General features: G+C 71.3%; 39 protein-coding genes and 1 pseudogene (1 of these 40 running past the window's edge). 23 read left to right on the top strand and 17 right to left on the bottom strand.

From position 1 onward, the window contains the following. Window positions 1-3: 3 nt before the first annotated feature. The 5 genes from AC3A46_RS08900 to AC3A46_RS08920 form a co-directional block, all read right to left on the bottom strand. On the bottom strand, window positions 4-630 hold the full coding sequence (locus AC3A46_RS08900; RefSeq protein ID WP_487664843.1) for an ECF transporter S component: 627 nt from the start codon (window positions 628-630) through the stop codon (window positions 4-6). After that, window positions 627-1,499, bottom strand: a complete 873-nt coding sequence (locus AC3A46_RS08905; RefSeq protein ID WP_487664844.1) for a siderophore-interacting protein — start codon at window positions 1,497-1,499, stop codon at window positions 627-629. The genes AC3A46_RS08900 and AC3A46_RS08905 overlap by 4 nt, the downstream gene beginning before the upstream one ends. A 31-nt stretch (window positions 1,500-1,530) precedes the next feature. Next, window positions 1,531-2,379, bottom strand: coding sequence for an energy-coupling factor transporter transmembrane component T (locus AC3A46_RS08910; RefSeq protein ID WP_487664845.1), 849 nt, complete (start codon window positions 2,377-2,379; stop codon window positions 1,531-1,533). Next, window positions 2,376-4,343: an ABC transporter ATP-binding protein gene (locus AC3A46_RS08915; protein WP_487664846.1), complete on the bottom strand. Its 1,968-nt coding sequence runs from the start codon at window positions 4,341-4,343 to the stop codon at window positions 2,376-2,378. The genes AC3A46_RS08910 and AC3A46_RS08915 overlap by 4 nt, the downstream gene beginning before the upstream one ends. Before the next feature lie 82 nt (window positions 4,344-4,425). Then, on the bottom strand, window positions 4,426-4,977 hold the full coding sequence (locus AC3A46_RS08920; protein WP_487664847.1) for an ECF transporter S component: 552 nt from the start codon (window positions 4,975-4,977) through the stop codon (window positions 4,426-4,428). Between the two features lie 140 nt (window positions 4,978-5,117). Between AC3A46_RS08920 and AC3A46_RS08925 the strand changes: the two genes are divergently transcribed. Next, window positions 5,118-8,138 (top strand): S8 family serine peptidase, encoded by a 3,021-nt coding sequence (locus tag AC3A46_RS08925; protein WP_487664848.1) that lies wholly within the window; start codon window positions 5,118-5,120, stop codon window positions 8,136-8,138. Window positions 8,139-8,254: 116 nt separating this feature from the next. On the opposite strand, the gene AC3A46_RS08930 is transcribed toward AC3A46_RS08925, so the two are convergent. Continuing rightward, the gene (locus AC3A46_RS08930; RefSeq protein ID WP_487664849.1) at window positions 8,255-9,301 is read right to left on the bottom strand and encodes a pirin family protein; all 1,047 of its coding nucleotides are present in this window, start codon (window positions 9,299-9,301) and stop codon (window positions 8,255-8,257) included. A 14-nt stretch (window positions 9,302-9,315) separates the two neighbouring features. Beyond that, window positions 9,316-9,636, bottom strand: coding sequence for a GNAT family N-acetyltransferase (locus AC3A46_RS08935; protein WP_487664850.1), 321 nt, complete (start codon window positions 9,634-9,636; stop codon window positions 9,316-9,318). A 175-nt stretch (window positions 9,637-9,811) separates the two neighbouring features. Here AC3A46_RS08935 and AC3A46_RS08940 point away from each other — a divergent pair, with 175 nt between their 5' ends. Together AC3A46_RS08940 and AC3A46_RS08945 are read left to right on the top strand one after the other, a co-directional pair. Next, a complete protein-coding gene (locus tag AC3A46_RS08940) occupies window positions 9,812-10,651 on the top strand; it encodes a GDSL-type esterase/lipase family protein (protein WP_487664851.1) in 840 nt (279 codons plus the stop codon). 240 nt (window positions 10,652-10,891) lie between these two features. Further along, window positions 10,892-13,444: a DEAD/DEAH box helicase gene (locus AC3A46_RS08945; RefSeq protein ID WP_487664852.1), complete on the top strand. Its 2,553-nt coding sequence runs from the start codon at window positions 10,892-10,894 to the stop codon at window positions 13,442-13,444. Between the two features lie 90 nt (window positions 13,445-13,534). Here AC3A46_RS08945 and AC3A46_RS08950 read toward each other — a convergent pair whose 3' ends face one another. Next, window positions 13,535-14,473: an SDR family oxidoreductase gene (locus tag AC3A46_RS08950; RefSeq protein WP_487664853.1), complete on the bottom strand. Its 939-nt coding sequence runs from the start codon at window positions 14,471-14,473 to the stop codon at window positions 13,535-13,537. 153 nt (window positions 14,474-14,626) lie between these two features. On the opposite strand from AC3A46_RS08950, the gene AC3A46_RS08955 reads away from it, so the two are divergent. Then, a complete protein-coding gene (locus AC3A46_RS08955) occupies window positions 14,627-15,163 on the top strand; it encodes a DUF1697 domain-containing protein (protein ID WP_487664854.1) in 537 nt (178 codons plus the stop codon). 218 nt (window positions 15,164-15,381) lie between these two features. Beyond that, complete coding sequence (gene recQ, locus AC3A46_RS08960; RefSeq protein WP_487664855.1) at window positions 15,382-17,397, top strand: DNA helicase RecQ; 2,016 nt, start codon at window positions 15,382-15,384, stop codon at window positions 17,395-17,397. A gap of 4 nt (window positions 17,398-17,401) precedes the next feature. Here the strand turns inward: recQ and AC3A46_RS08965 are convergent, their stop codons facing one another. Beyond that, window positions 17,402-18,685, bottom strand: coding sequence for a TetR/AcrR family transcriptional regulator (locus tag AC3A46_RS08965; RefSeq protein WP_487664856.1), 1,284 nt, complete (start codon window positions 18,683-18,685; stop codon window positions 17,402-17,404). A gap of 154 nt (window positions 18,686-18,839) precedes the next feature. Between AC3A46_RS08965 and AC3A46_RS08970 the strand changes: the two genes are divergently transcribed. Then, window positions 18,840-20,141, top strand: coding sequence for an MFS transporter (locus AC3A46_RS08970; RefSeq protein ID WP_487664857.1), 1,302 nt, complete (start codon window positions 18,840-18,842; stop codon window positions 20,139-20,141). Then, window positions 20,141-21,937 carry a glycoside hydrolase family 3 protein gene (locus tag AC3A46_RS08975; RefSeq protein ID WP_487664858.1) on the top strand — a complete coding sequence of 599 codons (1,797 nt, stop codon included), beginning with the start codon at window positions 20,141-20,143 and terminating at the stop codon, window positions 21,935-21,937. The genes AC3A46_RS08970 and AC3A46_RS08975 overlap by 1 nt, the downstream gene beginning before the upstream one ends. Window positions 21,938-22,085: 148 nt before the next feature. Here AC3A46_RS08975 and AC3A46_RS08980 read toward each other — a convergent pair whose 3' ends face one another. Together AC3A46_RS08980 and AC3A46_RS08985 are read right to left on the bottom strand one after the other, a co-directional pair. Further along, window positions 22,086-22,979 (bottom strand): universal stress protein, encoded by an 894-nt coding sequence (locus tag AC3A46_RS08980; RefSeq protein ID WP_487664859.1) that lies wholly within the window; start codon window positions 22,977-22,979, stop codon window positions 22,086-22,088. Further along, complete coding sequence (locus AC3A46_RS08985; protein WP_487664860.1) at window positions 22,976-24,454, bottom strand: APC family permease; 1,479 nt, start codon at window positions 24,452-24,454, stop codon at window positions 22,976-22,978. Before AC3A46_RS08985 ends, AC3A46_RS08980 begins: the two co-directional genes overlap by 4 nt. Window positions 24,455-24,671: 217 nt before the next feature. Between AC3A46_RS08985 and AC3A46_RS08990 the strand changes: the two genes are divergently transcribed. After that, entirely contained in the window at window positions 24,672-26,366 is a 1,695-nt protein-coding gene (locus tag AC3A46_RS08990; protein ID WP_487664861.1) for a formate--tetrahydrofolate ligase, read from the top strand. A gap of 40 nt (window positions 26,367-26,406) precedes the next feature. Here AC3A46_RS08990 and AC3A46_RS08995 read toward each other — a convergent pair whose 3' ends face one another. Together AC3A46_RS08995 and AC3A46_RS09000 are read right to left on the bottom strand one after the other, a co-directional pair. Further along, the gene (locus tag AC3A46_RS08995; protein WP_487664862.1) at window positions 26,407-27,231 is read right to left on the bottom strand and encodes a glycoside hydrolase family 16 protein; all 825 of its coding nucleotides are present in this window, start codon (window positions 27,229-27,231) and stop codon (window positions 26,407-26,409) included. 25 nt (window positions 27,232-27,256) lie between these two features. Then, a complete protein-coding gene (locus AC3A46_RS09000) occupies window positions 27,257-27,613 on the bottom strand; it encodes a VOC family protein (RefSeq protein ID WP_487664863.1) in 357 nt (118 codons plus the stop codon). A 221-nt stretch (window positions 27,614-27,834) separates the two neighbouring features. Here AC3A46_RS09000 and AC3A46_RS09005 point away from each other — a divergent pair, with 221 nt between their 5' ends. Further along, a complete protein-coding gene (locus tag AC3A46_RS09005; protein WP_487664864.1) occupies window positions 27,835-29,940 on the top strand; it encodes an acyl-CoA dehydrogenase family protein in 2,106 nt (701 codons plus the stop codon). Between the two features lie 125 nt (window positions 29,941-30,065). Here the strand turns inward: AC3A46_RS09005 and AC3A46_RS09010 are convergent, their stop codons facing one another. Continuing rightward, window positions 30,066-30,473 carry a glucose-6-phosphate dehydrogenase gene (locus AC3A46_RS09010; protein WP_487664865.1) on the bottom strand — a complete coding sequence of 136 codons (408 nt, stop codon included), beginning with the start codon at window positions 30,471-30,473 and terminating at the stop codon, window positions 30,066-30,068. A 168-nt stretch (window positions 30,474-30,641) separates the two neighbouring features. Between AC3A46_RS09010 and AC3A46_RS09015 the strand changes: the two genes are divergently transcribed. The 12 genes from AC3A46_RS09015 (at window position 30,642) to AC3A46_RS09070 (ending at window position 53,022) form a co-directional block, all read left to right on the top strand. Then, entirely contained in the window at window positions 30,642-31,214 is a 573-nt protein-coding gene (locus AC3A46_RS09015) for a DNA-3-methyladenine glycosylase I (RefSeq protein WP_487664866.1), read from the top strand. A gap of 40 nt (window positions 31,215-31,254) precedes the next feature. After that, complete coding sequence (locus AC3A46_RS09020) at window positions 31,255-33,501, top strand: LLM class flavin-dependent oxidoreductase (protein ID WP_487664924.1); 2,247 nt, start codon at window positions 31,255-31,257, stop codon at window positions 33,499-33,501. Window positions 33,502-33,666: 165 nt separating this feature from the next. After that, a complete protein-coding gene (locus tag AC3A46_RS09025; RefSeq protein WP_487664867.1) occupies window positions 33,667-36,015 on the top strand; it encodes an ATP-binding cassette domain-containing protein in 2,349 nt (782 codons plus the stop codon). Between the two features lie 216 nt (window positions 36,016-36,231). Then, window positions 36,232-42,285: an Ig-like domain-containing protein gene (locus AC3A46_RS09030; RefSeq protein WP_487664868.1), complete on the top strand. Its 6,054-nt coding sequence runs from the start codon at window positions 36,232-36,234 to the stop codon at window positions 42,283-42,285. 49 nt (window positions 42,286-42,334) lie between these two features. Continuing rightward, the gene (locus AC3A46_RS09035) at window positions 42,335-43,306 is read left to right on the top strand and encodes an AAA family ATPase (protein WP_487664869.1); all 972 of its coding nucleotides are present in this window, start codon (window positions 42,335-42,337) and stop codon (window positions 43,304-43,306) included. After that, complete coding sequence (locus AC3A46_RS09040; protein WP_487664870.1) at window positions 43,306-44,568, top strand: DUF58 domain-containing protein; 1,263 nt, start codon at window positions 43,306-43,308, stop codon at window positions 44,566-44,568. The genes AC3A46_RS09035 and AC3A46_RS09040 overlap by 1 nt, the downstream gene beginning before the upstream one ends. Continuing rightward, window positions 44,565-47,099, top strand: coding sequence for a transglutaminase TgpA family protein (locus AC3A46_RS09045; RefSeq protein ID WP_487664871.1), 2,535 nt, complete (start codon window positions 44,565-44,567; stop codon window positions 47,097-47,099). The genes AC3A46_RS09040 and AC3A46_RS09045 overlap by 4 nt, the downstream gene beginning before the upstream one ends. Beyond that, entirely contained in the window at window positions 47,096-48,352 is a 1,257-nt protein-coding gene (locus AC3A46_RS09050) for an RDD family protein (RefSeq protein WP_487664872.1), read from the top strand. Before AC3A46_RS09045 ends, AC3A46_RS09050 begins: the two co-directional genes overlap by 4 nt. Further along, window positions 48,352-49,209, top strand: coding sequence for a PP2C family protein-serine/threonine phosphatase (locus AC3A46_RS09055; protein WP_487664873.1), 858 nt, complete (start codon window positions 48,352-48,354; stop codon window positions 49,207-49,209). The genes AC3A46_RS09050 and AC3A46_RS09055 overlap by 1 nt, the downstream gene beginning before the upstream one ends. Then, window positions 49,209-50,654 (top strand): FHA domain-containing protein, encoded by a 1,446-nt coding sequence (locus AC3A46_RS09060; protein ID WP_487664874.1) that lies wholly within the window; start codon window positions 49,209-49,211, stop codon window positions 50,652-50,654. The genes AC3A46_RS09055 and AC3A46_RS09060 overlap by 1 nt, the downstream gene beginning before the upstream one ends. Further along, window positions 50,651-52,282 (top strand): serine/threonine-protein kinase, encoded by a 1,632-nt coding sequence (locus AC3A46_RS09065; protein WP_487664875.1) that lies wholly within the window; start codon window positions 50,651-50,653, stop codon window positions 52,280-52,282. Before AC3A46_RS09060 ends, AC3A46_RS09065 begins: the two co-directional genes overlap by 4 nt. After that, the gene (locus AC3A46_RS09070; RefSeq protein WP_487664876.1) at window positions 52,270-53,022 is read left to right on the top strand and encodes a hypothetical protein; all 753 of its coding nucleotides are present in this window, start codon (window positions 52,270-52,272) and stop codon (window positions 53,020-53,022) included. Before AC3A46_RS09065 ends, AC3A46_RS09070 begins: the two co-directional genes overlap by 13 nt. Window positions 53,023-53,056: 34 nt before the next feature. Here AC3A46_RS09070 and AC3A46_RS09075 read toward each other — a convergent pair whose 3' ends face one another. The 3 genes from AC3A46_RS09075 to AC3A46_RS09085 all read right to left on the bottom strand — a co-directional run bounded on the left by AC3A46_RS09075 (window position 53,057) and on the right by AC3A46_RS09085 (window position 56,496). Then, the gene (locus tag AC3A46_RS09075; protein ID WP_487664877.1) at window positions 53,057-53,548 is read right to left on the bottom strand and encodes a dehydrogenase; all 492 of its coding nucleotides are present in this window, start codon (window positions 53,546-53,548) and stop codon (window positions 53,057-53,059) included. Between the two features lie 98 nt (window positions 53,549-53,646). After that, window positions 53,647-55,419 carry a cation:proton antiporter gene (locus tag AC3A46_RS09080; RefSeq protein WP_487664878.1) on the bottom strand — a complete coding sequence of 591 codons (1,773 nt, stop codon included), beginning with the start codon at window positions 55,417-55,419 and terminating at the stop codon, window positions 53,647-53,649. A 54-nt stretch (window positions 55,420-55,473) separates the two neighbouring features. Then, complete coding sequence (locus AC3A46_RS09085; RefSeq protein ID WP_487664879.1) at window positions 55,474-56,496, bottom strand: malate dehydrogenase; 1,023 nt, start codon at window positions 56,494-56,496, stop codon at window positions 55,474-55,476. A gap of 93 nt (window positions 56,497-56,589) precedes the next feature. Between AC3A46_RS09085 and ypfJ the strand changes: the two genes are divergently transcribed. Then, on the top strand, window positions 56,590-57,459 hold the full coding sequence (ypfJ, locus tag AC3A46_RS09090; RefSeq protein ID WP_487664880.1) for a KPN_02809 family neutral zinc metallopeptidase: 870 nt from the start codon (window positions 56,590-56,592) through the stop codon (window positions 57,457-57,459). Next, window positions 57,456-57,671: pseudogene (gene pip, locus AC3A46_RS09095) on the top strand (prolyl aminopeptidase) (its annotated part continues 759 nt past the right edge of the window); the annotation flags it as partial. The gene ypfJ and the pseudogene pip, both read left to right, overlap by 4 nt.

The following is a 57,671-nucleotide window of genomic DNA, read 5'->3' on the forward strand; positions in this document are numbered from 1 at the left end:
GGGTCAGTGCTGGCCTGCGGGACCCGCGCCGCGGCCGAGGCCGCGCGACGCCAGGCCGCGACGACGGGCGAGCTTGGCGACCCCGGCCTTGCGGAGGCGGTCGGCCACCAGGATGCCGAGCGCGACGCCGGCGACGCAGCTCGCGATCGTGAGGGCGAAGAAGGCGACGAGGACCCACGGCTCCATCGCCCACAGGTCGAACGACGCGGCGGCGAGCACGGGGTAGATCGCGCCGACGAAGACGGCTCCGGCGTAGTACTGCCACGTGCGCCACGACCGGTACAGGGTCACCAGGAACGCGAGTTCGGCGAAGAACGCCCACCAGATCGCCGCCCCGAGGAACGGGAACACGACGAGCCCCGAGATCACGCCGACGAGGATGCCGGCGAACGGGCGCTCGAGCAGGCGCAGCGCGACGATGGCCGGCAGGAGCCAGAGACCCGCGATCGCGACCGAGACGAACGGCACCGTCGCGAAGAGCACGGTGGAGATCCAGCCTGCGCCCCACAGCATCACGCCGCCGGCGACGCCGATGGCAGCGCACGTCAGCAGGAACGCGGTGGTCGCGCGCCCGCGGGTGTTGCGCGGCGGCACCGACGCGGCGGGCGTCTGGGCGGCGGGCCCGCTCACGAGCGGGCCTCGGCCGTCGTGCGCTGGGACTTCGGGGCGGGCGAGGCGGCGCCGACGCGCCAATAGCCGCAGAAGCTCACGAGGTCCTTCGGGACGCCGCGTTCGCCGACGAGGTGCCGACGGCCCTCGGTAGCGAGCGCCTGCTCGCCGACGATGTACGCGTGGATCGCAGCATCCGGAATCGAAGCGTCGCGGAGGGCCTGCAGCGCCGGGGTTCCTGGTTTCACGTCGTGGTCGCGGACGATCCAGCGCACCGTGATCCCGGCCGGATGCGGGAAGTCGAGCGCGTCCTCGCCGGAGGGCACCTCGACGATCGCGAGGCCGGTCGCATGCGATGGCAGTGCGGCGCAGATGCCCGCGATCGCCGGCAGACCGGTCTCGTCGGAGACCAGGACGACCCGGTCGGTGCCGCGGTCGGGGTTGAAAGCGAGGCCCTCGTCGATCACGACGACGCTCTCGCCCGGCCGGCAGGACTCCGCCCAGCGCGAAGCGGGACCCGCGGTGCCGTCGGCCGCGGAGCCGTGCAGCACGAAGTCGACGTCGATCTCGGCACCCGTGGTCGCCGTCGCGGGGCGGAACGCACGGACGGTGTAGTTGCGCATGACCGGGCGCACGCCGTCGGGGATGCGGAGGTACTTGAGGTACCCGAGCATCTTGTTCGCCTTCGCGGGCAGGCGCTCGAGGCCCTCGTCGCCCCCGAGGGGAAGGAACAGGCGGAACCACTGGTCGTAGCCCAGGGCGCGGAACCGCTCGATCTCGCCGCCGCCGAGCGTCACACGCATCCAGTGCGGGGAGAGGCGCTCGGTGCGCAGCACCGTGAGGTGCACGAGTCCCTGTGTCTCGGGCTTGACCAGTCGAGGATGAGCCATGTCGGTGCTCCTTGTCGGGAGGGCGAGGGGGTCAGAGGCCCCAGGGGAAGAAGACGGCGAACAGCGCGGCGGACGCGAGCCAGAACGCGAGCACGAACACGGTGTCGCGCACGCGCCACGGCACGAGGTACCGCTCGGTGCGGTCGGGGTGCGCGCCGAACGCGCGGGCGTCCATGGCGAGGGCGACCCGCTCGGCGTGACGGATGGCGCCGGCCATGAGCGGCACGACGTAGCCGAACCAGCGGGCGATGGCGGCGAAGGGCCCGCGCCCGCAGTGGGCGCCGCGCACGCGGTGCGCCTGGCGGATGACGTCGAGCTCGTGCCCGAACCGCGGCACGAAGCGGAACGCCGCCAGCGCCGTGTACCCGATGCGGTAGGGCACGCGCAGCTGCTGCACCGAGGCGCGCACCAGGTCGGGTCCGCTGGTCGAGAGCCCCGCGATGAGCGTGAGGGCGAGGATCGCGGCGAGGCGCAGACCCGTGGCGAAGCCCACTTCGAGCGCGCCGCCGTACATGGTCCAGCCGCCGAGCTGCCACACGACGACGGACTGGTCGACCCGCGACGCGTCGGTCCACAGTGCGAACCCGAAACCGATGACGAGCGCGCTGAGCGGCAGCGCGAGGAACAGGATCGCCGCGAGGCGCCGGGTGAACGACACCCCCACCAGCAGCACGACGTACGCGAGCGCAACGAACGCGGCGGGGGTGGCGAGATCCCGCACGAACACGAGCAGCGCCATCGCGGGCAGCGGCGCGGCGAGCTTCGCGAGCGGGTTCATCCCGTAGAGGAAGCGGACAGCGGATGCCTCGACCCGCCGCGCGTACGGATCGAACGTCGAGTGCGCGGCCGTCGCCGCGGTGAGCGGGCCGGTGTCGGTCACGCGGCACCTCCCGTGGCGTGCGGGGCCGGTGCGGCCGTCGGCGTCGATCCGGTTCGCAATTCAGGATCGTTGGGGCTCGGCAGGTCGATTCGGGCGGGTTCGCCTGCATCGGTCCTGAATTGCGAACGCGACGTGGGGAGGGGTGCGGGTGCGTCGGGGAGGTCGGCGAGGCGGGCGATGCGGGAGAGCTCGGGATGTCGCCGCACGCCCTGCAGGGCCCGGCGGAGGGGCGGGGGACGCAGGCCCGCGCGGGCGATGAGGGCGTCGTCGGCGAACAGGTCGGTCGTCGGGCCCTCGGCCAGCACGCGGCCGTCGGCGAGCACGACGGTGCGGTCGGCGTAGTCGGTCACGAGCTGCATGTCGTGCGTGACGACGACGATCGTGGTGCCCTCGGCGTTCAGCTCGGAGAGGAGGGTGAGGAGTTCGTCGGCGCGCGCCCGGTCCTGGCCGAACGTCGGCTCGTCGAGCACGAGCACCGGGGCGCCGGCCACGAGGGCGGTGCCGACGGACAGGCGCCGCTTCTGTCCGCCCGAGAGAAGGAAGGGGTGGCTCTCGGCCTTCGCCTCGAGTCCGAAGCGCTCGAGGAGCGCCTCGGTGCGATGTCGCACCTCGTCGTCCGACAGGTGCTGGCGCCTCAGTCCGTGCGCGATCTCGTCGAACACGGTGTGCGCGATGAACTGGTGCTCGGGGTTCTGGAACACGAAGCCGATGCGCGAGCTGAGCGTGCGCGCGTCGGCGCGGCCGACGTCGAGCCCGTCGACGTGCACCGTGCCCTTGGGCGGCGAGACAACCCCCGCGAGGGCCTGGATGAGGCTCGTCTTTCCCGCGCCGTTCGCTCCGACCACAGCGACGAAGGCGCCCCGCGGCACGTCGAGGTCGACGTCGTGCAGCACCTCGGTGCGGCCGCGGCGGAGCGTGAGGCCCCTGACGCGGATCAGCGGCGCATCCCCACCCCTATTCGCCGATCCGGAATTCGGAGATTCGTCGCGTTTCCGGAGCGCGGCGGCCGCAGCATCCGGAATCGTCGCGATTGTCCGAATTCCGGATGCTGCGGGCAGAGGCGCGCGCGAAACCCCGGCGGGAGCGGGGGCCGACGGGGCGGGCTCGGAGTCGAGCGCCGCCCGAAGCTCGTCGGGGGTCAGCGGCAGCGGGTCGAGGCGGAAGCCCGCGCGGCGGAGCCGCAGGGCGGCGATCGTCGACACCGGCAGCCACACGCCCATCGCGTGGAGATCGTCCGCGCGGCCGCGCAGCACGTCGTCCACCGAACCGTCGGCGGCGAGGAAACCGTCGTGGTCGAGCACGACGACCCGGTCGACGAAGCCGACGGCGGCGTCGAGGTTGTGCTCGACGAGGAGGATCGCGCGGTCGCCGGCTGCGACGAGTTCGGCGAGGGCGGCGTAGACCTCCTCGATCCCGGCGGGGTCGAGATTCGCGGTCGGCTCGTCGAGCACGAGCAGCGGCGACCCCATGGCGAGGGCGCACGCGATCGCGAGCCGCTGGCGTCCGCCGCCCGACAGGCGGTCGGGGTTCTCGCGTCGGCGCTCCCACAGGCCCACTCGGCGAAGGGCCTCCTCGGCGCGGGCGAGCACCTCGGCCACCGGCATCCGCAGGTTCTCCGGCCCGAAGGCCACTTCGTCGAGGAGTGTGCCGGTCACGAGCTGCGCATCGGGGTCCTGGAAGACCATGCCGACACGGGTGCTGAGCTCGGCGACCGGCGTCGCCTGCGTGTCGAGGCCGTCGACCTCGACCGATCCGGTGACGGTCGCCGGCACCGCCTGCGGCAGCAGCCCGTTGAGGGCGAGGGTCAGCGTCGACTTGCCGGACCCACTCGGGCCGAGGAGCAGCACGACCTCACCGGGGGCGACATCGAACGAGACGGATGCCGGCGCCGGCGTGGTCTCGCCGTCGTGGGTGATGCCGAGCTCGCGCACGCGCAGCAGCGGCACGGCAGCAGACACGGGCATCCGATCGTCGAGGGAAACTTAGCCTTCCCTAACTTACCGGCCGACCGCGTGGCGGCGAAACGGCTCCGGGGCGACGGATGCGTCAGCGCTGACTGCGCCGGGCGACCCCCGCGCGCCGCAGCGCGGAGCCGATCGCGAGACCCACGGCGGTCCATGCCACGGGGCCGACGATGAACAGAGCCACGTAGACGATCTGACCCCACAGCGGGAAGCGGGTCACGTCGGCGGCGAACCAGATCGCGGCCGCGATGACGACGCCGACGATGACCGCCGAGAGGAAGAATCGCCACGGCTCCCAGCGCTTGTAGCGCGAGGTCGCGGCGATGATCTCCTGCAGTCCGCCGATGAGGAGAGCGGTGCCGATGTATCGGCCGATCCAGAGCGGCACGACCGCGCTCGCGACGAGGGCGGCGACCATGTGCGTGATCAGCGCGACCCAGGGGCGGCGCAGCAGTTCCTGCGCGACGACCCCGGGCAGCACGTGCACGCCGAGGACGAGTCCGTAGAGGACCGGCGCACCGGCCGAGACGAAGCCGCTGATCGCTCCCGCGCCCGCCTGCAGAACTCCGGTCGCGACGCCGATGGCGGCGCAGGTGAGCAGAACGCTCGTCGAAATCCGGGTGCGGGCAGCCACATGCCCAGCGTACTGGGAGGCGGCCTCGCGATTCTCACTAAGCTCTCATTAACTGAGATTCACCTGGCAGTTACGTTTGAATCCGTTGCGCCCCGACGATGTGGCGCAGCGACTCCCCCACATATCAATGGAGGCCACGTATGGGTCGATCCTCCGTCAGAGCAGCCGCGGTCGTCACACTCGCCGCACTGTTCACGGGCACCGCCACCGCCAGTTTCGGCAGCGTCCCGGAGGAGGTGAGCACCCCGACCCCCATCAACGCCGAGGACGGCCAGTACATCGTCCTCCTCAAGGACGCGCCCCTCGCCACCTACCAGGGCGGCACGAGCGGCATCCAGCGCAGCAAGCCCGACAAGGGCACGCAGCTGGACGCCCACTCGACGAACTCGAAGAAGTACCTCGCGCACCTCAAGAAGCAGCAGGCGGATGTCGCGGCCGAGGCCGGCGTCACGCCCCAGCAGTCGTACGGCGTCACCGTCAACGGCTTCAGCGCCGCGCTGACGGCGAAGCAGGTCGCCGAGCTGAGCGCGGACAAGGATGTGCTCGGCGTCTTCCCCGACGAGATCTACCACCCCACCGCCGCCGTTCCGTCGACGGAGTTCCTCGGCCTCGGCTCGAACACCACCGGCTCGGGTGGCATCTGGGATGCCGTCGGCGGTGTGAGCGAGGCAGGCAAGGGCGTCGTGGTCGGCGTGATCGACACGGGCATCGCGCCGGAGAACCCCTCGTTCGCGGGCGACCAGCTCAAGAAGACGGGTGCTCCGGGCGTCCCGTACACGGTTAATGGCGACACGATCGTCTTCGACAAGGCGGACGGCGGCCAGTTCCGCGGGCCGATCACGATCGCGCAGAGCTGGGACAAGCGCCACTACAACACCAAGCTCATCGGTGCGCAGTACTTCTCCGAGGGTGCGGCGGCGTCGGGCTTCGACTTCAGCTCCGACTTCCTGTCGCCCCGCGACGGCGACGGCCACGGCTCGCACACCGCGAGCACCGCGGCCGGCAACTTCGGGGTCGACGCGTCGGTCGAGGGCATCGGCTTCGGCAAGATCTCGGGCGTCGCTCCGGCGGCCAAGGTCGCGGCGTACAAGGCCTGCTACGTCGGACCGGACGACCTCGTCACGACCGACGACATCTGCGCCGGCAGCGACCTGATCGCGGCCATCGACAAGGCCGTCGAGGACGGCGTCGACGTGATCAACTACTCGATCGGCGGCGGCGCGGCATCCACCGTGCTGAGCGCCGACGACTACGCGTTCCTGGGCGCGGCCGCGGCGGGCGTCTTCGTCGCGGTGAGCGCCGGCAACGACGGCCCGGGCGCCTCGACCGCCGACCACGGTTCGCCCTGGTACACGACGGTCGCGGCATCCACGATCCCGACCTACGAGGGGACGGTCAAGCTGCCCAACGGCTTCCAGGCCGCGGGCGCATCGGTGACGGTGCCGTTCGGCAAGGAGCTGACCGGACCGGTCGTGTACGCGGGTGACATCGCCAAGGCGGGCGCCGCACCGAACGAGGCGGCGCTGTGCTTCATCGGGACGCTCGACCCCGCCAAGGCGGCCGGCAAGACGGTGGTCTGCGACCGCGGCACCAACGCCCGCGTCGAGAAGTCGCAGGAGGTCAAGGCGGCGGGCGGCACGGCGATGATCCTCGTCAACGTGACCGCCGGATCGCTCGACAACGACTTCCACTCGGTGCCGACCGTCCACATCGACGCGCAGTACCGTGCGGCGCTGCTGGACTACGTGCGCACCGCAGGTGCCGGCGCGACGGCGACGCTCGTGGGCGACAACGTGACCGGCAAGGTGACGCCGACTCCGCAGATCGCCGGCTTCTCGAGCCGCGGCCCGATCCTCGCGGACGGCCGTGACGTCATCAAGCCCGATGTCTCCGCGCCCGGCGTCGCGATCCTCGCGGCCACGCACAGCGGGCCGAGGGAGAAGCCCACGTTCGGCTTCAAGTCGGGCACGTCGATGTCGTCGCCGCAGGTGGCCGGCCTCGGTGCGCTGTACCTCGGCGAGGAGCCGCTGGCGTCGCCCGCGAAGATCAAGTCCGCGCTCATGACGACGGCGTACAACCTCGTCGACGCGAACGGGCAGCAGACGGCCGACACGTTCGCGCAGGGTGCAGGTCACGTCGATCCGAAGCGATACTTCACCCCGGGTCTCGTGTACGAGAACGGCATCGTCGATTGGGCCGGGTACCTCGAGGGCGCCCTCGGGCAGGACTACTTCGACGGCGTCGACCCGATCGACCCGAGCGACCTGAACCTCGCTTCGATCGGCATCGGCGCGCTCGCGGGCACGCAGACGGTCACGCGCACCGTGACGGCCACCACCGCCGGCACGTACACGGCGTCGGTGAACGTCCCGGGCGTGGACGCCGTCGTCGAACCGGCGACGCTCAACCTCAAGGCCGGCGAGTCGAAGTCCTTCACGGTGACCTTCACGACGGCCGGTGCGTCGCTCGAGAAGTGGGCGACCGGATTCCTCACGTGGACGGGCGCCGGCAACACGGTGCGCTCGCCCATCGCGGTCTACCCGGTCAGCGCCGACGCGCCGCCGACGGCAGCGGGCACCGGTGCCGAAGGCGACCTCGACATCACGGTCACCCCGGGCTTCACCGGGCAGCTGCCTCTGACGGTGCTCGGCCTCGCCAAGGCCGACGTGCTCATCGACGGCACGGAGAAGACCGGCGAGGCGAACGACGGCACCACGAACGTGCTGGTCCAGGTGCCGGAGGGCATCGACGTGGCGAAGTTCGCGCTGAACTCGTCGGTCGACACGTCGGGCACCGACCTCGACCTCACGGTCTACCGTGTGGTGAGCCCGACCGACCTGCGCTACTACGAGCGCTGGCAGTCGGCCACCGCGTCCGCGGACGAGGCGGTGCAGATCACGGAGCCGGAAGAAGGGTGGTACGTGATCTCGGCCAACGTGTACGCGTTCACCGCTCCGTTCACCTGGACGGCCACGAGCGCGCTCGTCGGCCCCGGCGGCGTCGGTGCGCTCACCGCGGACCCGAGCACGCTGGCCGCCCAGCAGGGACAGGCCGCGACATACAACCTGTCGTGGTCGGGTCTCGACAAGGGCAGCTACCTGGGCGTCGTCCGCTACGGCGACTCGCAGGTGCGCACCGTGGTCTCGGTCGACGTGCCGTAACACGTACCGACACAGCGGGGGCGCCCGGGCTCAGGCCCGGGCGCCCTTCGCGTCTGTGGATTTCGGATGCTGCGGCCCGCAGCATCCGTTCCGCCAAGACTCGTGCGGGGGACGGGTTACAGTCGGCGCCGGCGCCGGGTCAGGCGCACGGCGGGCATCGGCGGAGCGGGGATGCGCTCGTCGCCGTGATCGACGACGCGGCCGAAGCGGTCGGAGCCCGCCTCCCAGGCCTCGCGGGCCTCGACGATCTCTTCGTGGGTGCGGCCGACGAAGTTCCACCACATGACGACGTCGTCCTCGAACGGTTCGCCGCCGAGGAGGAACAGCGTCGCCCCGGCCGGACTCGAGATCACGACATCGTCGCGGTGCGTGCCGAGGTAGAGGAGGTGCGCCGCGTCGACCACGACGTCGTCGCCGGCGTCCGCCGTGACGGCGGCCTGGCCGTAGACGGCGACGAGCGCGTGCTCCCACGCGGGGTCGAGCGGGACCGTCACCGTCGAGCCCGCCGGAATCCGCAGCTCCGCGCCGACGATCGGCGTGTAGACGGTTGCCGGCGACGCGACGCCCGCGAGCTCGCCGAGCACGACCGTGGCCGAACCTGCGTCGCCGGCGACAGGCGCGAGCTCCACCTCGGGCAGCACCGCATGCTGCTCGAACGCGGGTCCGCCGTGGCGTCGCGACTCGGGGAGGGCGACCCAGAGCTGCAAGGCGTCGAGGGGAGCGGCATCCTCGCCGACCGAGTACTCGGAGTGGGCGATGCCCGCGCCGCTCGTCATGAGGTTGAGGGCGCCGCGCCGCACGACGACGTCGCTGCCGACGGAGTCGCGGTGGCGCACATCGCCGAGGTACGGCCAGGTCACCGTCTGCAGGCCGACGTGCGGGTGAGGTTCGACGCGCATGCGCGTCTCCTGCGGACCGAATCGGTCGAGGAAGCACCAGGCGCCCACGAGCGGCAGCTCGCGCTGCGGGAGTGCGCGGTGCACCGACATCGCGCGCACGCCACCGAGCGGCACTTCGCGGGCCTCGAGCAGGAGGGTGCGAGGACCTGGGCCCCCGTCCCGAGAGGCTCCGCGCGGTGCGCCAGCGCCGTGTGGAGGAGGAACGGGGACACACTCGACCGCAGACTCGGTGGCGACGGCGTCGTCGGCGTCCAGTCGGGTCATGTCGCCGGCTCCGATCACTCCGGGTGCGGCTGGTCGGGCCACTCGACGGTGAGCCCGGGCACGTCGTGCGTGCGGAGGTACTTCGCCACCACGGGACAGTGCGGCACGACCGTCTCGCCGCGGCGGGCGGCATCCGCCATCGCCTCCGCCACGACCGTCTGGGCGATGCCCCGGCCGCGGAAGGCGGGGTCGACCTCGGTGTGCGGGAAGTGCAGGCGGCCCTTCGCGTCGATGCGGAACACGGTGAATCCCGCGAGCACCTCGTCGACGTGCCCCTCGTAGCGGCGATCCTCGTCGTTGCGGGTCACGATGGTCTGCGTTTGCGTCTCGGTCACTTCAGTCCCTCCGTCGTCCTACTCAACGTACGGGTCCGCCGCGCGATTCCGCCACCGCGCGCACACGCGGACCCCTGGCGGGACGGTCGCCACGGGTCTATCGTCGGCCTCGTCCGCACTGCGCGGGCCGATTCGGGGGAATCGATCGATCCGTCCACGGATTCGAAGGGGAATCATGAAACGACGCATTCTGGCCGCGCTCGCGGCCGTCGCGCTGGGGGCCGTCGTGCTCGTCGCGGGGGCGGCAGGACCCGCCACGGCTTCGCCGCTGCTGGTCGCCAAACACGTCGCCCTCGGCGACTCGATCGCCGCGGGCCAGGGCGGCGGCGTACCGCTGGACGCCTGCGTCCGGACGGACGGGGGCTACGCAGCCCAACTCGACCAGGCGCCGAAGTTCAACCTGCTGCGCAACGCCGGGTGCTCCGGTGCGACGATCGCCGACACCATGGCTCAGCTGTCGCAGGTGAACCGCGGCACGAACGTCGTGACGCTCACCGTCGGCGCGAACGACCTCGACCTCGACCAGGTCTACGCCGCGTGCGCGGCCGCCGCGGCGGGCGGGGACTCCGCGCCGTGCCTCGCCGCGATCCAGATGGCGGTCGCTTCCGCACCGGGGATCGTGATGCCGCTCAGCTCGCTGATCGGATCGGTCGCCGAGCGCTCGCCGAACGCGACCATCGTCGTCACCGGCTATCCGCACCTGCTCGCGGCGCCGCCGGGCGCCCCGCAGTTCGCCCAGCTCGCCGCTCTCGTCGCCGCGGTGAACGGGGCGACCGACGCCCTCAACGCCGCGATCCAGGGCGCCGTCGGCGCGGCAGCCGCGGGCGGCGCGAACGTGCTCTACGCCGACGTGGTCGGCGCGTTCGCCGGGCACGGCGTGCAGCTCGTGCCGCTCGTGCCCAGCGACCCGTGGTTCGGGTTCGACCTGGTAGGCGACCCGGCCGGCTATCTGCACCCGACATACGCGGGGTACACCGCCTACACCGACGTGATCCTGGACGCGCTCGGGCGCTGATCCGCGAGGGCTGACGGATGCCGCGGGCCGCGGCATCCGTCTTCTCTCATGCCCCCGCACCGCCCCTTCCCGCCGCACAGCCGCCCGCACCGCCCCTTCCCGCCGCACAGCCGCCCGCGACCGACCCGGCTCGCGGCTCCGGAATTCCGGATCCGCGAAGGGGAGGGGGCGCGCGAGGGGGGCGAGCGAGCGCGGCGACCGCCAGGACGAGCGGATGCTGCGACCTGGCAGACTCGGACGGTGACGCTTCTCGAGACCATCAGTGCCGCGGCCGAGGCCTCGGGTGCGCCCGCGGGGGCGCCCGACGCCGACGCGCTGTACGACGCGTTCGTGGAGTGGGCGGGGGATCAGGGCTTCGCGCTGTACCCCGCGCAGGACGAGGCGGTCATCGAGATCGTGTCGGGGTCGCACGTGATCCTGTCGACGCCGACGGGCACGGGCAAGTCGCTCGTGGCGGTCGCGGCTCACGCGGCCTGCGTCGCCCGTGGCGGTCGCACCTATTACACCGCGCCGATCAAGGCGCTCGTGAGCGAGAAGTTCTTCGCGCTCGTCGACATCTTCGGCGCCGCGAACGTGGGCATGGTCACCGGCGATTCGTCGGTGAATCCGGATGCCCCGATCGTGTGCTGCACAGCGGAGATCCTCGCGAACCTCTCGCTGCGCCAGGGTGCGGACGCCGCGGTCGACCAGGTCGTGATGGACGAGTTCCACTACTACGGCGACTCGGATCGCGGGTGGGCCTGGCAGGTGCCGCTGCTGCTCCTGCCGCGCGCGCAGTTCGTGCTGATGTCGGCGACGCTCGGGGACGTCACGACGATCGCCGAGGACCTCGAGCGCCGCACCGGCCGCACGGTCTCGCGCATCACCGGCGTCGAGCGCCCGGTGCCGCTGCACTTCTCGTACGCCCGCACGCCCGTGCACGAGACGGTCGAAGAGCTGCTGCAGACCGGCGAGTCGCCGGTGTACATCGTGCACTTCTCGCAGGCCGCCGCGATGGAGCGGGCGCAGGCGCTGTCGTCGATCAAGATCGTCTCCCGCGAGCAGCGCGACGCGATCGCCGAGGCGATCGGCGGCTTCCGCTTCACGACCGCGTTCGGCCGCACCCTGTCGCGCTACGTGCGCGCGGGCATCGGCGTGCACCACGCGGGCATGCTGCCGCGCTACCGCCGGCTCGTCGAGACGCTCGCACAGCGAGGGCTCCTCCGAGTCATCTGCGGCACCGACACCCTCGGCGTCGGCATCAACGTGCCGATCCGCACCGTGCTCATCACGGCGCTGTCGAAGTTCGACGGCACGAAGATGCGCCAGCTCTCCGCGCGCGAGTTCCACCAGGTCGCCGGTCGTGCGGGACGCGCCGGCTACGACACCTCGGGCACCGTCGTCGTGATGGCGCCGGAGTGGGAGATCGAGAACGAGGCCGCGCTCCGCAAGGCCGGCGACGACCCCGCCAAGCGCAAGAAGATCGTGCGCAAGAAGGCGCCGACGGGTGTCGTCAACTGGGGCCTCGGATCGTTCGAGCGCCTCGTCGAGGCCGAGCCCGAGCCCCTCGTGCCGCAGCTGCAGCTCACCGCCGCGATGCTCATCAACGTCATCGCGCGCGGCGGCGACGTGTTCGAGAACGTCCGCAGCCTCGTGTTCGACAACCACGAGCCGCGCGCCCGGCGGTACGAGCTCGCGCGGCGCGCGATCGCGATCTTCCGCACGCTGCTGACGGCCGACGTGGTGGAGATCGACCGGAGCGGAGGCGATGGCGAGGGCCGCAGCATCCGTCTCACCGTCGATCTGCAGCCGAACTTCGCACTCAACCAGCCGCTGTCTCCGTTCGCGCTCGCCGCGATCGAGCTGCTCGACCCCGACGACACGGCGGGCGCCGTGGGGACGGGGCATTACGCGCTCGACGTCGTGAGCGTCATCGAGGCGACGCTCGACGACCCGCGGCCGATCCTGTCGCAGCAGGAGTACAAGGCGCGCGGCGAGGCCGTCGCCGCGATGAAGGCCGACGGCATCGAGTACGACGAGCGGATGGCTCTGCTCGAAGAGGTCACGTATCCGAAGCCGCTCGAGGAGCTGCTCGCGCAGTCGTACGAGGTTTTCGCGTCGAGCCAGCCGTGGGTGCGCGACTTCGAGCTGTCACCGAAGTCGGTCGTGCGCGACATGTTCGAGCGGGCGCTGTCGTTCTCGGAGCTGATCTCGCTGTACCAGCTCGCGCGCAGCGAGGGACTGGTGCTGCGGTACCTCTCGGACGCGTATCGCGCGGTGCGCCAGACCGTTCCGGCCGAGGCGCAGAACGACGACCTCCACGATCTGGTCGCGTGGCTCGGGGAGGTCGTCCGACAGGTCGATTCGAGCCTCGTCGACGAGTGGGAGGCGCTGATCAACCCCGTCGACGACCCGTCGGCTCCCGTGGTTCCGCCGGCTCCGCCGTCGGTGCTCACCAACCGCCGCGCGTTCGGCGTGCTGGTGCGCAACGAGCTGTTCCGGAGGGTGCAGCTCGCCGCGCTGCAGCGCGACGAGGAGCTCGTCGAGCTCGACCCCGAGGTGGACTGGCCTGCCGCTCTCGACGCCTATTTCGACGACCACGACGAGATCCTGACGGGCGGGGCGGCCCGGTCGCCGCGGCTCGTGACCGTGGACGAGACGGATGCTGCGTCCTCGGGGCTCTGGCGCGTGGAGCAGACGATCGACGACCCGGCGGGCGATCACGATTGGCGCATCCGCGGCGTGGTCGACCTCGCAGCGTCGGAGGAGGCGGGCACCGCGGTGGTGCGGGTGACCGAGGTCGTGCGGCTGTAGCACGAACGCCCCGAACGCCTCGATCGCGCCCCTCGCGCAACGCACCCCGCCGCGGCTGCGGCTGCGGCTGCGGCTGCGGCTGCGACGCGCTCAGCCGAGCCCGAGCCCGCCGTCGGTCGACAGCACCTGGCCCACGACCCACGCGCCGTCGGGCGTCGCGAGCCAGCCGATGAGCCGCGCGGGATCCGCGGGCTCGCCAAAGCGGCCGAAAGGCGTCGACCGCATCCACGCCTCGATCTCGTCGAGCGGCCGGTCGGTCGTCTCGGGGTCGAGATAGCCGGTGTTGACCGGCCCGGGATCGATCGTGTTGAGGATGATGCCGAGGTCGAGAAGCTCGGCCGCCACCGTCTTCGTGACGCCGGCGAGCGCCGCCTTGCTGGCCGCGTACGCGACCTCGCCGCGCATCGCGCCGTGGATCTGGCCCGACGTCATCCAGAACACGCGGCCCGTCGGCTCGGCGAACGGCCCCCGCCGCTCGACCCGCTCGCCGGGGCGCGAGTCGGGTGCCGGTGCGCCCGCGTGCAGTTTTGCGAACTCGCGCGTGAGCAGCAGCGTCGAGCGCGTGTTGGTCTGCCAGAAGGCGTCGAGCCGCTCGGCGGTCATGTCGAGGATCGACCCGTCGTCGCCCGACTGCGCGTGATTGCACACCAGGATGTCGAGCCGCCCGGTCAGTGCCGTGGCGGCCTCGATGACGAGGCGGGGGGTCCCCACGCCCCCTCCCGGCGCCGTCGGCGCGGCGCCCGGAGCCTCCGGGTGCGGGGGCCCAGCCGCGTCCCGCAGGTCCGCGCTGATGTCGCCGAGCTGCGCGCCCGGCGCGAGCTCCGCGCGCAGACCCTCGCGCACGGCGTCGAGGTCGTCGCCGCCCCACGGCAGGCGTGTGTCGTGCGGGCGGTAGTGGTGGAAGAAGACGTCGGCGCCGAGCCGCGCGAACTGGGCGGCGACGGCGAAGCCGATGCCGCGCCGGCGCGAGACGCCGGTGACGAGGGCGGTCTTGCCGGTGAGGGGCAGGGACGACGAGGAGGGGAACATGCGATGCCTTTCGCGGACGCCGGCCCGCGGCATCCATGATTCTGTGGCTGCGCGGATCGCGCAGACCGGTGGTGACGGAGACGGGTCACAGGCATTGCATGCGGGTGACGCTACCGCATGCGGCGGGAGGGAGGCATCCGGGATGATGGCGTCATGCCGACCTACGTGGCGTTCCTGCGGGCGATCAGCCTCGGGGCGAACCGGAAGTTCCCGAAGGGCGACATCGTGCGCGTGGTCGAGAGCGTCGGGTTCACCGACGTCCAGACCCACATCAACACGGGCAACGTGCGCTTCACGGCGACGCTGCGCTCGCGGGCGAAGATCGAGAAGGCGCTCGAGGACGCCTTCGCCGCGGACCGCGGGTTCGACGTGCCGACGATGGTGTTCACGATCGACGAGCTTGCGGCGATCGCCCGTGACGCCGTCGTCCTCACCGCGGGCCGGCGTGGCCTGGAGCGGCACTACGTGTATCTGCTGAAGGAAGCGCCACAGGCCGACACGATCGCCGAGATCGAGGGGCTGACGACGGATGCCGGCGAGATGGTGGTGCGCGGCAGGGTCGCGCACGCGCTTCTCGGCCCGGGCTACCAGGCCGGAACCGTCGATCCGCTCCGCGCGGCGAAGCTGCTGGGCGTCGCGACCAACCGCAACGCGAACGTCATCACGACGCTCGCGGAGAAGTGGTGCTGAGCTCGGGGTGTTGCGGGCTCCACCCGCTCCTCAATTGAGGTCCAGGGCCGAAGTGCGGCCCCGACCCCGGCGCGCCGCTCCTCATCTCGGCCCTGATCCTCAAATGAGGATGCCGGGAGGCTCCTCCCCACAACCCGGGGAGATGGGTTCGGCTCGGGTTGTGCACCGGGCGGGGCTGGCGGGGGAGCGCGTCGGATCCCGCGGCTACCCTGGGACGGGTGACAATCCCCCAGGGCGACCCGTACGCCGACCTCGCGTGGGAGCCCGAGTTCGCTCCTGCGCCCGACGATTCGTGGGCGCCGCCGGAGGACGGATGGATGCCGCCGCCCGACCCCATGGCGGGCGGCTCGACGTCGATCGACCCCTTCGCGGGCGCCGGTTCGCGCCGGGAGTTCACAGGCGCCGGTCCGCGCCGGGACTTCGCGGGCGCCGACGCGGCCACCGTGCTGCGCGAGGTGTACGGGTACGACGCGTTCCGCGGCGAGCAGGGCGCGATCGTCGACCACGTGATCGCCGGCGGCGATGCCGTCGTGCTGATGCCCACCGGTGGCGGCAAGAGCGTCTGCTACCAGGTTCCGGCGCTCGTCCGCCCGGGGACGGGGCTCGTCGTGAGCCCCCTCATCGCCCTTATGCACGACCAGGTCGACGCGCTCCTCGCCAACGGCGTGCGGGCCGCGTACCTCAACTCGACCCAGGCGCCGCCCGAGCGCGCGGCCGTCGAGCGGGCGTTCCTGGCGGGCGAGCTCGATCTCCTCTACGTCGCCCCCGAGCGGCTGAACACCGAGGCGACGCTCCGCTTCCTCGCGCGCGGACAGCTCAGCGTCATCGCGATCGACGAGGCGCACTGCGTGTCGCAGTGGGGTCACGACTTCCGCCCCGACTACCTGGCGCTGGGCGCCCTCGCCGAGCGATTCCCCGGGGTGCCGCATCTCGCGCTCACGGCGACGGCGACCCCCGCGACGCACCGCGAGATGACCGAGCGGCTGCAGCTGCCGCAGGCGCGCCACTTCGTCTCGAGCTTCGACCGGCCCAACATCCAGTACCGCATCGAGGCCAAGTCCGACCCGCGGCGCCAGCTCGTCGCGTTCATCCGCTCGCAGGGGTCCGGCGCGGCGGGCATCGTCTACGCGCTCAGTCGCAAGTCGGTGGAGCAGACGGCCGAGTTCCTCTCGGCGCAGGGCGTCGACGCGCTCCCGTACCACGCCGGTCTTCCCGCCGAGACGCGTGCCGCCAACCAGTCCCGCTTCCTCCGCGAGGACGGCGTCGTCATGGTCGCCACGATCGCGTTCGGCATGGGCATCGACAAGCCCGACGTCCGCTTCGTCGCGCACATCGACCTGCCGAAGTCTGTCGAGGGCTACTACCAGGAGACCGGCCGGGCGGGCCGCGACGGCGAGGCCTCCGTCGCGTGGATGGCCTATGGACTCGGCGACGTCGTGCAGCAGCGCCGCATGATCGATCAGTCGCCCGGCGACCGCGCCTTCAAGACCCGGCTCGGCCAGCACCTCGACGCCATGCTGGGCCTCTGTGAGACGGTCGGATGCCGCCGCCAGAACCTGCTCGCCTACTTCGGCGAAGCCTCTGCCCCGTGCGGCAACTGCGACACGTGCCTCGAGGCGCCCGACACCTGGGACGGACTCGTCCCCGCGCAGAAGCTCCTCTCGACGATCGTGCGCCTGCAGCGCGAGCGCGGCCAGGCGTTCGGTGCCGGTCACCTCGTCGACATCCTCCGCGGCGCCTCGACCGACCGCATCCGGCAGCAGGGCCACGACCAGCTATCGACGTACGGGCTCGGCGCCGATCTCAGCGATCAGGACTGGCGCAGCGTGATCCGCCAGCTGCTGGCCCGCGGCATCCTCGTCGCCCGCGGCGAGTACGGCACGCTCGCGCTCGGCGATTCTGCGGCGGGCGTGCTGCGCGGCGAGACGCCGGTGCCGTTGCGCCGCGACGTGATGGGCCGCTCCGGCGGCGTCGCACGCGTGCGCAAATCCACCGCTCCCGAGACGCTCGACCCTGCGAACGCCGGCCTCTTCGAGGCGCTGCGCGCGTGGCGCGCCGGCGTCGCGAAAGAGCTCGGCGTGCCCGCCTACATCGTGTTCGGCGACGCGACCCTGCGCGCCGTCGCCGAGCGCCGGCCCGCGAGCCTCGCCGACCTCGACGGTGTCTCGGGCATCGGCGCCAAGAAGCGCGAGGCCTACGGCGAGGCCGTGCTCGCGGTGGTCGCCGCCGCCTGATCGGTCACCGCGGCAGCACGTCGTCGAGGTGCGCCGTGAGCTGGGCCGCGACATCCACCGACGAGCGGTCGTAGAGCCATTGGTACTGCAGGCCGTCCCAGAGCGCGGTGAGCCAGAGGGCCTCGAACTCGGGGTCGCGGTGAGAGGGGAGGTCGCCGTCCTCCTGGGCGGCGCGGAACAGTGCGGCGAAGTGGTCCACCACGCCGCGGAAGCGCTCCTCGAAGTAGGCGTGCGCGGGATGGTCGGCGGGCACCGCCTCGCACGAGAGCACGGCGTAGACCTCGATGAGGCCCGGAGCCCTCGCCGCGTTGACGCTGGCGCCGCGGGGGAGGGCGCGCAGCTCTTCGACCGCCCGGTCGGCGGGAGCGTAGTCCGCCCGCGACTCGATCTGCTGGTCGCGGTGGCTCAGCACCGTGCTCAGCAGATCCTCCTTCGACCCGAAGTAGTGCAGCAGCGTCGACTTCGAGACGCCGACGCGCTCGGCGATGTCGCGCAGGCTGGTGTCGCCGTAGCCCTCCTCGGCGAAGAGCGCGGTGGCGCCGTCGACGATGAGGGCGCGGCGCTCGCGGCCGACGCGATAGCCCGAGGGCGCAGCATCCGGTGCCGCGACGGAAGGCATCGGCGGCACCGGCGCCGCCGTCGAGGCGGGTGCGGGATCGTCGGCGTCGCGCCAGCCCACGGGCAGTGTGAGCGACGCCTCGTACGTCTCGAGGGTCTCGGCGATGTCGACCCGCTCGGGAAGGTACTGCGCGAGCAGCTGGAGCCCGTCCCACGCGGCGGCGACGCGCACGGCCTCGCCGCGCGGGTCGCGGTCCGCCGCGACGGTGTCCTGGGTGATCGCCTCGTCGATGGCGTCCGTCGACAGCTCGCGCAGGCGCGCGTACCGGTCTCGCACGATCTCGTGCGCGGGATGGCGGGGGGTGGATGCCTCGCCCGTGAGCGCGGCGAAGAGCGCCAGGTATCCGGGCACGGTCTCGTTGCGCCGCGCGATCTCGCTGTAGGCGAGGGTGCCGGGGTCCTCAGCAGCCATGCGTTCGAGGAGCTCGGTCTCGTTGTCGCGCTCGAACAGGTCGACCACGGCGGCGAGCAGCTCGTCCTTCGTGGCGAAATGCCGGAGCAGACCGGGGTGGCTGATGCCGGCGGCAGCCGCGATGTCACGCAGCGACGTGGCGCGGTATCCCCGGGTGACGAAAGCGTCGTGCGCTGCGGCGACGATCGCGGCGCGGGTCTGCTCGGTGCGGGCGGTGCGCACGGTGGGCACGGCGCCGGGTGCGGTGGTCGTCGTCACGTCGTCACCGCCTCCCCGCGCTCGCCTGCGCCCATCCTATCCTCGTCGATTACCAGGCGGTCGACTTTCAGTTACCAAACGGTCGGGTTTCATGTACGCTCGTGCCTGGACGCGCGTCGGAGTCGACGCGCGTCGCACCCGAGAAAGGACTCCGATGACAGAGATGTCGCCCGCCGCGACGGTTGCGGCCGCCGGAACGACCGGCTTCAAGGCACCGGGCACCACGCCCGAGAAGACTCCCCGGGGCTACACCCCCGGCCTCGCCGCGGTGAACTTCGGCGTCTATCTCGCGCTGCTGACGCCGGTGCTCGTCTCGATGGCCTTCAAGGTCGAGCACATCTCGCCCGAGGGCACCGCCACCGCCAACCTCGGGCTCATCATGGGCGTCGGCGCGCTGTTCGCGCTCATCGCCAACCCGCTCGCCGGCCGCCTGTCCGACCGCACGATCTCCCGCTTCGGCATGCGCCGCCCATGGATCCTCGGCGGCACGCTCGTCGGCCTCGGAGGCTTCGCCCTCATCGGCGTCGCCGAGTCGGTGTGGGTCGTGCTCATCGCATGGTGCCTCGTGCAGACCTCGATGAACGCCGTGCTCGCCGCCGCCAACGCGACGCTTCCCGACCAGGTGCCGGTCACCGGCCGCGGCAAGGTGTCGGGCATCGTGGGGCTCACCACGCCGCTCGGCATCCTCGCCGGCTCGTTCCTGGTCAACTTCCTGTCGGACGACTTCGCCCGCTTCGTCGTGCCCGCCGCCATCGCCACCGTGCTCGCGGTGCTGTTCGTCCTCGTTCTGAAGGACCGCCGCCTCGACCACAAGCCCGCGCAGAAGTTCACGATCGGCCAGTTCTTCGGCTCGTTCGTCTTCAACCCGGCCAAGCACCCCGACTTCGGCTGGACCTGGCTCACCAAGTTCCTCGTGATGTTCGGCTACGCGGGCATCGCGACGTTCCTGCCCTTCTACCTCACCGAGAAGTTCGGCCTCGACGAGCAGACCGCGATCACCACGATCCTCATCGCCAACCTCGCCTCGATGGTCGCCATGGCCATCTCGGGCCCGCTCGGCGGCGTGCTCTCCGACAAGATCGGCAAGCGCCGCCCGTTCGTCGCGATCGCCGGCGTCATCATGGTCGTCGGCCTCGTGACCCTCGCATTCGCGCCGAGCATCGCCGTCGTCCTCGTCGCCCAGGCGATCATCGGCTTCGGCGCCGGCTCGTTCATGTCGGTCGACCTGGCCCTGGCGACCGAGGTGCTGCCCAACCGCGAGGACACCGCGAAGGACCTCGGCGTGCTCAACATCGCCAACGCGCTGCCGCAGTCGATCGCCCCCGCGATCGCCCCGGGCATCATCGCCCTCGGCGCCACCACCTCCCTCGGCGGCTACACCGTGTACTACCTCTTCGGTGCGCTCGTCTCCCTCGCCGGCGCCGTGCTCGTCTACCGCATCAAGGGAGTGAAGTGATGACCGACACCACGACGACGATCGCGGATGCGGCGACCACTGCCCCATCCGACCGGCCCTGGCTGGACGCGAGCCTGCCCGTCGAGGAGCGCGTCGAGCTGCTCCTCGCCGAGATGACGGTGGAGGAGAAGGCGGGCCTCTTCTTCCAGACGATGATCGTGATGGGCGAGGGCGGCGAGCTGTCCGAGGGCGACTCCGCCTTCGGCATCCCGTCGAACCGCGAGTACGTGGCCGGCCGCCACATGAACCACTTCAACCTGCTGGGCGTCGCGCCCAAGGCCAGTCACATCGCGGCCTGGCACAACAAGCTGCAGGAGCTCGCGGCATCCACTCGCCTGGGCATCCCGGTGTCGATCTCGACCGATCCGCGCCACTCGTTCAGCGACAACCCGGGCGCCGCGATGTTCGCCGGCCCGTTCTCGCAGTGGCCCGAGCCGCTCGGTCTCGCGGCGACCCGTGACGCGGACCTGGTGCAGCGCTTCGGCGACATCGCGCGCCAGGAGTACACGGCCGTCGGCATCCGCGTGGCGCTGCACCCGCAGGTCGACCTCGCGACCGAGTCGCGGTGGGCACGCCAGCTGCAGACGTTCGGCGAGGACGCAGCTCTCGCGGGCGAGCTGGGCGCGGCGTACGTGCGCGGCTTCCAGGGATCCGCATTCGGCCCGGGCTCGGTGAGCACGATGACCAAGCACTTCCCGGGCGGCGGCCCTCAGAAGGACGGCGAGGACCCGCACTTCGACTACGGCCGCGAGCAGGTCTACCCCGGCGGGCAGTTCGAGCTGCACCTCAAGCCGTTCGAGGAGATCTTCGCCGCGGGCGGCCGCCAGATCATGCCGTACTACGGCATGCCGGTCGGCACCGAGTACGAGGAGGTCGGCTTCGGCTTCAACAAGGGCGTGCTCACGGGCCTGCTGCGCGAGCGCTTCGGCTTCGACGGCATCGTCTGCACCGACTGGGGCCTGGTCACCGACCAGCCGATCATGGGCACGGACTTCGCCGCCCGCGCGTGGGGCGTGGAGCACCTGAGCCCCGCCGAGCGCATGGTGAAGATCCTCGACGCCGGCGCCGACCAGTTCGGCGGAGAGCACGACCCGGAGCTGCTCCTCGGCCTCGTGCGCGACGGCCGCGTGAGCGAGGAGCGCCTCGACGTCTCCGCCCGCCGTCTGCTCCGCGAGAAGTTCGAGCTGGGCCTGTTCGAGAACCCGTACGTGGACGTCGAGGCGGCCGACGCCATCGTCGGCTCGACGCAGTTCCGCGCCGCCGGCGAGGCCGCGCAGCGCGCCTCGATCGCCGTGCTGTCCAACGACGGCGCCCTGCCGCTGCGCCGCGGACTGAAGCTCTACGTCGAGGGCATCGCGCCCGAGGCGGCGGCTCACTACGGCGAGATCGTCGAGAAGCCGGAGGAGGCGGATGCTGCGATCCTGCGCCTGCAGGCACCCTACGAGCAGCGCGCCTCGATGTTCGAGAACTTCTTCCACGCCGGGTCGCTCGACTTCCCCGAGGAGGTCGTCGCCCATGTGCGCGCGGTGTCGTCGGTCGTGCCGACGGTCGTGGACGTGTTCCTCGACCGTCCCGCGATCCTCGGCCCGATCGTCGATGCCGCGGCCGCGGTCACTGCGAACTGGGGAGCGAACGCCGGTGCTCTGCTCGACGTCCTGACCGGCGGATCCCCGGCGACCGGCAAGCTGCCGTTCGACGTGCCGAGCTCGATGGCGGCCGTGGAGGCGTCGCGCCCCGACGTGCCGTTCGACACCGCCGACCCGCTGTTCCGCTTCGGTCACGGGCTCTCGCTCTAGCCGGCTGAGACGGGGATGCTGCGCCGCGACCTCGCGGCGCAGCATCCCCGTCGCGTCCTGGCGCACAGAATCGGAGGATCTGCCTGACACGCGGGCTCGGGATGCTGTGACCCGGCGTGTCGCCGAGAGCCTCCGATTCTGTGCAGGGCTACGCGCCGGCGCCCGGCACGACCACGACGGGCACGGGTGCGTTGCGCAGGATCTTCGATGCGCTGGAGCCCAGGAACACCTGGGCCAGGCGGTGCGTCGACGACGAGCCCACCACCATGACATCGCCCTCGGTCCAGCCGACCGACGACACCGCTGTGCCCCAGTCGCCCGCGGCGGCGATGCCGTACTCGAGATCGTGGTCGGAGAACCCGAGGGTCTTCAGATGCGCTGCCGCCTCCTGCTGCGCGGCGGCGGCCTGCGCGCCCCACAGCTCGATGACCTGGGTCTGCGCGTGGCTGATGTCGGTGGTGACGGGGCGGCGTGACGGGTTCACGAGGAACGTGACCAGGCGCATCCGCGCCGAGGCGAGTCTGCTGAACTCCGCGACACGGTTCAGCAGCGACCAGCTGGCATCGTCGTCGCGGAAGCCGACGGTCACCCTCGTGACGGCGCTCGTCGTGCGGAAACTCCGTGGCGCGATGGCCACCGGCAGGGGCGAGGAATGCACGAGCCGGTCGGTCTTCGAGGTCAGCTGCACGCGCCCCGGCTCCGCCTCCTCGGCGGATCCCACCACGATCATCCCCGCGTCTCGCGCGACGGCCTGCTCGATCAGCGTCGCCGGCGCTGATCTGCCGGCGACCCACACCGCCTCGGCGGGGATCCCGGGATGGTGGGCGAAGTCCGACAGGGCGAGCTCCGCACTCCGCCGGCCTTCGCCCGCGGCCCACTCCTCATACTCGCGGTCGACGCCGCCGGCGAGCGGCGTGCCCCATCCCTGCGGGACGACCGACACCGCCACGACCGGCTCGGGATGCGAGCGGGCGAACTGGAACGCGAGCTCGATCGCGCTGCGATCGTCGCCTCGCGGTCCGTAGCCGACGAGGTACGTCACGTCTCGTCCTCGGGATGGATCGGCTCGGCGATCTGCTCCGCCGAGGTGTAGTCGTTCAGCGTCGCGTGCTTTCGTCCGTAGAACCAGTAGTAGAGCAGCACGATCGCGATCCAGGCGCCGAAGATCACCCATGTGATGGCCGCCAGCCCCGACAGGATGTAGACGCACGCGGCGATGGTGAGGATCGGCACCACCGGGTAGAGCGGAACCCGGAAGGGTCGCTCGAGGTCGGGCTTCGTGCGCCGCAGCACGATGACGGCGAGCGCCACGACACTGAAGGCGACCAGCGTGCCGATCGAGACGGTGTCCCACAGATAGTCGGACGGCACGAACCCGGCCACGATGGCGACGATCACCGAGACGACGATCGTGTTGTAGATGGGCGTCATCGTCTTGGCGTTGACCTTGAGGAACTTCCGCGGCACGAGCCCGTCCCGTGAGATCGAGAACAGGATGCGGGTCTGGCCGTACAGCGTCACCAGCGTCACGGAGAAGATCGAGACGACCGCGCCGGCCGCCAGGATCGTGCCCCAGATCGGGTTGCCCGTGATGTTCTCCAGGATCTGGGCGAGGCCCGCCTCGCTGGCCTCCTCGGTGGAGTAGAACTCCACCGGCTCGGCGGCGAGCCCCGCGATGGCGACCAGGATGTACACCGTCGAGACGATGATGAGGGCGCCGATGATCGCGCGGGGGAGCGCCTTCTGCGGGTTGCGCACCTCCTCGCCCGCCGTCGCGACGGCATCGAGGCCGATGAACGAGAAGAAGATCGTCGCCGCGGCGGCGCTGATGCCGGCCGCGCCGAACGCGAAGAAGTCCTCGAAGTGGTCGGCGTTGAACGCGGTGAAGCCGAGGACGATGAACAGCACCAGCACGCCCAGCTTGATGAGCACCATGATCGTGTTCACCGTGGCCGACTCTGCGACGCCTCGGATGAGGAGCAGGCAGCACAGGCCCACGAGGACGACGGCGGGCAGGTTGATGATCCCGCCGGTCGCCGCGCCATCGGATCCGGGGATGAACGACACCGACAGCGCATCCGGCAGCCGGAGTCCGAGCGTGTTCTCGAGCAGCTCGTTGAAGTAGCCGCTCCAGCCCACCGCGACCGCCGAGACGGCGACGCCGTACTCGAGCAGTACGCAGCCCGCGATGATCACCGCCCAGATCTCGCCCAGCGCGTGGTACGTGTACGAGTAGGTGGAGCCGCTCACGGGGATCGCCGAGGCGAGCTCGGCGTAGCACAGCGCCGACAGGCCGGCGCAGATCGCGGCGACGATGAACGAGATGATCACCGCGGGCCCCGCCTCGGGGATCGACTCGCTCAGCACGAAGAAGATCCCGGTGCCGACGGTCGCGCCGACGCCGAACATCATGAGCTGGAAGGTGCCGATGTTCCGGGCGAGCTCCTCGCCCTTGTGGTGCTTCTGCTGGATGACGATGGGCTTGCGCCGAAAGAGCTGTTCGCCGAGTGCGGCCATGTCGGACTCCCCACGGGGTGGCCGGGCCACAGCGCCCGGAGTGCACCCAGTCTGGTGCGCGGGGTCGATCGGGCATAGGCCCGCAGACCCGACTGGCGTCTGGGATCACAGACGACGGGAGCGGAACGGATGCTGCCGCCCGGGCGTCCGCGACGACTGAGCGCCAGCCCCATAGGCTGGCGGAGGCGGGTGACGAGGCCCGCGACGGGGAGCGAGCGTGGCCACGAGCAACATCGAGATCGCACAGCAGGCCGAACTCTGGCCGATCACCCGGATCGCCGAGGGGCTCGGCATCCCTGACGAGGAACTCGAGCCGTACGGCCGGTTCAAGGCCAAGGTGTCGCTGCGGCATCTGCGGACGCTCCGGGAGAAGCCGCGCGGGCGGCTCGTGCTGATGACCGCCGTGTCACCCACCCCTGCGGGCGAGGGCAAGACGACGACCACCGTGGGCCTCGGCGACGCGCTCACCCGCATCGGAGAGCGGGCGATGATCTGCCTGCGCGAGCCGGCTCTCGGTCCGGTGTTCGGCATGAAGGGCGGCGCCGCGGGCGGCGGGTACGCACAGGTCGTGCCGATGGAGGACATCAACCTCCATTTCACGGGCGACTTCTCGGCCATCGGTATCGCGACGAACCTCCTCGCGGCTCTCATCGACAACCACGTCCATCACGGCAACGCCCTCGGCATCGACGTGCGTCGAGTGACCTGGCGGCGCGTGCTCGACGTCAACGACCGGGCCCTCCGCGACGCCGTGATCGGCCTCGGCGGTCCGTCCAACGGCTACCCCCGCGAGGACGGCTTCGACATCGTGGTGGCGAGCGAGGTGATGGCGATCTTCTGCCTCGCCACCGACCTCGCCGACCTCAAGGAGCGGCTCGGCGAGATCGTCGTCGCGTACACCCGCGACCGCACGCCGATCCGCGCACGTGACCTGCGGGCGCACGGGGCCATGGCCGCCATCCTGCGAGACGCGCTCGCGCCGAACCTCGTCCAGACGCTCGAGCACACGCCGGCATTCGTGCACGGCGGCCCGTTCGCGAACATCGCGCACGGCTGCAACTCGTACCTCGCGACGGACTCCGCGCTGCGGATGGCCGACTACGTCGTCACCGAGGCCGGCTTCGGCGCCGATCTGGGCGCCGAGAAGTTCGTCGACATCCTGTGCCGGACGACGGGCCTGCGCCCCGACGTGGCGGTGGTCGTCGCGACCGTACGCGCCATGAAGTTCCATGGCGGCGTCGAGGTCCAGGACCTCCCGCACGAGAACGTCGCCGCCCTCGAGCAGGGCACGGCCAACCTCCTGCGGCACCTGAAGACCCTTCGCGAGACGTGGGGCATCCCGACGGTGGTCGCGATCAACCATCGCGCGGAGGACACGGATGCTGAGACCGCGGCGCTCGTCGCGGCCGCCGAGTCCGTCGGGGTCACGGCCGTGGTCGCGAAGCACTTCGCCGAGGGCGGCGCGGGCGCGGAGGCACTGGCGCGGGAGGTCGTACGTCTGTGTGAGGACCGGCCCGCGGAACCGGGGGACGTAGACGCTCTGCGCTTCACGTACCCGGATGACGCGACGCTGTGGCGCAAGATGAGCGCGATCGCGACGCGCATCTACGGGGCGTCCGAGATCACCGCGTCGACCGCCGTGCGCGCGCAGATCAAGCGCCTGCAGGACGAGGGGTACGGCGGGTATCCGGTGTGCGTCGCGAAGACGCAGTACTCGTTCTCGACCGATCCGAAGCTGCGCGGTGCGCCGACGGGCCACGTCGTCGACATCCGCGAGGTGCGCCTCGCCGCCGGCGCCCGGTTCGTCGTGATGATCTGCGGCGACATCATGACGATGCCCGGGCTGCCGGCGACCCCCGCCGCGAACAGCATCGACGTCGATGATGAAGGGCGCATCGTCGGGCTCTTCTGAGACGGATGCCGAGACCGCAGGTTCGCCCGGCCCTGCGGCGTCACGAGCGCGGGAAGGTTCGCACGCGTTCGACGCGGAACGTGTGGGGAAGGGCGGCGAGGTCGCGCGTGCCGTCCGGGCGCGGCAGCTCGTACAGATCCAGCATGAGCTGCACGGGGTAGTCGATGCGCTGGCGCACGGTTTTGACCCAGCGGTGGTCGATGAAGAACCGCACCGCGTCGGGCGTCCACTCGACGGCGTAGTCGTGCATCTCGGTGAGATCGCCCTCGACACGGACCTTCTCGAAGTCGTCGCGCAGGCGCGGGTCGTGCTGGCGCTTGATGCCCACGCCGACCCAGCCGCCCTCGTCGTCGAGCTCGCTTCCGAAGATCTCGGCGATGCAGATCTCGCCGGAGTCCTCGGGGCGGTCCTCGAACCCGATCGGCCAGAACGCCACCATCGCGTCGGGGTGGCGCACCGCGGCCATGCGGACTTCGATCACGCCGAACCGGGGCAGGTGGAGCCGGCGCTCCGGCTGCTCCTCGCGCACCACAAGGCCGTCGCGGAAGCGGTGCTGCCCGGTCGCGCTGCCCCGCACGCCCGCGAACTGGCCGGTCTGCACGTGCGAGACGCGGTTGTCGCCGTCGAACTCGGGTGACCATGGCGCGGTGTCGGCGTCGATGAAGAGCTCGAGCGCGTCGGGCGCGATCGAGTACCTGGCGGCCGTACGCTCGCGCGACGACCAGTGCGGCAGGTAGTACGGCCACCACACCTTCTCGTCGAGCACCCCCTCGCCGAACCGCTCGTCGAGATCGGGCTCGCGGCCGTCGAGGTCGAGCGGCGACATGTCGAGGAGCGGGGTGTCGGCTGCGGACTCGTCCGTCATGGATCGCAGGCTGATGCGGCGGTCATCAGCGATCGGTGACGAGGATGGTGTTCCCGTCGGGGTCGGTCGCGGTGAAGAAGAGGCAGCGGTCGGGGTCGCCGAGCTCGTCGCTCGGGTGCGCCCCGAGCCGCGCGAGACGCTCGTGGACGGAGGCGAGGTCGTCGACGCGGAAGTTGCACGTCGCCCACGGGAGGCCGGGTTCGACGTGAATGCCGCTCTTCGGCCCCATCAGCGTCACCTGCCCGTGCGAGCCCGCGAGCACGCTCGAGGCGTCGCTCTCTTCGACGACGCCGAGGCCGAACGCATCCGCGTACCAGTGCGCGCCCGCTCGCGGATCGTGCACGGGGATGAACGCGGTCGTGATCGCCGTCGGCGGGCTCATGACCCGAGCCTAGGCCTCGCCGCGGACGTTCGCGCGGGTCCTGCCCGAGCATCCCCGTCACGGCGTCCGCAGACGCCCTGGCTGTGTGTCTCGCACAACGGATCCGTCCCCCGTGCCGCGCCGACCTTGTGGACATCCACCAGAGGCTTTGAGGGGGCGTTGTCGGAGTCCTACCGTCAAAGGCAACTTGATCCTTCCCGTCGCACCGAGAGGTGATGCACATGGCTGACGCCGCCGTCCGCACCAAGAAGCCCGCCGTTCACAAGAACACGCCCGCCGGGGGCGCCCCGACCGCTCCGCACACCGCCGCCGAGGCATCCGATCCCCGTATCGACATCGCCGCGGTCACCGACCTGCTCCTCGGGACGTGGGGTGAGACACGCCGCGAGGCCCGCGAGATGATCAAGGACCCCGCGTTCTGGCGCATCGAAGGGCAGCCGATGCCCGAGCACCGCGAGCGCGTGCTGACGCAGCTGCACCTGCTGGTCGAGCACGGCGGCTCACGCCGGGCGATGCCCGAGAAGTTCGGCGGACTCAACGACAACGGGGCGAACATCGCCGGGTTCCAGGAGCTCGTGCTGGCCGACCCCAGCCTGCAGATCAAGTCCGGCGTGCAGTGGGGCCTGTTCGGCTCGGCTGTCTTCCAGCTCGGCACCGAGAAGCACCACGACAAGTGGATGCCGGGCATCACCGACCTGTCGATCCCGGGCGCGTTCGCGATGACCGAGACCGGACACGGCTCGGATGTCGCGGCCATCGGCACGACCGCGACCTACGACCCCGAGACCGAGGAGTTCGTGATCCACACGCCGTTCCGCGGCGCCTACAAGGACTACCTCGGCAACGCCGCGCTGCACGGCAAGGCCGCGACGGTGTTCGCGCAGCTCATCACGGGCGGCGTCAACTACGGCGTGCACTGCTTCTTCGTGCCGATCCGCGACGACGAGGGCGCGATGCTCCCGGGCATCATCAGCGAGGACGACGGCGTCAAGGGCGGCCTCAACGGCATCGACAACGGCCGGCTCGCGTTCGACCAGGTGCGCGTCCCGCGTTTCAACCTGCTCGACCGCTACGGCCAGGTCGCCCCCGACGGCTCGTACACGTCCGACATCCCGACGCCCGGCCGCCGCTTCTTCACGATGCTCGGGGCACTCGTGCAGGGACGCGTGTCGCTCGACGGCGCCGCGACCACCGGCACCGCGCTCGCCCTCCACATCGCGCTCACGTACGCGAACCAGCGCCGCCAGTTCGACTCGGGCGCCGGCACCGAAGAGGTCGTGCTGCTCGACTACGGCAAGCACCAGCGGCGCCTGCTGCCGCTCCTCGCGCAGAACTACGCGCAGTTCTTCAGCCACGACGAGCTCCTCAAGAAGTTCGACGCCGTGTTCTCGGGCCGCACCGACACCCCCGAGGAGCGCGAAGACCTCGAGACGCTCGCCGCCGCGCTCAAGCCCCTGTCGACGTGGAACGCCCTGTCGACGATCCAGGAGGCCCGCGAGGCCTGCGGCGGCTCCGGCTTCCTCGCCGAGAACCGCATGGTCGGCCTCCACCAGGACCTCGACGTCTACGTCACGTTCGAGGGCGACAACAACGTCCTGCTCCAACTGGTCGGCAAGCGACTGCTGTCGGACTACGCCAAGCAGTTCAAGGGGGCGGATGCTGCGAAGCTGGCCCGCTTCGCGGTCGGCAAGACCGCCGGCAAGCTGTTCCACGGTGCGGGGCTGCGCCAGCTCGGGCAGACGGTGACCGACTTCGGCTCGACCGCGCGCTCGATCGAGCTGGGCCTGCGCCCCGACCAGCAGCACGAGCTGCTCGCCGGCCGGGTGCAGCAGATGGTCGCGGATGTCGCGGCCGCCCTGCGTCCGGCGTCGAAGCTGTCGCCGGCCGAGGCCGCCGCGCTGTTCAACAGCCACCAGGCGGAACTCATCGAAGCGGCCCGCGCACACGGCGAGCTGCTGCAGTGGGAGGCCTTCACCGACGGCGTGAACCGTATCTCGGACGAGGGCACCAAGCAGGTGCTGACGTGGCTGCGCGACCTGTTCGGGCTGCACCTCATCGAGAAGCACCTCGCGTGGTACATCATCAACGGCCGGCTGTCGACCCAGCGTGCGGCATCCGTCTCCCGCTACATCGATCGTCTCGCGGCGCGGCTGCGTCCGCACGCGCAGGATCTCGTCGACGCCTACGGCTTCGCGCCGGAGCACGTGCGCGCCCCCATCGCCTCGGGTGCCGAGCGCCAGCGCCAGGACGAGGCGCGCGAGTACTACCGCGCGCTCGCCGCGTCGGGCGAGGCGCCGGTGTCGGAGAAGTCGCTCAAGAAGAAGTGACGGCGCGCGGCTCGCGCCGTGCGAGCCGGCGTCCTCGAATGAGGAGCTGAGCCGGGATGCGGGCTGGTCTGCGCTGACGGCTCCGCATCTCGGCAACGATCCTCAAATGAGGATCGGGATCGACGTCAGGAAGCGGACCAGCCGCAGTTGCCGCACTCGCCCGTCGCGGAGACCTCGATGAAGCAGTTCGGGCACATCGCGCGCACGCGCTCGGGGACGACGGGCTTCGCGACGCGACGCTGCGCGGCCGGACGCGGGGACGACGACTTCGCGCGTGCGGCCGGTGCGGCTGCCGCCGGCTGCGGGACGATCGCCGCGGCGGGCACGTGGTAGGCGCAGTAGAAGCGGACGTAGCCGTCGTGGTTCTTCGGGTGCCGGTGCTTGTAGGCCCACAGCTCGGTGCGCTCCAGCAGCTCCGACTCGGGGCCGCACGTGAAGCAGCGCGTCGGCTCGCCCGGCACGACATCTGCGAGGAGTACGGGGTTCTCGAAGGGGACCGAGTCCCGCCAATCCGCCGACGCGACGATCTTCATGGTCCTGCCTCCCAGCTGTGCGGACCCGAACAGCCCGACATTCCAAGGTAAGCGACGCAGGCGCCATCCGGGAATCGAGCAGGTGTCGGGCGGCTGAACTCGGCCGATCGTGCCTGGCTGGGCGATGACGCCCGACTCGACGTCGGCGGGGGAGCCTAGGCTGGCGCGGTGAGCACCGATGTCCGCCTCGGCGCCGACGGCCGCGCGCGCTGCGCCTGGGTCGGCGACGACCCCGAGTACGCCCGCTACCACGACGAGGAGTGGGGGGTGCCGCTGCACGGCGACCGTGCGCTCTTCGAGAAGATGAGCCTCGAGGGGTTCCAGGCGGGGCTGTCGTGGATCACGATCCTCCGCAAGCGACCGCGGTTCCGCGAGGTGTTCGCGGGGTTCGAGCCCGAGACCGTGGCGGCGTTCGGCGAGGACGACATCGCGCGATTGATGATGGATGCCGGCATCATCCGCAATCGCGCCAAGATCGAGGCCACGATCTCCAACGCGCGGCTGGTGCTCGGCCTCGCGCCCGGTGAGCTCGATGCGTTCATGTGGTCCTTCGCGCCGGGGGCCCATCGGCGGCCGGCGACCTTCGCCGAGGTCCCCGCGATCACGGCGGAGGCCACGGCGATGAGCAAGGCCTTGCGCACGCGCGGCTTCCGCTTCGTCGGCCCGACCACGATGTACGCGCTCATGCAGTCCGCCGGCATGGTGGACGACCACGTCGACGGCTGCTGGCGCGTCGGCTGACGCACGAGGAACAACGAGCGCACACCATGCGTTCGAATAGATCGTGGATTACGGACACCCGCTCGAATTCGGCGCCTTCATCACTCCTTCCGCCGCGAGCCCTGAGGCCCCGGTGCTGCTGTCGCAGGTGGCCGAGGCATCCGGTCTCGATCTGGTTACCTTCCAGGACCACCCCTACCAGCCCGCGTTCCTCGACACGTGGACGCTCATGTCGTTCGTCGCCGCGCGCACCGAGACCATCCGCATCGCGCCCAACGTGCTGAACGTGCCGCTGCGACCGCCCGCCGTCGTGGCGCGGGCCGCCGCGAGCATCGACCTGCTGTCGGGCGGGCGGTTCGACCTCGGCCTCGGCGCCGGCGGCTTCTGGGATGCGATCGAGGCGATGGGCGGCACGCGGCTCACGCCGGGTCAGGCGGTGACGGCGCTGGGTGAGGCGATCGACCTCATCCGCGAGCTGTGGCGCACCGACGAGCCCCGGGGCGTGTTCACCGGCGGGAAGTTCCACGCGGCGCACGGCGCGAAGCGCGGGCCGCGGCCGGCGCACGACATCCCGATCCACATCGGCGCGTACAAGCCGCGCATGCTCGCGCTCACCGGCCGCAAGGGCGACGGATGGCTGCCGTCGCTCGGCTACATGCAGCCGGGCGACCTCGCGAAGGGCAACGCCGCGATCGACGAGGCCGCCCAGTCGGCCGGCCGCGACCCGCGCGAGATCCGGCGTCTGCTCAACATCGGTCAGCTCGCGGCCGATCCGCGGGAGTTCGCCGAGCGCCTGGCCCGCCTCGCGCTGGACGACGGCATCGGCACGTTCATCATCGCGGCCGACGACCCGAGCCTGCTCCAGCGCTTCGGCGAGGACGTCGCCCCCGCCGTGCGCGAGCTCGTGACCGCCGAACGCGGCACACGCGGGGTCGACGCCGCGCCGGTGCGGTCGGCGGCGGCGATCGCCGCCCGCCGCGACGGCATCGCGTACGACGACGTGCCGGCAGGCCTGCGCGCGATCGAGCCCGGAGACTTCGACTACGGCGACGTGCGCGCCACCTACATGCGCGGCGGACGCCCCGGCCTGGTGCTGCAGCCCTCGTCGCCCGAGCAGGTCGCAGAGGCGCTCGCGTTCGCGCGCCGGCATCCCGAACGTCCTCTCGCGGTGCGCAGCGGTGGCCACGGCATCAGCGGCCGCAGCACCAACGACGGCGGCATCGTGATCGACCTCCGCAGCCTCGACGAGATCGAGGTGCTCGACGCCGACCGCAGGCTCGTGCGCGTCGGGCCGGGTGCGCGGTGGGCGCAGGTGGCCGCGGCACTGGGCGAGCACGGCTGGGCGCTGACGTCGGGCGACTACGGCGGCGTGGGTGTCGGGGGCCTCGCGACGGCGGGCGGCATCGGCCTGCTCGCCCGTGAGCACGGCCTCACGATCGACCACCTGCGTGCCGCCGAGGTGGTGCTCGCCGACGGCTCGATCGTGCGGACGGATGCCTCCACCCATCCCGACCTCTTCTGGGCGATCCGCGGGGCCGGCGCGAACGTCGGCATCGTGACCGCGTTCGAGTTCGAGGTCGACGAGGTCGGCCAGGTCGGATACGCGCAGCTCGCGTTCCAGGTGGACGACGTCGCAGAGTTCCTCGAGGGCTACGGCCGCATCGTCGAGTCGTCGCCGCGCGACCTCACGATGTTCCTGCTCACCGGCGGGCCCCGCCCCGGCCAGCCGCAGGTCGTTCAGCTGTACGGCGTCGTCGACTCCGACGACCCCGACACGATCATCGCCCGCCTGCAGCCGTTCGCCGAGCTCGCGCCGCTCGTGCAGCAGTCCGTGCAGCTCACGACGTACCCGCAGATCATGGCGAACGCCGACCTCGGCCCGCAGCACGGCGCCGGCGAGCCGCACAGCCGCTCGGGTCTGATCGAGCACGTCACGCCCGCCTTCGCTGCCGCGGTGGAACGGATGCTGCGCTCCGGCGCCGTCCCGTTCTTCCAGCTGCGCGCGGTCGGCGGGGCGGTGGCCGACGTCGCCGAGGACGCGACCGCGTACGCGCACCGGTCGGCGAACTTCTCGGTCGCCGCGCTCGGATCCCACCCCGACCGGCTCGACGCCCAGTGGCGCACGCTCGCGGACCACGTCGACGGCATCTACCTGAGCTTCGACTCGTCCGAGCGCCCGGAGCGGATCGCCGAGGCGTTCCCGCCTGCGACGCTTGCCCGGCTGCGCCGCGTGAAGGCGACCTACGACCCGACGTGCGTCTTCCGCGACAACTTCGCGATCGAGCCCGCGGACTCCGACGCCGCCTGAGGCGCAGCATCCGTCCCCCGTCCCCCGGGTTTGGGGCGCATTCCTTCCGTTGGGGCGCAGATTCTCCGCCCCAACGGAGTTACTGCGCCCCGAACCCCCGAGGTGGTCCGGATCGAGCAGGATTCAGGAAGCGGGGTGTCCGGGTTCCCCGGCATACTCGTCGGCATGGCATCCGAGTCCCACATCGCTGATTCGCACGAGGTCATCCGCGTCGTCGGCGCCCGCGAGAACAACCTCAAGGATGTGTCGGTCGACATCCCGAAGCGGCGGCTCACCGTCTTCACCGGAGTGAGCGGGTCGGGCAAGTCGTCGCTGGTGTTCGGCACCATCGCCAACGAGTCGCAGCGCCTCATCAACGAGACGTACCCGACGTTCGTGCAGCAGTTCATGGGCCAGCTGAGCCGCCCCGAGGTCGACGCGCTCGAGAACGTCAGCCCCGCGATCATCGTCGACCAGGAGCGCATGGGCTCGAACGCGCGGTCCACGGTGGGCACCGCGACCGATGCGCACGCGATGCTGCGGCTGCTGTTCAGCCGCATCGGCGTGCCCCACGTCGGCTCGCCGCAGGCGTTCTCGTTCAACATCCCGTCCGTGTCGGGAGCAGGGGCGATCACCCTCGAGAAGGGCGGCAAGAAGGTCAGAGAGCGCCGCTCGTTCGAGATCACCGGCGGCATGTGCCCACGCTGCGAGGGACTCGGCGAGGTGAGCGACGTCGACCTCGACGAGCTCTACGACAAGACCAAGTCGCTGAAGGACGGCGCCATCCAGGTCCCCGGCTACAACGCCGACGGCTGGATGGTGAAGGCCTTCACCGAGTCCGGCTTCGTGGACCCCGCCAAGCCGATTCAGGACTACACCGAGCAGGAGCGCGCCGACTTCCTCTACAAGGAGCCGACGAAGGTCAAGATCGCCGGCATCAACATGACCTACGAGGGTCTCGTGCCGAAGATCACGAAGTCGATGCTCCAGAAGGACCGCGAGGCGCTGCAGCCCCACATCCGCGCGTTCGTCGACCGCGCCGTGAAGTTCCTGCCCTGCCCCGACTGCGGCGGCACCCGTCTGAACGAGGGTGCACGGTCCTCGAAGATCAACGGGACGAGCATCGCGGATGCCGCGGCCATGCAGATCACGGACCTCGCAGTGTGGCTCGACACGGTGAACGACCCCTCCGTCGCGCCGCTCATGGTGGGCCTGCGCCAGACGATCGCGTCGTTCATCGACATCGGACTCGGCTACCTGTCGCTGGACCGCGCCTCGGGCACGCTCTCGGGCGGCGAGGCGCAGCGCACCAAGATGATCCGGCACCTGGGCTCGGCGCTCACCGACATCAGCTACGTCTTCGACGAGCCCACGGCGGGCCTGCATCCCCACGACATCCAGCGCATGAACCGGCTGCTGAAGCTGCTGCGCGACAAGGGCAACACCGTGCTCGTCGTCGAGCACAAGCCCGAGGTCATCGAGATCGCCGACCACATCGTCGACCTGGGCCCCGGCGCGGGCCGCGCGGGCGGCGAGGTGCAGTACGAGGGGGATGTCGAGGGTCTGCGCACGTCCGGCACCATCACCGGCCGCCATCTCGGCGACCGCGCGCGCCTCAAGGACTCGACGCGGCAGGCGAAAGGCGCGCTCGAGATCCGCGGGGCCACTCAGCACAACCTCAAGAAGGTCGACGTCGACGTGCCGCTCGGCATCCTCACCGTCGTGACCGGCGTCGCAGGATCAGGGAAGTCGTCGCTCATCCATGGCAACGTGCCCGGTTTCGACGACGTCGTGGTCGTCGACCAGTCGCCGATCAAGGGCAACCGTCGGTCGAGCCCGGCGACGTACACCGGCATCCTCGACACGATCCGCTCCGCGTTCGCGAAGGCCAACGGCGTGAAGCCCGCGCTCTTCAGCGCCAACTCCGAGGGCGCCTGCCCCGCGTGCCGCGGCCTCGGCGTGATCATCACGAACCTCGGGTTCACGCAGACGGTCGAGACCCTCTGCGAGCTCTGCGAGGGATCGGGCTTCAGCGACGAGGTGCTCGAGCACACCCTCGACGGCAAGAACATCGCCGAGGTGCTCGCGATGTCGGCGGCCGAGGCATCCGTCTTCTTCTCCAAAGGTCCCGCGCACACGACCCTGATGCGCATGATCGACGTCGGCCTCGGCTACATCACGCTCGGCCAAGCGCTCAACACACTGTCGGGCGGTGAGCGTCAGCGCCTCAAGCTCGCGATCTCGATGGCGAAGAAGGGCGCGATCTACGTGCTCGACGAGCCCACCACGGGGCTGCACCTCGCCGATGTCGAGAACATGCTCGGGATGCTGGACCGCCTCGTCGAAGCCGGCAACAGCGTGATCGTGATCGAGCACCACCAGGCCGTGATGGCGCACGCCGACTGGATCATCGACATCGGCCCGGGGGCCGGACGCGACGGCGGCTCGATCGTGTTCGAAGGCACGCCCGCCGACCTCGTCGCGGATGCCCAGACGCTGACGGCCCAGCATCTGCGGGAGTACGTCGGCGCGTGACCGAAGCCGGCGGACGAGGATGGGTGTTTGTCCCCATCGATCATGTCTGATCAGGTGGAATACGATCTCCGCAGTTGACACTCCCCGTCTCGTCACAGCCGGTGCCGCGGGTTAGGCTGGGGTGTTCCCCCAGGTCTTCTGTGAGCTCGCGACGCCCCTCGCCGGGGTCCCACGCCACGACAAGACGCACGATGCCCCGGAGGAGGCCGACGTCCCATGAGCTCATTCGCCTGGCTTCGCGCGCGCCCGCGCGCCCTGGCGTCGGCGGGCGCGGTGACGGCTGCCGCGGTCACGATCACGACGCTCGCGTTCGTCTACCAGGGCGTTCCCACCACTGAGGTCGACCTCCACGACGGTGGGGTGTGGGTGACGAAGCAGTCGAGCCTGCTGGTCGGTCACTTCAACCACGAGTCGCAGGTGCTCGACGGCGCCTTGCGCACCACGAGCGACGACTACGACATCCTCCAGTCCGGCAGCACCGTGCTCCTCGTGGACGACTCGAGCTCGTCGGTGAGTGTCGTCGATCCCGCGATGGTCGCGCTCTCCGGCGCGGCCGGCGTGCCCGCCGACGCCGACGTGGCGCTCGGCGGCGAGACGGTCGCGATCCTGGACCGCGCCTCCGGCGACCTGTGGGTGGTTCCGAGCGCGAGCGTCGGCTCGTTCCAGATCGAGGGCACCGACCCCACCGCCGGCCTCGGCAAGGGGGCCGATGTCGCGGTCGGTGTCGACGGCGTCGTCTACGCCGTCTCGCCGAAGACCTCCGAGCTGGTGACGATCCGCGTCGGCGCGGACGGCACCCCGGAGGAGCCGGCCCGCTCCGCACTCGACGACCTCGGCGACAGCGCCGAGCTCACGGTGACGGCGGTCGGCGACAAGCCTGCAGTGCTCGACACCGCCACCGGCACGGTGATCGTCGACGGCCGCGCCACCGAGATCGACGGCGGACGCGATGCTGTCCTGCAGCAGCCGTCGGCGGCATCCGATGCTGTCGCGCTCTCCACGGCGTCCGCGTTCGTGCGCGTGCCGTTCGACGGGTCGGAGCCGAAGTCCGTCACGGCCGGTGCCGAGGGCGCGCCGGCGTCGCCGGTGTGGCTCGACGGCTGCGGCTACGCCGCGTGGACGGGGTCCGGACGATTCGTGCGCGACTGCGGCGGCGAGGCCGACGACCTCGCGGCCGACATCGACGGCATCGAGCCGACGTCGCTGCTGAAGTTCCGTGTCAACCGTGACGTGGTCGTGCTCAACGACGTCGTCGGCGGTGCCACGTGGATGGCGGTCGACGAGCTGCAGCGCGTCGACAACTGGGACGAGATGACCCCGCCCGAGGGTGAGACCGAGGACGACGAGCAGACCACCGAGGAGACGACCGAGACGGTCCTCCCCGAGCGCTCCGACATCAACACCCCGCCCGACGCCAACGACGACGATCTGGGCGTGCGCCCGGGCCGCACCACGATCCTCCCCATCCTCGACAACGACAGCGACCCCGACGGCGATGTGCTGACGACGAGCGTGGTCGACGGCGGGCCGTCGGTCGGCGAGATCCAGTCGATCGACAACGGCCGGGCGCTGCAGATCGCCGTTCCCGAGGACGCCCAGGGTTCGACCTCGTTCACCTACGAGGTGTCCGACGGCCGCGGCGGCACCGACACCGCCCGAGTCTCGCTGGCGGTGCACGGCTGGGACGTCAATTCGCCGCCGAAGCAGAACCGCGTGACGACGGTTGCGGTCGAGGCCGGCGGCACCATCACGTACAACGTGCTGCCGGACTGGATCGACCCCGACGGGGACGACGTGTTCCTCGGCTCCGTCCAGCCTGCGGAGGGCGATGAGGCCGACTTCACGTCCGACGGCCGCATCACCTATCGGGCCGTCGGAGGCACGCAGGGCCGCAAGGACGTCGAGATCACCGTGTCGGACGGCTCCGACGTCACCGTCGGCACGGTCCGCTTCGACGTGCGTCCCGTCGGTTCGATCGACCCCGTGACGAACGCCGACTACATCGCCGTGCGAACCGGGCAGACGGCCACCGTCTCCCCCCTCGCCAACGATGTGGGCGCGGGGCGCGAGCCGCTGCGCCTGGCACGGGTCGACCCGGTCTCGGGTGCCGACATCGTGCCCGACTACTCCAACAAGACCTTCACGTTCCGCTCGGCGACGCCCGGCACGTACTACGTCCAGTACATGGTGGCGGCGGGCGCTTCCGGAGTCCCCGGCATCGTCCGCGTCGACGTCATCCCCGAGGGCGAGACCGACCTGCCCCCGGTCGCCGTGCGCGACGTCGCGTTGCTGCCGAGCGGTGGCGAGGTCCTGGTGAACGTGCTCACCAACGACTCGGACCCCTCCGGTGGCATCCTCGTGGTGCAGTCGGTCACCGTCGAGCCCAACTCGGGCGTCGCGGTGGCCGTGCTCAACCACGAGACCCTCCGCATCAGCGACCAGGCGGCGCTGTCGGAGCAGGTGCGCATCTCGTACCGCATCTCCAACGGCTCGCAGTCGGCCGAGGGCGACGTCATCGTCATCCCCATCCCGGCCCCGGCGCAGCTGCGCCCGCCGGTCGCCAACGACGACCAGGTCGTCGTGCGCGCCGGCGACGTCGTGACGATCCCGGTCCTCGACAACGACTACCACCCGAACGGCGACACGATCCACGTCGCGCCCGATCTCGTGCCGCCGCTCATCGAACCCGAAGACGGCGAGATCTTCGTCTCGCAGGACACTGTGCGCTTCCGAGCCTCCGACGAGCCGGGGACGTTCTACGCGACCTACGAGGCTGTCGACAGCACCGGCCAGAAGGACGCCGGGTACATCACCATCCAGGTGCTCCCGGTGAATGCCGAGACCAACGCCGCTCCCCGGCCGCGCGACATCACCGCGCGCGTCCTGGCCGGCAGCCGTGTCCGGGTCGCGGTGCCGTTGGACGGCATCGACTCCGACGGCGATTCCGTCGAGCTCGTCGGGCTCGCCTCCTCGCCCGGCAAGGGGCGGATCACCGAGACCGGCCCCGATCACCTCGTCTACGAGGCGTTCGACGACACGGCCGGCGTCGACACCTTCACCTACCGTGTGCGCGACCGCCTCGGCGCCGAGGCCACCGCGACCATCCGCATCGGCGTCGCGCCGGCGGAGGGCGTGAACCAGGCGCCCTACGCCGTCAAGGACTCCGTGATCATGCGCCCCGGCCGCTCGGTCGCGGTGCCCGTGCTCGCCAACGACTCCGACCCCGACGGCGACGAGTTCGGCATCGTGAAGAACGGCCTCATCCTGCCCGATGTGGCGGGCCTGAAGGCGAAGGTGGACGGCAACCGCGTCGTCGTCACGTCGCCGTCGCAGCCCGTCGAGACCTCGCTGCAGTACACGATCCGCGACGCGCGTGGTGCCGAGGCGAAGGCCGTCCTGCAGATCACCGTCGCCGAGGACGTGCCGCTGCAGAAGCCGATCGCGCGCGACGACTACGTGCGTGCGGCCGATGTCGAGGACGGCGTCGTCGACATCGAGGTGCTCGCGAACGATGAGGACCCCGACGGCACGGTGGACGACCTCGAGCTGAAGGTCGCCGACACGAACTCGCGGGTCCTCGCGGACGGCAAGGTGCGGGTCACGCTCGGCGACGCGGGCCGGCTCGTGACCTACACGATCACGGATCGCGATGGGAACGAGGCATCCGCGTTCATTCATGTCCCGTCGCTGTCCTCGCTGCCTCCGACTCTCGTGTCGACGGAGCCGGTCGAGGTCAAGAGCGGCGAGACGGTCGAGCTGGCGCTCTCGAAGTACGTGCGTGCGGCGGGCGGCGGCAAGGTCGTCATCACCGAGGCCGCGAAGGTCACCGCCGCCCACAACGACGGCTCGTCGCTCATCAAGGACCAGACGACCCTCGTCTACACGTCCGCCGCCGGCTACTTCGGCCCCGACGCCATCACCTTCGAGGTGACGGACGGCACCGGGCCGGATGACCCCGAAGGCCGCAAGGCGACCCTGACCCTGCCGATCACCGTGCTGCCGCCCGAGAACCAGCAGCCGACGTTCGTGAACGGGCAGATGGACGTCGCCCCCGGCGAGGATGCGACGACCCTCGACCTCGGGGGGCTCACGACCGACCCCGATCCCGAGGACGCGGGCCGCATCGAGTACCAGATCGTAGGCGGGTCGCCCGAGGGCATGACGGCGTCGATCGAGGGCGACGAGCTGCTCGTCGGCGCGGCAGCGGACACGAAGAAGGGCACGGCGGGGACGATCCGTCTGCGCATCACCGACGGCACCACGGAGCCCATCGAGGGCACGGTGAACGTCCGGGTCATCGCATCGACGCGTGAGCTGCCCACCGCCAACGACGACATCGTCGAGGAGGCGCATCAGGGCAAGACCGTGACGGTGCCCGTGCTCGCCAACGATGTGAACCCGTTCCCCGATAAGCCGCTCGAGGTGACCACGGCGATCATGGAGACAGGGCAGGGTGATGTCACCGTCTCCGGCGACAAGGTCGACGTCACGCCCGACGCGAAGTTCTTCGGGACCATGGTCGTCCGCTACCGCGTGCAGGACGCCACCGGCGACCCGGATCGCGAGGTCGAAGGAAGGATCCGCCTCACTGTGCAGGGCAAGCCCGATGCGCCCGGCACCCCGGTGGTCTCGAGCGTGCAGGACCGCACGGTCGTGCTCTCGTGGACGCCGCCGGCGAACAACGGCGCCGAGATCGAGCGGTACCTCGTCTCGTCGACCGCGGGCAACTACGAGAAGGAGTGCCTCGCGACCACCTGCACGCTCGACGGGCTGACCAACAACGTCGAGTACAACTTCACCGTCGTCGCGGAGAACCGCGTCGGTGCGTCCGACCCGTCCGCGCCGTCCGAGACGGCTCGTCCGGATGCGCGTCCTGACACCCCGGCCGCGCCGAGCCTCGTGTTCGGCGACCGGAGCCTCAACGTGTCGTGGGTGACGCCGACCACGCCGGGTTCGCCGGTGGAGAAGTACACCCTCGAGATCTCGCCCGCCCCGCCGTCGGGCATTTCGCAGAAGACCGACGTGGTCGGCAACTCGATCGTGTGGGACGGACTGCAGAACGGCGTCGCGTACCAGGTCCGCGTGCAGGCGCACAACCGTGCCCCTGAGCCTTCGAGCTGGAGCACGTGGTCGGTGAGCGAGATCCCGGCTCGGGCGCCCGATGCGCCCGCGGCGCCGACGACGGCGCGTCTTCAGCCGGTCGGTTCTCAGGCGCAGATGCAGGTGTCATGGAGCGCCCCCGCCGACAACGGCGACGCGATCTCGGGTTACCAACTCGACGTCCTCCGCGGATCGGCGCTGGTGAACTCGATTCCGGTCTCCGCAGGACAGACCAGCCAGGCCGTCGTGGTCGATACGTCGACGACGGACTACACCTTCCGTGTTCGCGCGCAGAACAAGGCGGGATGGGGCCAGTTCAGTCCCAACTCGCCTCCGCAGCGCGCCTTCACGGCGCCCGGCGCCCCGACGAACGTCACGGCAAAGGAGGGCGACCGCTCCCTGACCGTCACCTACCAGCCGGGCCCGCTGAACGGCGCAAATCCCAGTGAGGTCGCTTACCAGGCGTCGGTGAACAACGGCAACTGGCAGGCACTGGCCGGAAACGGTGTCATCGGCGGGTTGGCCAACGGCACGGACTATTCGGTTCGCGTCCGCGCGGTATCCACTGTCAGCGGTGCGAGCGAGCCCGGCGCGGCCTCGGCGCCGTCGAACACCGTCCGGCCGTACGGTCCGGTGCGCAACCCCTCCGTCTCGGCCAGCGCCAACGGCACGAACATCACGTTCAGCTGGAGCGCGCCGAGCGAGAACGGGCGAAGGATCACGCAGGTGCAGATCCGCATCGACGGCGGCGGCTGGCAGAACGTGGCCAACAGCGGTTCGCGCACGAACAGCTACGGCTACAGCGAGCGCCACACCATCGAGGCGCGTGCGCAGGATGCCGAGGGCCAGTGGAGCGGCATCGCTTCGGACGCGGCGACGACCATGGCCAAACCCCAGCCGTCGGCACAGACCGTCAAGGGCGCGTCGGGGAGCTGGAGCGACTGCAACTCGGCGTCGTGCGCCTACATGGCGATCACGGTGAAGAACTTCCCCGCCGGCAACTACCGCCTGACCTGTCACGACAACGGCGGCTCGTGGGGCGGCGGCAGCACGACGTGGGTTCCCGAGAACGGCACCGTCCGGGCCAACTGCTACTACGGCTACCCCGGCGGCCGCGCCTGGGTGACCATCGAGGGCTGGGGCAACGCCGACGCGATGAACTGGTACTGACCCGGCACAGCCGACGAGCAAAGACACGCGACGAGAGAACGAGACGAACATGACGATGACCCCCGAACAGGCGGCCTGGTTCCAGGGCACCTTCGCGCGACTGGTCGACAACGTCGACCAGGCCCTCATGGGCAAGCGTGAGGTCGTGGCGCTGGTGCTCTCGGCGATGCTCGCCGAAGGCCACGTGCTGTTGGAGGATGCTCCGGGCACGGGCAAGACGAGCCTCGCCAAGGCGCTCGCGGCCACGGTGCAGGGCACGAGCAGCCGCATCCAGTTCACGCCCGACCTGCTGCCGTCCGACGTGACCGGCGTCACGATCTACGACCAGGCCTCGCACCGCTTCGAGTTCCACCGCGGTCCGGTCTTCGCCTCGATCGTCCTCGCGGACGAGATCAACCGCGCCTCGCCGAAGACCCAGTCGGCGCTGCTGGAGGTCATGGAGGAATCGCGGATCACGGTCGACGGCGTCACTCACGACGTCGGCCGCCCGTTCCTCGTGATCGCGACGCAGAACCCCATCGAGCAGGCGGGCACCTACAAGCTGCCCGAGGCGCAGCTCGACCGCTTCCTCGTGAAGACCTCGATCGGCTACCCCGACCTCGCGGTGGCCGAGCGCATCCTCGCGGGCGCGGCCGACCGCAACCCGTCGGCGCACCTGCCGGCGATCATCACGACCGGCGCGGTCGCCGACATGGCCGACCTCGCCGGCACCGTGCACGTCGACCCTGCCGTGCTGCGCTACACCGCGCAGCTCGCCGAGGCCACCCGCGACGACCCCGCCACGCGCGTCGGCGTCTCGGTGCGCGGCTCGCTCGCGATGATCCGCGTCGCCAAGGTCTACGCGGCCGCACAAGGACGCCACTTCGTGCTGCCCGACGACGTCAAGGCGCTCGTGGCGCCGGTGTGGACGCACCGTCTCGTGCTCGACCCCGAGGCCGAGTTCGCCGGCACCTCGGCCGAGATCGTCATCGGGCGCGTCCTCGAGTCGATCGCCGCACCGCAGGCGAGGTCCGCGGCCTGATGACGACGGAAGCACTCGGGCAGCCGGCGGCCACTCAGGACCGCCGCGCCTGGTACGGGCAGCTGATGCTCGGCGCGCTGCGGCGCGCCGGCGTCGTGCTCGGCCGCGTGTTCGGGGTCGTGCGCCCCGTCGCCTGGGTGCTCATCGCCGGTGCGCTCACGTTGTGGATCGCCGGTCAGTCGCTCGGCTGGTGGGAGCTCACCGTCGCCGCGATCTCGATCACCGTCGTGCTGGCGCTCTGCCTGCTGTTCCTCATCGGCCGCACGGCCTACGACGTGTCGCTCGACCTCAACCGCACGCGCGTCGTGGTGGGGGAGCGTGCTGTCGGTGCGCTGACGCTCGCCAACACCGGCTCGCGCGCGATCCTCCCCTCGCGGGTGCTGCTGCCGGTCGGAGGCGGCCGCGGCGTCTTCGACGTGAACCGGCTGGCCGCCGGCGAATCCGCCGAGGAGCTCTTCGCCATCCCGACGTCGCGACGCGCGGTCGTCAAGGTCGGCCCGGTGAGCGTCGTGCGCGGCGATCCGCTCGGCCTCTTCGAGCGCGTGCACCGTCGCGACGAGCCGGTCGACCTGTTCGTGCACCCGCGCACGGTGCTGTTCGACGGGCAGTCGCTCGGGTTCCTCCGCGACCTCGAGGGCCTTCCCGCCACCGACCTGTCGCCGGACGACGTCTCGTTCCACGCGCTGCGCGAGTACCAGCCCGGCGACGACCTCCGCCACGTGCACTGGAAGTCGACCGCGCGCACCGGCCACATGATGGTGCGCCAGTACGAGGAGACCCGACGCTCACACTTCGTGATCGGCCTGTCGACGAGCCCCGGCGACTACCGTGACGACGACGAGTTCGAGCTCGCGATCTCGGCAGCGGGCTCTCTGGGCCTGCGCGCCCTGCGCGACTCGCAGCGCGTCGAGGTGCGGGTGCAGGAGCGCGCGCTGCCGGCCGGCACGGGCAAGCAGTTCCTCGACTCGCTCTCGGCGCTCGGGCATTCGAAGCCGAAGGCGGGCTCCGTCGTCGAGCTCGCCGGCGTCGTCGCCGCGACGCTGCCCCTCGCGAGCGTGGTCGTGCTGGTGTGCGGCAGCAAGGTCGATTCCAACGATCTGCGCACCGCGTGCAGTCGCCTGCCGTTCGGCGCGCGCGTGCTCGCCGTGGTCGCGTCGCCCGGTGACTCCGCGCCGTCGCTGCGGAGGATCGGCGACGCGGATGTCGTGACCCTCGGCGCGCTCGACCAGCTCCCGAACGCGCTGCGGAAGGTGCTCGCATGAGCGCGCCCGTCACGCCGCTTCCGACGCGTGCCGAGCCCGCCGCGCCCGCGCGGGTCGCAGCATCCCACCCGCGCGTTCCGCGCACGGACGCGCTCCCGACCCGCCGGTGGATCCTCGACCTCGGCGCCGTCGCCCTGCTGCTGCTGATCCCGATCGTCGGATTCGCGCCGACGTTCGACGGCGCGAGCTACCTCGTCGCCGCGCTCGGCGGACTCGTGCTCGGCATGGGGCTGGGCGTGCTCGGACGGCTGTTCCGCTGGGGGATCCTGCTGCTGACGGCAGCTGTGATCGCCGTCTACTTCCTCTTCGGCGGGGCGCTGGCGCTGCCGCACACGACGGTCGTGGGCGTCATCCCCACCCTCGAGACGCTGCGACAGCTCGCGCTCGGCGTGGTCATGTCGTGGAAGCAGCTCCTCACCACCATCGCTCCGGTGGCTACCGACGACGGCCACCTGATCGTGCCGTTCATCCTGTCGCTCGTCGCGGCGGTGCTGACGACGTCCCTCGCGCTGCGGCTGCGCAGCGCCGGCTGGGCACTGATCCCTGCGGCTGCGTTCCTCGCCATCGAGATCGCGCTCGGCACGTCCGAGCCGTTCGTGCCCGTCGTGCAGGGCATCGCGTTCGGGCTCGCCGGCGTGGTGTGGCTGTCGCTGCGCCAGGCGTGGCAGCCGCAGGCGGCCGCGATCCCGGTCGGCGAGGGGTCCGCCAAGTCGGGCGCCGGCGTGCGTCGCGTGCTGATGGGCGCCGCCGTCGTCGCGATCGCCGCCGTCGTCGGCGTCGCGACCAGCGGGTTCGCGGCACCGTCGTCACCGCGATACGTGCTGCGCGACATCGTGATCCCGCCGTTCGACATCCGCGAGTTCGCGAGCCCGCTGCAGTCGTTCCGCGCCTATGTGCGCGACCACCCCGACGACCCCCTCTTCACGGTGAGCGGCCTGCCCGAGGGGGCCCGCATGCGCCTGGCGACGATGGATGCCTACAACGGCACCGTGTACAACGTGTCGGACGACGGCAGCGGTTCGTCCAGCGCCTTCGCGCCCGCCCGCACCAACATGTCGGCCGACGCCGAGGGCACCCCCGCGACGGTGCACGTCGAGATCGGGGAGCTCGAGAGCGTGTGGATGCCGGACGCCGGTGCCGTCCGCAGCGTCACGTTCGACGGCGACCGCGCCGACGACCTCCGCCGCACCGCGCACTACAACGAGGCGACCGCGACGGGTGTCGTCACCTCGGGCCTCGAGAAGGGCGACGCGTACACGCTCGACGCCGTGATCCCCGAGGTGCCGAGCGACGAGGCGCTCGCGGACCAGAGCTTCGCGCCGCTCAAGATGCCCAAGCAGGTCGGCGTTCCCGAGGCGCTGGCCGACATCGCATCGAAGGCCGTCGCCGAGGCCGAGACGCCCGTCGAGCAGGTGCGCGCGCTGCAGCAGATGCTGTCGGAGGGCGGATACTTCAGCCACGGTCTCGCCGGCCAGCCCCTCTCGCGCGCCGGCCACGGCGCCGAGCGCATCGCGACGCTGCTCGGCTCGGAGCAGATGGTGGGCGACGACGAGCAGTACGCGACGGCGATGGCCCTGCTCGCCGGACAGGTCGGCATCCCGGCGCGCGTCGTGATGGGGTTCTACCCCGACGAGGACGCCGCCGGCGAGCCCGTCTACACCGCGACGGGCGAGACGCTGCACGCGTGGGTCGAGGTCGCGTTCGACGGCGCCGGATGGGTGCCGTTCGATCCGACGCCTCCCGAGGACCAGGTCCCGAGCGACCAGACGACCAAGCCCAAGGCCGACCCCAAGCCGCAGGTGCTGCAGCCGCCGCCCCCTCCCGCGGAGCCCGTCGACCTGCCGCCGACCGTCGCCGACGACCGCGGCTCGGAAGACGAGGACGCCTTCGACGCGGCCCTGCTGTGGACGATCGTGTCGATCGGCGCGGGCCTGGTGGGCCTGCTCGCGGTGCTGCTCGCGCCGTTCATCGTGATCGGAGCCCTCAAGGCCACGCGACGCCGCAAGCGCCGTGACGCGGAGCGCGCGTCGGACCGCATCAGCGGCGGGTGGGACGAGCTCGTGGATCGCGCCTCGGACTTCGGGGCGCCGGTGCGCCCCGGTGCCACCCGCCAGGAGGACGCCGGCGTGCTCACCGCCGCGTTCGCAGAGCCGCGGGTCGCGACCCTGGCCTCGCGCGCCGACCTCGAGGTGTTCGGTCCGACCGAGCCGTCGCCCGACGACATCGCGGCGTTCTGGACAGAGGTCGACGAGATCGTCGGGGGCATGGGGAAGGGTCGCTCGGTGTGGCAGCGTCTCGGCGCGAGGCTCAGCATCCGTACACTCCTCGAAGGCACGCGATTCGCCCTGCCCGCACGCCCGGCACGGGCCCCACGCACGACGCCGGCGGCGACGCCGGACGCCGTCGCCGCCGCGCAGCCCGACGCGCCGGACGCCGTCTCGGCCCCGCCGTCGACCCGGCGCTCGCGCCGCGGCAGCAAGACCCGGAGCGCACCCGAGCGCTCCACCCACCCCCCACAGGAGAACGAATGACCGTGAGCCCGCCAGGCGCCGCCCCCGCGGCGACCATCGGACGCCGTGTGGGGGCGTTCGCGATCGACATCGGCGTCGCCTGGGTGATCGGCGCCGTGCTGGTCGGCATCGTCGTGGGCATCATCTTCGGAGCGGGTCCCGCCGGGGGCCGCGACGGCCTGGCGGTCATGATCCTCATCGGCTACGCCGGCATCGGCCTCCTGATGTTCGTCTGGTGGCTCGTCTACTCGGCGATGCAGGGCAGCGGCGGCGGGTCGATCGGGCAGCGCATCCTCGGGCTGCGCCTGCATGACGCCTCTTCGGCCGCCCCGATCGGGTTCTGGCGCGCGATCCTCCGCAACCTCGTGTTCAGCCTCGCCGCGTCGATCGTGGTCGGCTGCTTCACGCCCCTCTTCGACGCGAGCGGCCGCCGTCAGGGCTGGCACGACATGGCATCGCGCGCGGTGGTCGTCGACATCCGGAAGGCGGATGCTGCGCCCTCGGCCGCCGCCGCCGTCGCCACCGCGAACCCTTACCTGCCGCATCCGACGGGCGCTGCACCGGTGCCGCCGGTGCCGCCGCTGCGGCCCGCGGCCCCCGTGCGGGCACCGGGATCCACGGCCGCCCCCGTGGGGGCCCCGCTCGCGACGCGGCCGGCTCCTCCGGTGCCGACCGGTGTGATCGCCGACGTCCCGTGGATCACGCACGAGCCTCTCGGCACGCGAGCGCCCGAGCCCTTCCCCCGCGTGACGATGCCGTTCCCGGCCGCGACGACGACCGAGCCGCTCGGCGCCATCGCCACCATCGCTCCTGCGACCGCCGCCAGCATCGCGCCTGCCGCAGCGCCCGCGTTCGCCGCATCCCTGGTCCCGGCGTCCGTGGAAGAGGACGTCGAGTCCACGCGCATCGTCGTGCCGCCGCCCGCCCAGCGGGCCGCGCTGTACGACGGCGCTCCGGTGCTCGCGGTGCTGACGTGGGATGACGGCACGCGCATGGCCGTGTACGGGCGCACCCTCTACGGCCGCAACCCCGCGAGCGAGGACGGCGCGGTCGCGATCCCCGTGCGTGACGAGACGCTGTCGCTGTCGAAGACGCACTTCGAGGTCGGCGGCGACACCGCCGGCGCGTGGATCGCCGACCGCCACTCGACCAACGGCACGACGCTCGTCCGCGACGGCGGACGGATTCCGCTCACGCCGGGTGTCCGCACGAACCTGCGCGACGGCGACGCACTCGAGTTCGGCGACCGGCGCGTGACGGTGGGGCTCGCATGATGACCGGGAGCACCCCGCCCATCGCGGTCGCGTTCGGGGCGTCGACGGACGCGGGCCTGCGCCGCCGCATCAACGAGGACTCGCACCTCGCGGTGTCGCCGCTGTTCCTCGTGGCCGACGGAATGGGCGGTCACAACGCGGGCGAGATCGCCAGCGCGACAGTGATCCAGGAGTTCTCGGGCCTCACCGGTCGCGAGAGCCTGACCATCGACGACGTGCAGGCCGCCGTCGCCGGCGCGCGCCGCCGCGTCGCGGCGCTGCCGGCCGGGGCCGGTGCGGGTGCCGGCACGACGCTCGCGGGCGTGGTCATCGCCGATGTCGACGGCGAGGGCTACTGGCTCGCGATCAACCTGGGCGATTCGCGCACCTACCGTCTCAGCGAGGGCCATTTCGAGCAGGTGAGCGTCGACCACTCGGTCGTGCAGGAGCTCGTCGACAGCGGGCAGCTCGCCGCCGACGCCGCACAGCGCGATTCCCGCCGCAACGTGATCACGCGCGCGATCGGGGCGGGCAGCGACGCCGAGCCCGACTACTGGCTCATCCCGGCCGAGGACGGCGACCGCATCCTGGTCTGCTCCGACGGACTCTCGGGCGAGCTCGAGCAGGACGCGATCCACGGCATCCTCCTCGCCGAGGCCGACCCGCAGGCGGCCGCGACCCGGCTCGTGCACGAGGCGATGGTGCGCGGCGGCCGCGACAACATCACGGCGATCGTCGTGGACGCCCTCGCGGTGCGCACGCGCACGAGCCGCGCGGGCGAGCGCGACACGGTGCCGGTGAACGCCGCCGACACCGCCGACGACGTCGACATCGACGGCGACACGCTGCCCCGCGCGGTGTTCGCGGGAGGATTCTGATGCCCACGCTCTACGCTCCGGGAACCACACCGGTCGCCGTCACGCCGCGCGGATTCGCCGCGCTCGAGCCTGGCGCCTCGGCGTCGCTGCTCACCCGCATCCGGTCGGTGCTCGCCGACGGCCGGGGCCTCGGCGGCGTCCTCGAAGCGCTCACCGGCGCGTACGGTGCGTCTCTCACCGCGATCCCCGCGTTCGCGGTGGCGCTCGCCGACGACGACGGGGTCCGCGTCGCCGTGCGCGGCGACTTCGCGTTCGACGTCGACGGCGCCGCGTCCGAGCGCGTGTCGGGCGCGGGCGTCACGACGTGGACCGAGCGCGTCATCCCGGGTGCGGTGCGCGTCGCGCTCGCGACGCCCGGGTCCGAGGCACCGGCCGAGTTCGAGATCGCCGACGGCATCGTGCTGGCGAGCCGGATCGAATGGGATGCCGCACCGGTAGCTGCGACGTCGGCTGCCGGTAGCGTTCCGGCCGGGGCCGCACTCGCCGAGGTCGCTCCCGCCGGGGCTGCTCCCGCCGGGGCTGTTCCCGGCGAGGTCGCTCCCGGCGACGCTGCGCCCGGTGCTCGCCGGCTTCCGGTGCCGGCCGGTCTGAACCGCTCCCTCGTCGCCGAGACACGTGTCGGTGACGGCGACACACCGGAGACGGATGCCTCGGCCCCGCATGTCGGGCAACCGGCCCGTGTTTCGGCAGCGCCGATGACGCCGGGTGAGCCGGGCGAGCCGGGGGCGCTCATCGACTCGAGCGCGGTCCCATCGGTCACCGACGGCGAGACGCTGCTTCCCCTGGACTCCGCCCTCGCCCCGCCCGTCGGGGCCTCCGCCATCGCGACCCCGGCCGCCGAAGCGGACGTCACCTCGACCACCGGCTTCGACGACCTCTGGGGAGCGACGGTGATCCGCTCTGCCGACGGCGACCGCGCGGCCGAGGGCGAGGACGAAGACCGCGCCTCCGCCGAGGCTCCCGCGCCCGCCGGCGACCACGACGGCGCGACGATCTCGCTGGCCCAGGCCCGTGCGCTGCGTGAAGCGGCGGGGACCGGGGCCGCAGCATCCGGGTTCCCCATCGATTCGACCCCCGCGCCGCTCGCGCCGCCGCGCCCGCCCGCCCCGGGACGCATCAGGGTGTCGACGGGGCAGGTGGTCTCACTCGACCGCACCGTCGTGGTCGGCCGGCGTCCGCGCTCGACGCGCGTGAGCGGCACCGACCTGCCCCACCTGGTGGCCGTCGACAGTCCGCAGCAGGACATCTCGCGCAGCCACGTCGAACTGCGCGTCGAGGGCGAGAGCATCGTCGCGACCGACCTGCGCACCACGAACGGCACGACGCTGCTGCGCCAGGGCGCCGACCCCGTGCGGCTGCACCCGGGGGAGAGCACGGTCGTGATCCCCGGCGATGTGCTGGACCTCGGCGACGGCATCACCGTCGCGATCGAGGGGCTGTCGTGAGCGCCAAGCGCGCGCCCATGGCGCCGCCGGATCTTCCCGGCTTCACCTACGTCGACCTGCTCGGCTCGGGCGGCTTCGCCGACGTGTTCCTGTACGAGCAGCAGCTGCCGAAACGCCGGGTCGCGGTCAAGGTGCTGCTCACGGATCGCATGTCGAGCGGCTCGGTCGAGGAGTTCACCGCCGAGGCGAATGTCATGGCGATGCTGTCGACGCACCCGGCGATCGTCACGATCTACCAGGCCGGCGCCGCGAAGGACGGCCGCCCCTACCTCGTGATGGAGTACTGCCCGCGGCCGAACCTGCAGGTGCGGTACCGCCGCGAGCCCTTCTCGATCGCTGAGTCGCTGCGCGTGGGCGTGCAGGTGGCGGCCGCCGTAGAGACGGCGCACCGCGCGGGCGTGCTGCACCGCGACATCAAGCCCGCGAACATCCTCGTCACCGAGTACAACCGCCCGGCCCTCACCGACTTCGGCATCGCATCGACCACGAACGCGGCCGCCGAGTCGGCGGGCCTGTCGATCCCGTGGTCGCCGCCGGAGTCGTTCGCCGACGTGCCCCGCAGCGACCCTCGCTCCGATGTGTACGCGCTGGGGGCGACCGTCTACACGCTCCTGGCCGGGCGCTCGCCCTTCGAGCTGCCGGGTCAGCGCAACGGCGCGGCCGAGCTCATCCACCGCATCGAGACGCTGCCGCTTCCCGCGCTCGGTCGCGCCGACGTGCCGGTGTCGTTGCGACGCGTCCTCGAGCGTGCGATGGCGAAGGCGCCCGCCGACCGTTACGAGAGCGCGCTCGCTCTCGCGCGGGCGCTGCAGACGGTGCAGATCGAGCTGTCGCACTCGGTCACCCCGATCGACATCCTCGACGACCACATCCCGGAGGACATCGAGGAGGACGAGGACGACGGCCTCACCCGTGTCCGCGGCGTCGTCAGCATCAACCCCGAGACGACCCCCGCGGCGGGCATGACCCGCCCGTCGGCGGTCACGGCGCCGAGCGCCGCCGCCGTCGCGCCGCGGTTCGACCCCACGCCCGTCGAGGCCGAGACCGAGACCGTCGCCCGCCGGGGCGCCGCGCCCCCGCCGTCGGCGTACGAGCAGACGGTCCGGCGCGATCAGGTCGGCCTGCCGGTGTCGCTCGACGAGACGATCCTCCGCGCTCCCGCCTTCGACGCGCCCCCTCCCGAGGAGAGGGATGCCGCGCCCCCGCGTCGCCGTCGCACGGGACTCTGGATCGGGCTCGGCGCCGCCGCGCTCGTGATCGTCGCGATCATCGTCGGGGTGTCGCTGCCGGGCATCCTGTCGGGCACCGCCCAGGAGCAGCCGGAGCCGAGCGAGTCGTCGAAGCCGCAGGATGTGGTTGCGTCCACCGTGCCGGCCGTCACCGCCGTCGTCGGTGCGCCGGTCGACGGCGGCGTGACGTTCACGTGGACGAACCCCGACCCCCAGGACGGAGACTTCTACATCGTCGAGGCTGTCTCGCTGGCCGACAGCACGGGCGAGGCCGAGCCGGTCGAGGTTCCCGAGATCACCGTTCCGGCCGCGGCGACGGGGCCGACCTGTGTCGACGTCACGCTGGTGCGCGCCAACGGGCAGCAGCAGACCGACCCGACCCGGGGGTGCACGCCGTGACAGCCGCAGAGGTCGACGAGCTCAGGGTCGAGTTCGCGGGCGAGGAGTTCTCCGTCGAACCCGGCACCGTGTTCACGGTGGGCCGCGAGGGCGACCTCGCGATCGACGACAATCTGTTCCTGCACCGCAACTTCCTCACGATCCAGCACGTCGAAGGGCTCTGGCTGCTCTCGAACGTCGGCTCGCGCCTGTCGGCGACGGTGACCGATGCGGGCGGGAGGGTGCAGGCCTGGCTCGCACCGGGTGCACGGCTGCCGCTCGTCTTCGCCGCGACATCCGTCATCTTCAGTGCTGGCCCGACGACGTACGAGCTCACCATCCACGCGGCCGAGCCGGCCTTCCGCGACACGCAGCCGGCCGCCGACGACGACGGCCTCTCGACGATCGGCGAGGTGCCGCTGACGCACAGTCAGCGCGTCATGATCCTCGCGCTCGCCGAACCCGTGCTGCGGCGCGACGGCACCGGCATGAGCGAACTGCCGACGTCGGCGCAGGCCGCCGAACGGCTCGGCTGGACGCTCACGCGCTTCAACCGCAAGCTCGACAACGTGTGCGACAAGCTCGATCGGGCCGGCGTGCCCGGCATGCGCGGCGGCGTCCGCTCGTACGCCACGAACCGCCGCGTGCGGCTCGTGGAGCACGCGATCGCGGCACGCCTCGTCACACGCGACGACCTCCCCCTTCTGGATGTCGAGCGCGAGAGCTCGCTGCGCGGTGGGGCGGAAGCGGACGAGGCCTGAATCGCGACGTCGTCGGCTGACGGGGCGAGGCGGGTCAGCGCCCGGCGTCGTACAGGTGGCGCCCGCCGTGGCTCACGACCTTCACCACCACACCGCGGCGGTGCAGCTCCGCGACGGTGCGGGTCTCCTCGTCGATGTCACGGCCGAGGGCGTGCACGTTCGCGACCACGAGCACGTCGCCCCGCACCAGCGTGCCGAACAGGCGGACGAGCCGGTCCTCCCAGGACTCGAGGGTCTCGGGAGCCGGGTGGCGGAAGCCTTCGATGGGCACGCCGAAGCGCGTGAGGTCGCCCCGCTGCTCGACGACGGACGGCATGTCGTCGCGTGAGATCACGAGCCCGACGAGACGTGAGCCTGCGGGCTGGGCGAGCCACCAGTTGCGGTTCTGCTGCAGCTCGGTGAAGCACTTGGGGCACTCGGCCGCCTGGTGCGGCAGATGCAGCGGCGCGGTGTCGGCAGCGACCGACCCCGGAGCCGCCGCCGCGTGCGTGTGCGCGGCATCCGGCGTCTTCGTCGTCTCGCTCATGTGAGGCCCCCTCGCTCGATCCCCATTCTCTCACCCGGCTTCCCGGTCGTTGAGCGAGCTTGCGAGTCGAAACGCGTGAGCGCGGCGCAGGTCTGCGCTCAGTCCCCTTCGTCGTCGAGGCGCAGCTCGAGGCTGAGCTGGTCGGCGTCGAGCTCGGCGAGCGCGTGCCGCAGGGCGGGCGTCGAGTACTCGCCGCCCGACGACAGCTCGTTCAGGCGCCCGCGCATCGCCTCGATCATCGCGAGCCGCAGCTCCAGCAGGTCGCGGGTCGGGAGCCCGTCGGCGTCGTCGGGCGGGTCGACCATGCGGCTGCCGATCCGTTCGACGAGCTCCTCGTCGAACGCCGACCCGTCGCGGCGGCGCAGCGCGGGGCTCGACAGCGCGTCGATCGCGGCGTCGCGCAGCTCGTCGTCGAGGGCCGACTGCTCGGCCTTGTCGAGGCTGTCGTCTCCCGGCCGTTCGAGTCGCAGCGCCCTGACGAGCCAGGGCAGCGTGAAGCCCTGCAGCATGAGGCTGCCCACGGCGACCGCGAACGCGATGAACACCAGCAGCGCCCGGTCGTCGGTGACGTCGCTCGAGATCGTCTGGGCCGCCGCGAGCGTCACCACGCCGCGCATGCCGGCCCACACGATGATCGCGCCGTGCTTCCAGCCGAGCGGCGACGCCTGGTAGTAGTCGAGGTCGCTGAGCGCTCGCGAGACGCGAGACCGCATCGAGGAGAGACGCCGCTGCGCACGCGGGTCGTCGAAGGAGGCCTCGCCGCGACGGCTGCGATATCGCGGGTCCGGCACGACCGAGCCGTCGGCGATCTGGTCGAGCCGGGTGTTCATGGCCTCGAGGCGCGTGCGCTGCCGCCCGCGGGCGCGGCGGCTCTGCAGCCACACCAGGAGCGAGACGTACCCGGCGCGCGCCGCGATGATGATCGCCAGCGCGCCGAGCGCGATCGCGAGGCCGGTCCCGAGACCGTTGTGCTGCTCGACGTTCTGCTCGACGATGTCGCTGAGCTCGAGGCCCATGACGAGGAACACCGCGCCCTCGAGCACGAGTTCGATGGTGTGCCAGTTGTGCTCATCCGATCGTCGCTGCTCGGGCGTGAACCACCGGGCCGCACCCTGGCCGGTCACGATGCCCGCGACGACAGCTGCAACGAGGCCGGAGCCGCCGAGCTCCTCGGTCGGGATGTACGCGATGAAGGGCACCACGAAGCCGATCGCGGTGTTCGCCGCGGAGTTCTTGATGAGCGACCGCAGCCGCAGGTTGAGCCACCCGACGATCGCCCCGACCACGACCGCGACGACGACCCCCCACGCGAACGCCGGCAGGAAGCCGAACCCGATGCGGGTGTCGCCGGTGACGCTGGCCGCGAGTCCGACCGAGGCGATCATGGTCCGCAGCAGCACCAGTGCCGTCGCGTCGTTGAGCAGGCTCTCGCCCTCGAGCATCGTCACCACGCGGCGCGACACACCCAGGCGTTTGACGATCGAGGTGGCCACGGCATCCGTGGGACTGAGGATCGCCCCGAGCGCGACAGCGATGGCCGGATGGATGCCGGGGATCACGGCCATGAAGAAGAACCCGAGCAGCACGGAGCTCAGGATGACGAGCAGGAACGACAGGCCCGCGATCGGTCCGAAGTCACGGCGGAACTCGATCGCGGGGAGCGAGACGGCCGCCGAGTAGAGCAGCGGCGGCAGCACGCCGACGAGGATGAACTCGGGGTTGATCTCGGGGATCTCGAGGAACGGCAGCAGGCTCACCGCGCCGCCGACGAGCACGAGGATCAGCGGCCCCGCGATCCCGAGCTTGGGCGCGACCGCCGTCGCGAGGGCGATCACCACGATCGCGAGGATGACGACGATCAGGGCTTCCACGACTCAGAGCCTATTGCCGGGCCCGTTCCGGTCTCCGGCGAACCGTCGATCGCGTCAGAGCACGCCGAGCGCCCGGACCGCGTCGCGCTCCGCGGCGAGTTCGTCGACGGATGCCGCGACCCTGGCGCGTGCGCGGTCGTCGAGGTCGAGTCCCTCGACGACGCGATAGCCGTCGTCGTGGCCGCGTGAGGTGACGGGGAACGAGCACACCAGTCCCTCGGGCACCCCGTACTCGCCGCGTGAGACGACCGCCGCCGAGGTCATGCCGCGGCGGGTGCCGAGCTGCTCGTCGCGCACGTGATCGATGGCGGCGTTCGCCGCGGACGCGACCGACGACGAGCCGCGCACCTCGATGATCTCGGCTCCTCGCTTCGCCACCCGCGGGATGAAGACGTCGTCGAGCCACGCCGTCGCTGCGGCCTCGCCGCCGAGGCGATCGGCCAGCGCCTCGACCACCGGCATCCCGTCGGGCAGGATCGCGTGCGACACATCGGGGAACTGGGTCGCCGAGTGGTTCCCCCAGATCACGACGTCGGCGATGTCGCCCGGAGCGACGCCGAGCGCCTCGGCGAGCTGGCCGACGGCGCGGTTGTGGTCCAGGCGCGTGAGGGCGGTGAAGCGCTCGGACGGGATGTCGGGCGACGCGGATGCTGCGGCGATGAGCGCGTTCGTGTTCGCGGGGTTGCCCACCACGACGACGCGCACGCCGTCGTCGGCGACCGCGCCGATCGCGTCGCCCTGCGGCCCGAAGATGCCGGCGTTCGCCGCGAGCAGGTCGCCGCGCTCCATGCCCGCCGTCCGCGGCCGCGCGCCGACGAGCATCGCGATGCGGGTGCCGTCGAAGGCTGTGAGCGGGTCGTCGGTGACGTCGACGTCGGTCAGGAGCGGGAACGCGCAGTCCTGCAGCTCGAGCGCCGCACCCTCGGCCGCGCGCATGCCCTGGGGGATCTCGAGCAGGCGCAGCCGAACCGGACGATCCGGGCCGAGCATGTCGCCCGCAGCGATGCGGAACATCAGCGCGTAGCCGATCTGGCCGCCGCCGCCGGTGATGGTCACGGTCGTGGGTTCGCTCGCCATGCTCCCGAGCCTAGACCGCAGGCATTGTACTCATTCCTGCTGATTAGGGAATGGTTCCTGCTCTGGGCCGGACTGTCGGGGTACCGTGACGGCATGACGTTCAATGAGAACGCCAACGTCGGGGGGAACACGGCGAGGCGTCGAGGCGCGGGCGTGGCGGTGGCGGGCGGCGGGATCGCCGGTCTCGGTGCGATCGCGGTGATCCTGTTCCAGCTGTTCACCGGACAGGATCTGTCGAGCGTCATCCCCTCGCAGCCCCAGGTCGGCTCCGGCGAGGAGTCCGAGATCCAGCAGTGCGAGACCGGCGCCGACGCGAACGCCGATGACGACTGCCGCCTCGCCGCCGGCAGTGTCGTGCTCGACCAGTACTGGGAGTCGCAGGTGCAGGGCTACCGTGCACCGCAGCTGATCATCGTCGACCAGCAGACGGGCACCGCGTGCGGCACGGCGTCCAATCAGACGGGCCCGTTCTACTGCCCTCCCGAAGAGGCCGTCTACATCGATCCCACCTTCTTCGGCCTCCTGCGTCAGCAGTTCGATGCGTCGGCCGGCGACCTCGCCCAGCTCTATGTGCTCGCCCACGAATACGGCCACCACGTGCAGTACATCACCGGCATCATGGACGAGCACCCGAACAACGGCACCGGTCCCGACAGCAACGGCGTGAGGACCGAGCTGCAGGCCGACTGCTTCGCCGGCGCGTGGGTGGGCGATATGACCGAGCAGCGCGACGAGAACGGCGTACCGTATCTGAAGGAGCCCACGCAGCAGCAGATCGCCGACGCGATCAATGCGGCCGGCGCGGTGGGCGACGATCACATCCAGCAGGAGTCCGGGGGCAACGTGAACCCCGAATCCTGGACCCACGGTTCGAGCGAGCAGCGACAGCGCTGGTTCGAGACCGGTTACCGCAACGGGCCTTCCGCCTGCGACACCTTCGCCGTCTCGGGGGCAAGCCTATGAACGAACACCTCGACGACATCCTCTATCCGCTCATCGAGCCCTACGACACCGGTAACCTCATCGCCGGCGAGGGCAACCGCATCGCGTACGAGCAGAGCGGAAACCCCGAGGGCAAGCCGGTGGTGTTCCTTCACGGCGGTCCGGGCGCCGGCACCTCGCCCTGGCATCGCCGCTTCTTCGACCCCGAGCGGTACCGCATCATCCTGCTCGAC

The sequence above is a fragment of the Microbacterium sp. Soil_C_42 genome (assembly GCF_057656735.1).

Coding starts and splice junctions, on each gene's coding strand:
- AC3A46_RS09050 (WP_487664872.1), top strand. CDS start 47,096: ATGACCGTGAGCCCGCCAGGCGCCGCCCCCGCGGCGACCATCGGACGC.
- AC3A46_RS08925 (WP_487664848.1), top strand. CDS start 5,118: ATGGGTCGATCCTCCGTCAGAGCAGCCGCGGTCGTCACACTCGCCGCA.
- AC3A46_RS09010 (WP_487664865.1), bottom strand. CDS start 30,473: ATGAAGATCGTCGCGTCGGCGGATTGGCGGGACTCGGTCCCCTTCGAG.
- AC3A46_RS08905 (WP_487664844.1), bottom strand. CDS start 1,499: ATGGCTCATCCTCGACTGGTCAAGCCCGAGACACAGGGACTCGTGCAC.
- AC3A46_RS08985 (WP_487664860.1), bottom strand. CDS start 24,454: ATGGCCGCACTCGGCGAACAGCTCTTTCGGCGCAAGCCCATCGTCATC.
- AC3A46_RS08955 (WP_487664854.1), top strand. CDS start 14,627: ATGCCGACCTACGTGGCGTTCCTGCGGGCGATCAGCCTCGGGGCGAAC.
- AC3A46_RS09075 (WP_487664877.1), bottom strand. CDS start 53,548: ATGAGCGAGACGACGAAGACGCCGGATGCCGCGCACACGCACGCGGCG.
- AC3A46_RS08950 (WP_487664853.1), bottom strand. CDS start 14,473: ATGTTCCCCTCCTCGTCGTCCCTGCCCCTCACCGGCAAGACCGCCCTC.
- ypfJ (WP_487664880.1), top strand. CDS start 56,590: ATGACGTTCAATGAGAACGCCAACGTCGGGGGGAACACGGCGAGGCGT.
- AC3A46_RS09025 (WP_487664867.1), top strand. CDS start 33,667: ATGGCATCCGAGTCCCACATCGCTGATTCGCACGAGGTCATCCGCGTC.
- AC3A46_RS09005 (WP_487664864.1), top strand. CDS start 27,835: ATGGCTGACGCCGCCGTCCGCACCAAGAAGCCCGCCGTTCACAAGAAC.
- AC3A46_RS08915 (WP_487664846.1), bottom strand. CDS start 4,343: ATGCCCGTGTCTGCTGCCGTGCCGCTGCTGCGCGTGCGCGAGCTCGGC.
- AC3A46_RS09055 (WP_487664873.1), top strand. CDS start 48,352: ATGACCGGGAGCACCCCGCCCATCGCGGTCGCGTTCGGGGCGTCGACG.
- AC3A46_RS09030 (WP_487664868.1), top strand. CDS start 36,232: ATGAGCTCATTCGCCTGGCTTCGCGCGCGCCCGCGCGCCCTGGCGTCG.
- AC3A46_RS08970 (WP_487664857.1), top strand. CDS start 18,840: ATGACAGAGATGTCGCCCGCCGCGACGGTTGCGGCCGCCGGAACGACC.
- AC3A46_RS09085 (WP_487664879.1), bottom strand. CDS start 56,496: ATGGCGAGCGAACCCACGACCGTGACCATCACCGGCGGCGGCGGCCAG.
- AC3A46_RS09035 (WP_487664869.1), top strand. CDS start 42,335: ATGACGATGACCCCCGAACAGGCGGCCTGGTTCCAGGGCACCTTCGCG.
- AC3A46_RS08940 (WP_487664851.1), top strand. CDS start 9,812: ATGAAACGACGCATTCTGGCCGCGCTCGCGGCCGTCGCGCTGGGGGCC.
- AC3A46_RS08930 (WP_487664849.1), bottom strand. CDS start 9,301: ATGACCCGACTGGACGCCGACGACGCCGTCGCCACCGAGTCTGCGGTC.
- AC3A46_RS09040 (WP_487664870.1), top strand. CDS start 43,306: ATGACGACGGAAGCACTCGGGCAGCCGGCGGCCACTCAGGACCGCCGC.
- AC3A46_RS09000 (WP_487664863.1), bottom strand. CDS start 27,613: ATGAGCCCGCCGACGGCGATCACGACCGCGTTCATCCCCGTGCACGAT.
- AC3A46_RS09045 (WP_487664871.1), top strand. CDS start 44,565: ATGAGCGCGCCCGTCACGCCGCTTCCGACGCGTGCCGAGCCCGCCGCG.
- AC3A46_RS08975 (WP_487664858.1), top strand. CDS start 20,141: ATGACCGACACCACGACGACGATCGCGGATGCGGCGACCACTGCCCCA.
- AC3A46_RS08995 (WP_487664862.1), bottom strand. CDS start 27,231: ATGACGGACGAGTCCGCAGCCGACACCCCGCTCCTCGACATGTCGCCG.
- AC3A46_RS09060 (WP_487664874.1), top strand. CDS start 49,209: ATGCCCACGCTCTACGCTCCGGGAACCACACCGGTCGCCGTCACGCCG.